The 57,671-nt window shown below is 61.3% G+C and carries 50 protein-coding genes and 1 pseudogene (1 of these 51 running past the window's edge); 26 read left to right on the forward strand and 25 right to left on the reverse strand.

Annotated features, from left to right (window positions below; all coding sequences use genetic code 11):
• Positions 1 to 127 (forward strand): transposase (locus tag TU79_RS25440; RefSeq protein ID WP_211263081.1); only part of this gene is annotated, 127 nt, incomplete at its 5' end.
• Positions 128 to 450: 323 nt separating this feature from the next.
• The gene (locus TU79_RS17250) at positions 451 to 639 is read left to right on the forward strand and encodes a hypothetical protein (RefSeq protein ID WP_057009117.1); all 189 of its coding nucleotides are present in this window, start codon (positions 451 to 453) and stop codon (positions 637 to 639) included.
• Between the two features lie 98 nt (positions 640 to 737).
• Here the strand turns inward: TU79_RS17250 and TU79_RS17255 are convergent, their stop codons facing one another.
• From TU79_RS17255 to TU79_RS17290, 8 genes are all read right to left on the reverse strand, one after another.
• On the reverse strand, positions 738 to 1,283 hold the full coding sequence (locus TU79_RS17255) for a DUF2058 domain-containing protein (protein WP_014719402.1): 546 nt from the start codon (positions 1,281 to 1,283) through the stop codon (positions 738 to 740).
• Between the two features lie 25 nt (positions 1,284 to 1,308).
• Positions 1,309 to 2,142: a nucleoside triphosphate pyrophosphohydrolase gene (mazG, locus tag TU79_RS17260; RefSeq protein ID WP_057009118.1), complete on the reverse strand. Its 834-nt coding sequence runs from the start codon at positions 2,140 to 2,142 to the stop codon at positions 1,309 to 1,311.
• A 60-nt stretch (positions 2,143 to 2,202) separates the two neighbouring features.
• On the reverse strand, positions 2,203 to 4,446 hold the full coding sequence (gene relA / locus TU79_RS17265) for a GTP diphosphokinase (RefSeq protein ID WP_003230512.1): 2,244 nt from the start codon (positions 4,444 to 4,446) through the stop codon (positions 2,203 to 2,205).
• A gap of 121 nt (positions 4,447 to 4,567) precedes the next feature.
• Complete coding sequence (gene rlmD / locus TU79_RS17270) at positions 4,568 to 5,920, reverse strand: 23S rRNA (uracil(1939)-C(5))-methyltransferase RlmD (RefSeq protein WP_057009119.1); 1,353 nt, start codon at positions 5,918 to 5,920, stop codon at positions 4,568 to 4,570.
• The gene (cysM, locus tag TU79_RS17275; protein ID WP_057009120.1) at positions 5,920 to 6,822 is read right to left on the reverse strand and encodes a cysteine synthase CysM; all 903 of its coding nucleotides are present in this window, start codon (positions 6,820 to 6,822) and stop codon (positions 5,920 to 5,922) included. The genes rlmD and cysM overlap by 1 nt, the downstream gene beginning before the upstream one ends.
• Positions 6,823 to 6,928: 106 nt before the next feature.
• Positions 6,929 to 12,865, reverse strand: coding sequence for a dermonecrotic toxin domain-containing protein (locus TU79_RS17280; protein ID WP_057009121.1), 5,937 nt, complete (start codon positions 12,863 to 12,865; stop codon positions 6,929 to 6,931).
• A 55-nt stretch (positions 12,866 to 12,920) separates the two neighbouring features.
• A complete protein-coding gene (locus TU79_RS17285; RefSeq protein WP_057009122.1) occupies positions 12,921 to 13,517 on the reverse strand; it encodes a tRNA-uridine aminocarboxypropyltransferase in 597 nt (198 codons plus the stop codon).
• A 2-nt stretch (positions 13,518 to 13,519) separates the two neighbouring features.
• The gene (locus TU79_RS17290; protein ID WP_057009123.1) at positions 13,520 to 14,416 is read right to left on the reverse strand and encodes a LysR family transcriptional regulator; all 897 of its coding nucleotides are present in this window, start codon (positions 14,414 to 14,416) and stop codon (positions 13,520 to 13,522) included.
• Positions 14,417 to 14,569: 153 nt separating this feature from the next.
• Here TU79_RS17290 and speB point away from each other — a divergent pair, with 153 nt between their 5' ends.
• Together speB and TU79_RS17300 are read left to right on the forward strand one after the other, a co-directional pair.
• A complete protein-coding gene (speB, locus tag TU79_RS17295) occupies positions 14,570 to 15,520 on the forward strand; it encodes an agmatinase (protein WP_057009124.1) in 951 nt (316 codons plus the stop codon).
• Positions 15,521 to 15,648: 128 nt separating this feature from the next.
• Positions 15,649 to 17,031 (forward strand): annotated as a pseudogene (locus TU79_RS17300) (sodium:solute symporter family protein).
• 116 nt (positions 17,032 to 17,147) lie between these two features.
• Here TU79_RS17300 and TU79_RS26755 read toward each other — a convergent pair.
• The 4 genes from TU79_RS26755 to TU79_RS17315 form a co-directional block, all read right to left on the reverse strand.
• Positions 17,148 to 17,270 carry a PA1414 family protein gene (locus TU79_RS26755; RefSeq protein ID WP_015372621.1) on the reverse strand — a complete coding sequence of 41 codons (123 nt, stop codon included), beginning with the start codon at positions 17,268 to 17,270 and terminating at the stop codon, positions 17,148 to 17,150.
• A 162-nt stretch (positions 17,271 to 17,432) separates the two neighbouring features.
• The gene (locus TU79_RS17305; RefSeq protein WP_057009125.1) at positions 17,433 to 18,875 is read right to left on the reverse strand and encodes an NCS1 family nucleobase:cation symporter-1; all 1,443 of its coding nucleotides are present in this window, start codon (positions 18,873 to 18,875) and stop codon (positions 17,433 to 17,435) included.
• A 197-nt stretch (positions 18,876 to 19,072) separates the two neighbouring features.
• Positions 19,073 to 19,471: a DUF2177 family protein gene (locus TU79_RS17310; protein ID WP_057009126.1), complete on the reverse strand. Its 399-nt coding sequence runs from the start codon at positions 19,469 to 19,471 to the stop codon at positions 19,073 to 19,075.
• 53 nt (positions 19,472 to 19,524) lie between these two features.
• On the reverse strand, positions 19,525 to 20,361 hold the full coding sequence (locus TU79_RS17315; RefSeq protein WP_057009127.1) for a CvfB family protein: 837 nt from the start codon (positions 20,359 to 20,361) through the stop codon (positions 19,525 to 19,527).
• A gap of 324 nt (positions 20,362 to 20,685) precedes the next feature.
• Between TU79_RS17315 and TU79_RS17320 the strand changes: the two genes are divergently transcribed.
• From TU79_RS17320 to TU79_RS17330, 3 genes are all read left to right on the forward strand, one after another.
• A complete protein-coding gene (locus tag TU79_RS17320; protein ID WP_003193095.1) occupies positions 20,686 to 20,865 on the forward strand; it encodes a hypothetical protein in 180 nt (59 codons plus the stop codon).
• Positions 20,866 to 21,072: 207 nt separating this feature from the next.
• Complete coding sequence (locus tag TU79_RS17325) at positions 21,073 to 21,795, forward strand: TorF family putative porin (RefSeq protein ID WP_057009128.1); 723 nt, start codon at positions 21,073 to 21,075, stop codon at positions 21,793 to 21,795.
• Positions 21,796 to 21,860: 65 nt separating this feature from the next.
• Complete coding sequence (locus tag TU79_RS17330; protein WP_057009129.1) at positions 21,861 to 22,724, forward strand: DUF6279 family lipoprotein; 864 nt, start codon at positions 21,861 to 21,863, stop codon at positions 22,722 to 22,724.
• 114 nt (positions 22,725 to 22,838) lie between these two features.
• Here the strand turns inward: TU79_RS17330 and TU79_RS17335 are convergent, their stop codons facing one another.
• Positions 22,839 to 23,243 carry a hypothetical protein gene (locus tag TU79_RS17335; RefSeq protein WP_057009130.1) on the reverse strand — a complete coding sequence of 135 codons (405 nt, stop codon included), beginning with the start codon at positions 23,241 to 23,243 and terminating at the stop codon, positions 22,839 to 22,841.
• Positions 23,244 to 23,426: 183 nt separating this feature from the next.
• Positions 23,427 to 24,773 (reverse strand): DEAD/DEAH box helicase, encoded by a 1,347-nt coding sequence (locus TU79_RS17340; protein ID WP_003230485.1) that lies wholly within the window; start codon positions 24,771 to 24,773, stop codon positions 23,427 to 23,429.
• A gap of 194 nt (positions 24,774 to 24,967) precedes the next feature.
• Here TU79_RS17340 and TU79_RS17345 point away from each other — a divergent pair, with 194 nt between their 5' ends.
• Entirely contained in the window at positions 24,968 to 26,248 is a 1,281-nt protein-coding gene (locus TU79_RS17345; RefSeq protein ID WP_057009131.1) for a mechanosensitive ion channel family protein, read from the forward strand.
• 4 nt (positions 26,249 to 26,252) lie between these two features.
• On the opposite strand, the gene TU79_RS17350 is transcribed toward TU79_RS17345, so the two are convergent.
• Both TU79_RS17350 and TU79_RS17355 read right to left on the reverse strand, forming a co-directional pair.
• On the reverse strand, positions 26,253 to 27,119 hold the full coding sequence (locus TU79_RS17350) for a carboxylate/amino acid/amine transporter (protein WP_057009132.1): 867 nt from the start codon (positions 27,117 to 27,119) through the stop codon (positions 26,253 to 26,255).
• 406 nt (positions 27,120 to 27,525) lie between these two features.
• Positions 27,526 to 27,840: a hypothetical protein gene (locus TU79_RS17355; protein ID WP_057009133.1), complete on the reverse strand. Its 315-nt coding sequence runs from the start codon at positions 27,838 to 27,840 to the stop codon at positions 27,526 to 27,528.
• A 49-nt stretch (positions 27,841 to 27,889) separates the two neighbouring features.
• Here TU79_RS17355 and TU79_RS17360 point away from each other — a divergent pair, with 49 nt between their 5' ends.
• The 3 genes from TU79_RS17360 to TU79_RS17370 all read left to right on the forward strand — a co-directional run bounded on the left by TU79_RS17360 (position 27,890) and on the right by TU79_RS17370 (position 31,467).
• Positions 27,890 to 28,813 (forward strand): PA3225 family LysR-type transcriptional regulator, encoded by a 924-nt coding sequence (locus tag TU79_RS17360; RefSeq protein ID WP_003230476.1) that lies wholly within the window; start codon positions 27,890 to 27,892, stop codon positions 28,811 to 28,813.
• Positions 28,814 to 28,990: 177 nt separating this feature from the next.
• Positions 28,991 to 29,554, forward strand: a complete 564-nt coding sequence (locus TU79_RS17365) for a peptidylprolyl isomerase (RefSeq protein ID WP_057009134.1) — start codon at positions 28,991 to 28,993, stop codon at positions 29,552 to 29,554.
• A gap of 80 nt (positions 29,555 to 29,634) precedes the next feature.
• A complete protein-coding gene (locus tag TU79_RS17370; protein ID WP_057009135.1) occupies positions 29,635 to 31,467 on the forward strand; it encodes an ABC transporter ATP-binding protein in 1,833 nt (610 codons plus the stop codon).
• A gap of 51 nt (positions 31,468 to 31,518) precedes the next feature.
• Here TU79_RS17370 and TU79_RS17375 read toward each other — a convergent pair whose 3' ends face one another.
• Positions 31,519 to 32,643 carry a GNAT family N-acetyltransferase gene (locus TU79_RS17375; protein ID WP_057009136.1) on the reverse strand — a complete coding sequence of 375 codons (1,125 nt, stop codon included), beginning with the start codon at positions 32,641 to 32,643 and terminating at the stop codon, positions 31,519 to 31,521.
• Positions 32,644 to 32,931: 288 nt separating this feature from the next.
• On the opposite strand from TU79_RS17375, the gene TU79_RS17380 reads away from it, so the two are divergent.
• On the forward strand, positions 32,932 to 34,254 hold the full coding sequence (locus TU79_RS17380) for a putative porin (RefSeq protein ID WP_057009137.1): 1,323 nt from the start codon (positions 32,932 to 32,934) through the stop codon (positions 34,252 to 34,254).
• Between the two features lie 8 nt (positions 34,255 to 34,262).
• On the opposite strand, the gene TU79_RS17385 is transcribed toward TU79_RS17380, so the two are convergent.
• From TU79_RS17385 to aceK, 7 genes are all read right to left on the reverse strand, one after another.
• Positions 34,263 to 34,496 (reverse strand): anti-sigma factor family protein, encoded by a 234-nt coding sequence (locus tag TU79_RS17385; RefSeq protein ID WP_057009138.1) that lies wholly within the window; start codon positions 34,494 to 34,496, stop codon positions 34,263 to 34,265.
• The gene (locus TU79_RS17390) at positions 34,490 to 35,104 is read right to left on the reverse strand and encodes an RNA polymerase sigma factor (RefSeq protein WP_057009139.1); all 615 of its coding nucleotides are present in this window, start codon (positions 35,102 to 35,104) and stop codon (positions 34,490 to 34,492) included. The genes TU79_RS17385 and TU79_RS17390 overlap by 7 nt, the downstream gene beginning before the upstream one ends.
• A 55-nt stretch (positions 35,105 to 35,159) precedes the next feature.
• Complete coding sequence (locus TU79_RS17395) at positions 35,160 to 36,281, reverse strand: beta-ketoacyl-ACP synthase III (RefSeq protein ID WP_057009140.1); 1,122 nt, start codon at positions 36,279 to 36,281, stop codon at positions 35,160 to 35,162.
• Between the two features lie 435 nt (positions 36,282 to 36,716).
• The gene (gene hrpA, locus TU79_RS17400) at positions 36,717 to 40,628 is read right to left on the reverse strand and encodes an ATP-dependent RNA helicase HrpA (protein ID WP_057009141.1); all 3,912 of its coding nucleotides are present in this window, start codon (positions 40,626 to 40,628) and stop codon (positions 36,717 to 36,719) included.
• Between the two features lie 77 nt (positions 40,629 to 40,705).
• Entirely contained in the window at positions 40,706 to 41,284 is a 579-nt protein-coding gene (locus TU79_RS17405) for a DUF4276 family protein (protein ID WP_057009142.1), read from the reverse strand.
• Entirely contained in the window at positions 41,281 to 42,468 is a 1,188-nt protein-coding gene (locus tag TU79_RS17410) for an AAA family ATPase (RefSeq protein WP_057009256.1), read from the reverse strand. Before TU79_RS17410 ends, TU79_RS17405 begins: the two co-directional genes overlap by 4 nt.
• Positions 42,469 to 42,569: 101 nt before the next feature.
• Positions 42,570 to 44,279, reverse strand: coding sequence for a bifunctional isocitrate dehydrogenase kinase/phosphatase (aceK, locus tag TU79_RS17415; RefSeq protein ID WP_139136752.1), 1,710 nt, complete (start codon positions 44,277 to 44,279; stop codon positions 42,570 to 42,572).
• 162 nt (positions 44,280 to 44,441) lie between these two features.
• Here aceK and TU79_RS17420 point away from each other — a divergent pair, with 162 nt between their 5' ends.
• Positions 44,442 to 45,341 carry a DMT family transporter gene (locus TU79_RS17420; protein ID WP_057009144.1) on the forward strand — a complete coding sequence of 300 codons (900 nt, stop codon included), beginning with the start codon at positions 44,442 to 44,444 and terminating at the stop codon, positions 45,339 to 45,341.
• Positions 45,342 to 45,394: 53 nt separating this feature from the next.
• The gene (locus TU79_RS17425; protein ID WP_057009145.1) at positions 45,395 to 46,960 is read left to right on the forward strand and encodes a methyl-accepting chemotaxis protein; all 1,566 of its coding nucleotides are present in this window, start codon (positions 45,395 to 45,397) and stop codon (positions 46,958 to 46,960) included.
• Between the two features lie 100 nt (positions 46,961 to 47,060).
• On the opposite strand, the gene TU79_RS17430 is transcribed toward TU79_RS17425, so the two are convergent.
• Positions 47,061 to 47,753, reverse strand: coding sequence for an alpha/beta family hydrolase (locus TU79_RS17430; protein ID WP_057009146.1), 693 nt, complete (start codon positions 47,751 to 47,753; stop codon positions 47,061 to 47,063).
• A 309-nt stretch (positions 47,754 to 48,062) separates the two neighbouring features.
• Between TU79_RS17430 and ccoN the strand changes: the two genes are divergently transcribed.
• From ccoN to hemN, 12 genes are all read left to right on the forward strand, one after another.
• Entirely contained in the window at positions 48,063 to 49,505 is a 1,443-nt protein-coding gene (ccoN, locus tag TU79_RS17435) for a cytochrome-c oxidase, cbb3-type subunit I (RefSeq protein WP_057009147.1), read from the forward strand.
• Positions 49,505 to 50,113 (forward strand): cytochrome-c oxidase, cbb3-type subunit II, encoded by a 609-nt coding sequence (gene ccoO / locus TU79_RS17440; RefSeq protein ID WP_057009148.1) that lies wholly within the window; start codon positions 49,505 to 49,507, stop codon positions 50,111 to 50,113. Before ccoN ends, ccoO begins: the two co-directional genes overlap by 1 nt.
• Positions 50,114 to 50,117: 4 nt before the next feature.
• Positions 50,118 to 50,303 carry a CcoQ/FixQ family Cbb3-type cytochrome c oxidase assembly chaperone gene (locus TU79_RS17445; RefSeq protein WP_057009149.1) on the forward strand — a complete coding sequence of 62 codons (186 nt, stop codon included), beginning with the start codon at positions 50,118 to 50,120 and terminating at the stop codon, positions 50,301 to 50,303.
• Positions 50,300 to 51,304, forward strand: coding sequence for a cytochrome-c oxidase, cbb3-type subunit III (ccoP, locus tag TU79_RS17450; RefSeq protein WP_057009150.1), 1,005 nt, complete (start codon positions 50,300 to 50,302; stop codon positions 51,302 to 51,304). Before TU79_RS17445 ends, ccoP begins: the two co-directional genes overlap by 4 nt.
• 121 nt (positions 51,305 to 51,425) lie before the next feature.
• Positions 51,426 to 51,680: a type II toxin-antitoxin system Phd/YefM family antitoxin gene (locus TU79_RS17455; RefSeq protein ID WP_015372642.1), complete on the forward strand. Its 255-nt coding sequence runs from the start codon at positions 51,426 to 51,428 to the stop codon at positions 51,678 to 51,680.
• On the forward strand, positions 51,680 to 52,090 hold the full coding sequence (locus TU79_RS17460; protein WP_057009151.1) for a type II toxin-antitoxin system VapC family toxin: 411 nt from the start codon (positions 51,680 to 51,682) through the stop codon (positions 52,088 to 52,090). The genes TU79_RS17455 and TU79_RS17460 overlap by 1 nt, the downstream gene beginning before the upstream one ends.
• 15 nt (positions 52,091 to 52,105) lie before the next feature.
• The gene (ccoG, locus tag TU79_RS17465) at positions 52,106 to 53,509 is read left to right on the forward strand and encodes a cytochrome c oxidase accessory protein CcoG (RefSeq protein WP_057009257.1); all 1,404 of its coding nucleotides are present in this window, start codon (positions 52,106 to 52,108) and stop codon (positions 53,507 to 53,509) included.
• 15 nt (positions 53,510 to 53,524) lie between these two features.
• Positions 53,525 to 54,064, forward strand: coding sequence for a FixH family protein (locus TU79_RS17470; RefSeq protein ID WP_057009152.1), 540 nt, complete (start codon positions 53,525 to 53,527; stop codon positions 54,062 to 54,064).
• Positions 54,065 to 54,125: 61 nt separating this feature from the next.
• Positions 54,126 to 56,585, forward strand: coding sequence for a heavy metal translocating P-type ATPase (locus TU79_RS17475; RefSeq protein ID WP_057009153.1), 2,460 nt, complete (start codon positions 54,126 to 54,128; stop codon positions 56,583 to 56,585).
• Between the two features lie 2 nt (positions 56,586 to 56,587).
• The gene (ccoS, locus tag TU79_RS17480; RefSeq protein ID WP_057009154.1) at positions 56,588 to 56,800 is read left to right on the forward strand and encodes a cbb3-type cytochrome oxidase assembly protein CcoS; all 213 of its coding nucleotides are present in this window, start codon (positions 56,588 to 56,590) and stop codon (positions 56,798 to 56,800) included.
• On the forward strand, positions 56,793 to 57,476 hold the full coding sequence (locus TU79_RS17485; RefSeq protein WP_057009155.1) for a sulfite exporter TauE/SafE family protein: 684 nt from the start codon (positions 56,793 to 56,795) through the stop codon (positions 57,474 to 57,476). The genes ccoS and TU79_RS17485 overlap by 8 nt, the downstream gene beginning before the upstream one ends.
• Before the next feature lie 102 nt (positions 57,477 to 57,578).
• Positions 57,579 to 57,671, forward strand: partial view of an oxygen-independent coproporphyrinogen III oxidase gene (gene hemN / locus TU79_RS17490; protein WP_057009156.1) — the start only. The gene runs 1,290 nt beyond the window's last position; 93 of the gene's 1,383 nt are visible here — the first part of the coding sequence; its start codon is at positions 57,579 to 57,581; the stop codon falls past the right edge of the window.

The following is a 57,671-nucleotide window of genomic DNA, read 5'->3' on the forward strand; positions in this document are numbered from 1 at the left end:
GATGCACACGGGGCAGTTGGAAGGCATAAACAATCGAATAAAGGTCATCAAGCGGATGGCGTACGGTTACCGGGATAGCGAATTCTTTTTCATGAAGATCAAGAGCGTCTTTCCCGGTAATCCGTGATGAACCTTTTTTTTGCCTGGAATTTGGGTGCTGAAGCTTATATCGCCATCGGGAGCAAGCCCCCTCCCACACGTGGAATGCGTTCCACGTGTGGGAGGGGGCTTGCTCCCGATGGCGATGACAGGGTCAACGCAAAATGAAACTTTTGTCATAAAACCCGTTTGCCTACGACCAAGCACCACGGATTACGCGGCCTCCAGCACTGTTGCGTCTTGTGCAATAAATTGTTGCGCGCAAAGACTGTTTACTTAGCAAGCTAACAAAACATATAACAAAGGCCTGCGACGACTTGCCGCAGATCCACCCGAGATTGGAGCAAGCAGATGACTGTAAAAGTGACTGAACGCGACGACGAACATATGTCCCACGAAGCCCTGGGCCATGGGATTCATATCTGGGATGTCCATCAACAAGACCTGCTGGTCGGCATGTTTCACAATGAAAGCGACGCTCATAACTATAAGAACGAGCTGGAAACGCTTGAACTGAAACGTCAGACACAGAGTTCCTGAAACACCGAAATCTCGCAGGCACCCGGCCCCACACAGCAGCTGGCGTGCCTGCAAAGAAAAACCCCGCCTTGTGAGCGGGGATTTTCGTGTCTACAGCCTTACCACATCAGATCGTCCGGGATCTGGTAGGCGGCGTACGGATCATCCTCGTCCGGCACCTGGCTTTCGGTGAGGATATTGAGCTGCACGATACGCTCCGGCGCGCGCTCCTGGATCTTCAGCGCCGCTTCGCGGGGGATCACTTCGTAGCCGCCGCCGTGGTGCACGATGGCCAGGGAGCCGTTGCTCAGCTTGTTGCGCATCAACGTGTTGACCGACAGGCGCTTGACCTTCTTGTCATCCACGAAGTTGTAGTAGTCCTCAGTGGTCAGCTTGGGCAGGCGCGAAGTCTCGATCAATTGCTTGACCTGGGCTGTACGGGCCTTGGCCTCGGCTTTTTCCTGCTGCTGACGGTTCAGTTCCTGGTCGCGCTTGACCTTCTCGGCATGCGCCTCGGCCGCCAGACGGGCCTGGGTGTCGTCCACCTCGGCCTGGCCCTTGTGGACCAGGCGCTGCTGTTTCTGTTTCTCTTTGCCGACCTGCTTGGCCTGCTTTTGGTTGACCAGACCTGCTTTGAGCAACTGGTCGCGAAGGGAAAGGCTCATGGTGCTTACTCACTTAGGCAACTGCTCAACCGCAGCTGGACATATTCTTTTCCTGACGCTTGGCTTCGCCCCACAGGGCGTCCAAGGTTTCGAGGGTGCAATCTTCTATGGGTTGATGCGTATCGCGCAATGCCTGTTCGATAAATCGGAAACGTCGTTCGAACTTGGCATTGGCACCGCGCAGGGCGGTTTCCGGATCGACCTTGAGGTGACGGGCCAGGTTGACCGCAGCAAACAGCAGGTCACCGACCTCATCGGCGATCGCAGCCGGGTCGTTGGCGGCCATGGCTTCGAGCACTTCATCGAGCTCTTCGCGCACGCTGTCCACCACTGGCAAGGCGGAAGGCCAGTCGAAACCGACCTGGCTGGCGCGCTTTTGCAATTTGGCCGCGCGGGACAGCGCCGGCAGCGCCGTGGGCACATCGTCGAGCAGGGACAGCTGCTGCGGCGCGTCGGACTTTTCTGCACGCTCCTCGGCCTTGATTTGCTCCCAGCGCGCCTTGACCTGATCTTCACTCAGTTGCGGCACGTCCAGCGGTGCGTAGAGATCCCCGGTGGGGAACACATGGGGATGGCGGCGGATCAGCTTGCGCGTGATGCTGTCGACCACGCCGGCAAATTCGAAACGCCCGTCTTCACGCGCCAGCTGGCTGTAATACACCACCTGGAACAGCAGGTCGCCCAGTTCGCCCTGCAGGTGGTCAAAGTCGCCGCGCTCGATGGCGTCGGCCACTTCGTAGGCCTCCTCCAGGGTGTGCGGCACGATCGTGGCGTAGGTTTGCTTGATGTCCCACGGGCAGCCGTATTGCGGGTCGCGCAGGCGGTTCATCAGGTGCAGCAGGTCTTCAAGTGAATACATCGGTCTCTTTCCGCTGAAGATCAAATGTGGGAGGGGCTTGCTCCGCGCCCATTCAACTGCTTATGGCGTGCGGTTGCGCCGGGTTTCGATGATGTTCGGCAACTGGGAGATCCGTCCCAGCAAGCGCCCCAATGCGTCCAACCCCGGAATCTCGATGGTCAGGGACATCAACGCGGTGTTGTCCTCCTTGTTCGAGCGGGTGTTGACCGCCAGCACGTTGATGCGCTCGTTGAGCAGCACTTGCGACACGTCGCGCAGCAGGCCGGAACGGTCGTAGGCACGAATGATGATGTCCACCGGATAGGTGAGCACCGGCACCGGCCCCCAGCTGACCTGGATGATCCGCTCCGGCTCGCGCCCGCCCAACTGCAGCACCGAGGCGCAATCCTGACGGTGAATGCTCACGCCACGGCCCTGGGTGATATAGCCGACAATCGCATCGCCCGGCAGCGGCTGGCAGCAACCGGCGATCTGCGTCATCAGGTTGCCCACGCCCTGGATCTGGATATCGCCGCGCTTGCCGGGCTTGTAGCCGGTGGCCTTGCGCGGAATCAGTTCCAGCTGCTCGTTGCCACGCTCCGGCTCCACCAACTGCTGGGCCAGATTGACCAGTTGCGCCAGGCGCAGGTCGCCGGCGCCGAGGGCGGCGAACATGTCTTCGGCGATTTTCATGTTGGCCTTTTCGGCCAACTTGTCGAAGTCCACCTGGGGCAGGCCCAGTCGCGCCAGCTCGCGTTCGAGCAGGGTCTTGCCGGCGGCGACGTTCTGATCGCGCGCCTGCAGTTTGAACCAGTGGACGATCTTCGCCCGTGCCCGTGAGGTGGTGATGTAACCCAGGTTCGGGTTCAGCCAGTCGCGGCTCGGCGTGCCGTGCTTGCTGGTGATGATCTCGACCTGTTCACCGGTCTGCAGACTGTAGTTGAGCGGCACGATGCGCCCGTTGATCTTGGCGCCCCGGCAGTTGTGGCCGATTTCGGTGTGCACGCGGTAGGCAAAATCCAGCGGCGTGGCCCCCTTGGGCAGATCGATGGCATGCCCGTCCGGGGTGAAGATATAGACGCGGTCAGGCTCGATATCCACGCGCAGCTGTTCAGCCAGGCCGCCGATATCACCGAGTTCTTCGTGCCATTCGAGCACCTGGCGCAACCAGGAAATCTTCTCTTCGTACTGGTTGGACCCGGCCTTGACGTCGGTGCCCTTGTAGCGCCAGTGCGCGCACACGCCCAGTTCCGCCTCTTCGTGCATGGCATGGGTGCGGATCTGCACTTCGAGCACCTTGCCCTCGGGACCGATCACCGCCGTGTGCAGCGAGCGATAGCCGTTTTCCTTGGGGTTGGCGATGTAGTCGTCGAATTCCTTGGGGATGTGCCGCCACAGCGTGTGGACGATACCCAGCGCGGTGTAGCAGTCGCGCATTTCCGGCACCAGCACGCGCACCGCCCGCACATCATAGATCTGGCTGAAGGCCAGGCCCTTGCGCTGCATTTTGCGCCAGATCGAATAGATATGTTTGGCGCGGCCGCTGATGTCGGCCTCGACGCCGGTGGCCTGCAATTCGGTACGCAACTGGCCCATCACGTCGCTGATAAAGCGTTCGCGGTCCAGGCGCCGCTCGTGCAGCAGTGTGGCGATCTGTTTGTATTGATCGGGCTCAAGGTAGCGAAAGGACAAATCCTCCAGCTCCCACTTGATATGGCCGATGCCCAGGCGGTGCGCCAGCGGCGCGTAGATGTCGAAGACTTCGCGGGCGACGCGGTTGCGCTTTTCGTCGTCGGCGGTCTTCACCGCACGGATCGCGCAGGTGCGTTCGGCCAGTTTGATCAGGGCGACGCGTACGTCGTCGACCATCGCCACCAGCATCTTGCGCAGGTTTTCCACCTGGCCCTGGGTGCCCAGCACCATGGACTGGCGCGGGCTGAGGCTGGCACTGATGGCCGCCATGCGCAGCACGCCATCGATCAGCTTGGCCACCACCGAGCCAAAGCGCTGGCCGACGGTGGCCAGCTCAATGTGCCCTTCGCGCACGCCGCGATAGAGCACAGCGGCGATCAGCGAATCCTGGTCGAGCTTGAGATCGGCAAGGATCTCGGCGATTTCCAGCCCGGTACGAAAGCTTGAAGTGCCTTCGGCCCACAGGTTCTTGGCGGCATTGTCCTGCTGCTCGGACTCACGAGCGAACTCGCAGGCCGCTTTCATGGCCTCACGGTCCAGTGCCGGATCGACACTGATGGCATGGTCAAGCCATGCCTCCAGATTGATACTGCCGTCGGTGTTGATCGGCTGGTGTGCTCTCACCTGTACCATCTTTCTTACCTTCCCTACGACGCACCTTGGATGCGCCGGAATCATCGCCGACCTTGACTGCGAACTCCGTGGCAGCTCATGGGCCCTGGAGAACGCAGGCCGGTCGGATTAAACGGGCATCCTAGCCCGCTTCAAATAACGCCATGGCCTCGACATGCGCCGTTTGCGGAAACATGTCGAGGATCCCGGCACGTTTTAGCCGGTAGCCCTGCTTGACCAACTCAACCGTGTCCCGCGCCAGCGTGGCCGGGTTGCAGGACACATACACCACGCGCCTGGCGCCAAGGGTGGCGAGTTTGCGCACAACCTCCTGGGCACCGTCACGAGGTGGATCCAAGAGTACCGCAGAAAAGCCCTGTTTGGCCCACTCGGCGTCAGTCAGAGGCTGGGATAAATCGGCCTGAAAAAAACGAGCATTATGCAAATTGTTGCTGACAGCATTGAGTGCGGCGCGGTCAACCATGGTCTGCACGCCTTCCACGGCGACCACTTCACGCACCTGCCCGGCCAACGGCAGGGCAAAATTACCGAGGCCGCAAAACAGGTCCAGCACCCGCTCATCGGCCTGCGGCGCCAGCCATTGCAGCGCCTGGGCGACCATCGCCTCGTTGACCGCGGCATTGACCTGGACGAAGTCTCCCGGCCGATAGGCCAGCTCCAGGTCCCACGCATCCAGGCGAAACCCCAGGGTCTGATCAGGCTCTACAGGCTCCGGCTTGCCCTCGCCCTGCAGCCACAACTGGGCGTCATGAAACGCACAAAATTCCTGCAGCACCAGCAGGTCCGCCTCGGACAGCGGCGCCATATGGCGCAGCAACACGGCAATCGATGACCCGCTGAACAACTCCACATGCCCCAGCGCCTGAGGCTTGCTCAAGCGGCGCAGCATGTTCGGCAGACGCTGCATGATCGGCTGCAAGGCCTGTACCAGCACCGGGCATTCATCAATGCCGACAATGTCCTGGCTGGCCACGGCGCGAAAACCCACCTCGAGTGTTTTCGCCCTGGCATCCCAGCGCACCGCGACCCGCGCGCGACGTCGATATCCGAACTCCGGCCCGCTCAAGGGCGCCGCCCACTCCTGGGGTTCGACACCCGCCACGCGGGACAGTTGCTCGGCGAGCATGCGCTGCTTCAGGGCAAGCTGTTCGTCGTGGGGCAAGTGCTGCACGCTGCAACCACCGCAGCGACCGAAGTGCGCGCAGGGTGCCGGGCGACGCAATTCGCTGGCGGTGAACACACGTTCAGTACGCGCCTCGACCACCTTGCCGTGAGCGCCCAGCACCCGTGCTTCAACGTCTTCGCCCGCCAGCGCGCCGTTGACGAACCAGGTGCGACCTTCAAAAAACACGATGCCCCGGCCATCGTTGGCCAGGCGCTCAATGGTCAGGCGTTGCTTCTTGCCCACGGGAATCTGTGGCGCCCGGCTGCCGCCCGTCGGTTGGAAGCGCAGGCCTCTCTCATGTTTGGCCATCAGTTGGGTTCGTCGAAGATGCCGGTCGACAGGTAGCGGTCGCCTCGGTCACAGATGATGGCGACGATCACCGCGTTTTCCACTTCTTTGGACAGGCGCAACATGCCGGCCACCGAACCGCCGGACGACACACCGCAGAAGATGCCTTCTTCACGGGCCAGGCGGCGGGTGGTGTCTTCGGCTTCGCGCTGGGCCATGTCGATGATGCGGTCTACCCGCGCCGCGTCGTAGATCCTGGGCAGGTACTCTTGCGGCCAGCGACGGATACCCGGGATCGCCGCGCCTTCCATCGGTTGCAGGCCGACGATCTGGATCGCCGGGTTCTGCTCCTTGAGGTAGCGCGAGTTGCCCATGATGGTGCCGGTGGTGCCCATCGAGCTGACGAAATGGGTAACGGTGCCGCCGGTCTGGCGCCAGATTTCCGGACCGGTGGTGGTGTAGTGCGCCTCGGGATTGTCGCCATTGGCGAACTGGTCCAGCACCTGGCCACGGCCTTCGGCCGCCATGCGCTCGGCCAGGTCGCGGGCGCCTTCCATGCCCTGTTCCTGGGTTACCAGAATCAGCTCGGCCCCATAGGCCGTCATCGCGGCCTTGCGCTCGGCGCTGGAGTTGTCGGGCATAATCAGAATCATCCTGTAGCCCTTGATCGCCGCAGCCATGGCCAGGGCGATCCCGGTGTTACCCGAGGTGGCTTCGATCAGGGTGTCGCCGGGCTTGATCTGCCCGCGCAGCTCGGCACGGGTGATCATCGACAGCGCCGGGCGGTCCTTGACCGAGCCGGCCGGGTTGTTCCCTTCGAGCTTGAGCAACAGGGTATTACTGGTTTCACCCGCCATGCGTTGCAAGCGGACCAGAGGCGTATTGCCGACGCAATCGGCGATTGTTGGGTACTGCAAGGTCATGGCGTATTCGCAATCCAGACTGCGGGGCCGCCATCATACCGGGAAAGGCCGGCAGGCCATATCACGCAAAGTGCGGTGCTTATGCCTCAAAGACATAAGGACAGGGTCAGCCAATCACGAAGTCCGTCCACTCGCGCTCGGTCAACTCCGCGACCAAGGTGTTTTCGGCCGTTCGCCGGGCTGCCTGCAGGGTGTGGACATAGCGCAGGTATTCGCCCTCCGTCATTACAGCATCTGCCACCTTGTTGCCGGCAATCTCCATCAATCGATCATAGCCGCGCAGTGCTGTGGCAAATCGGCTGCGGTATTTGCGTTTGAGAAACTCCACCCAATGCTCCTCACCGCGCAGGTTCAGAGGCCAGTTCATGCCAACCTCTTCGCGCAGAATGCTCGCGCGCAGGGTAGCCACGGAGAGGTCATCGGGCCGCGCTAAGGGGGTGTTGAAACGTGAAGCGAGCACCAGCGGCAGATCCAGACTGTCCGCCAGGGCGATTCGATAACTGTAGATGCGCGTACATGCCTGCCAATCTGCCTGGCCCGGGAAATAGCGACGCACATGCTCATTGATGGAGTCCAGCCGACGTAGCGCCCGGTAGTAGTGCACAAACGCCGGTCCGGCATTCTGTACGTCTGCCGCCAGCATGCGATATGGCAGCCTGAGCAATTCCAGTTCGTGCAGACTCAACAGACAACCGTCGATTCCTCCTCCCATGTAACCATAGGGCCGCACGGAATAAATCTGCTCCCCTCCCCCGTGAAACAATGCCTCGCCGACCAACCTCCACATCCGCCGCGTAATAGTTTCGCGCAGGGTGCGGTGGCCCACATCGGCGAACAGCGGATAATCAGCGATATTCCCCAACAGCTCAAAAAAACAGTCCGCCATGGGCTGTTCCTGCAAGGCTGCCCACTCAAGCTGGCGGGCTTGCACCTCGGCGGGAGGCAGCAAGGCCAACCAACGATCCGCGCGCTGATCGAAAGAGGCGGCTGGATCCCACAGCCCGAAATCAATGTCTGGCTGCCCCTGCCGCTCACCGATTCGGCGCAATAGTTGGCGTGCTTGCGCAGACAGCGGGTTGCCCCGCAGATTCATCGCCCGATGAATCTCGGGGTAGATGAACAAGTCCGTCTCGGCCAACTCCCTGATTGCATTGTTGCGCAGGTCAAGACTGCGCAGTGCCCGCAGGGTCACGGCGCCCCGCGGCAGCCGGTCCAGGCCGCAATTGCGCAGGCTCAGCTCGCGCATGCGGGTTAGCTGATAGAGCGACAGCCGCCGACCCTGGCCCAGCGGATTAACCGATAAATCAAGGCGCCTCAGACCGGTCAGTGCCGCCAGCCGAAACTCGTCCTGCAGATCGAGCCTGAGCAGATTATTGGAAAGATTGAGCACCGCGAGGTGAGCCAGCCCTTCCATATCCGGTAAATGACTGAGGCGGTTACCCTTCAAGGAGATCATCCGAAGTCCAGGGAAGCTACGCAGGAAATGCGGCGGCAATACGGCCAGGTGATTGCCGTTGATGTTCAAGAGTGTCACGTGGCCGAAATGAGCCCTCAGGGTCGGCAGGCTTGTCAGTTCCAGGTCATCCAGGTTGAGCTCCTCGATAATGCCCGGGGTCAGGCCCTCCCTGGCCCAGCACCGCTGAATCCGGGCCACCGCCAGCGCCCGCGAGCGGACCGAAACAGCGTCATTCGCGTCGGCTGAAGCGGCGTCGCGCCATTGCTGCAGGTCCAGGTCCAGCGCGCGTTGTTCGCGGACCAGGTAGTCGATCATGGTCGTGCGCTCGTCCGTCGAGTCTCCTGCCTCGCGCAGCAAGTCCAGTACTTCCTCGTCGCTCCTGGCGGGGTATAACGCACGCAATCGGGCGACCTGCTCACGGGCGACCGGCCCAAGTTCTTCACCGCCGCTGAGGGGGTAGCCGATGCGTCCGTCCGCGAAGCGTCGTGGCGGGTTGAAGCGCGGCCGACGGTCGATTTCGAGCGCAGGGTCAGCACTCTCCAATGTGTGTCGTTCACGGTCTGCAATCGAGCGTAAAAGCGCTTCGGGACCGCCTGCGTGGGTGTAGCCCAACGCCTGGCGTTCCGCCTTCGGCAACGCCGCCAGTAAAACCGTCAGAAACGGTCCGGGACTTCCCACCGCTTGCCGTTCACCGCGTTCATGCGGCGTGTACGCCTGATAGTGATAAGAAAAAGGTTCGAGTATTCGCGTGAGTGCGGCGCCCTCGGGGCCGGCACTGTCAATCAGACCACCTCTTTCCCGTACCTCGATGCGCAGGTGGTCGGGCCAACCCTGAAGGGTCGGCAGCGCACGCATGATCAGCCGGGTGCTGTCCTCATTGGCCGCCAACCTTATATACAAGCCTTCCACGGCCCGGGCTCTGCGCGAATACGCCAGCGTCCAACGAATATCCTGCATCAGGCTCAACGGAAGGCGGCCCGCCTCCAGGCTTCGCTGCTCGACCGGGGTGAGCCTGTAGACCAGATCGTCAGCGGCCCACGCCGACAAACCAGGAAAATACCGCTGGAGCACGCGAGCATGCGGATTTCTCGACGCCAGCGTTTTTTTATGACGCAATGCCTTGTAGAAATGCCGTTCCATCTGCGGCTTGTCGGCATCGACCCTGGCTTCAAGCACCGCCACCTGCTCGACCCGCGCGAGGCCTGCATGCCCCACCAGTTCATCGGCCAGATCAGGCCCGACCTCGCCCAGCACTTCATCAAAAAAATCCCGGCCCGTTTGCACGCCCTTCATCACTCGCTGCTGCAACGTGTAACGCTCGAGGGTGTCCAGCAGAATCGCCGGCGGGGGCTCGTTGCGCACCTGCACCCGGCGCAGCATGGCCGGCGTCACTGCGCTGATCTGCTGGATCTGCTCAATGGCATCCGGCGACAACGCCCGCGTCAAAGGCCCCAGGCGATAAAACGGTTTTTGCCCATCCCACGTCAGCGGATTTTCCCATTCATGGCGCCAGGCACCGGCACCATTGTGAGTCAGTTCCGGGGAATACGCGTCCTTCAGAGACGGGTGTTGAACGCGCCAGCGCCCGAGCGTTTCATCTTCGAAGACCTTGAAATATTCACCCTCGATAAACAGGTAGCGATCCGCTCCACGCCGGTAAAAGCCCAATGCGTCAGGTTCGGCGTCGATGCTGGTGGTGTCGGCGGTGGTGGCGTAATGCAGAATTTCACGTCGATAAGGGTAGAACGATCCGTCAGGCGCACGGTTGCGCAGCATTGCACGGGCGACCTGATGACGCAGGTCGGCAACGCCCTGCAACGCACTTAATCCCAGTTGCAGCCTGTCTCCTGCCGAGAGCTGGCTGACGATTGCATCATAAAAGGCGTCTGCCCCCATTAACGTCGCGCCGGTGCGCAGCTGATGGTGGTGGTAGGCTGCAAAACGCCCCTGCATCTGATCGATAACCACCACATTGCGATCCGCTAATCCCTTGGACACGTAGGGAACCGCTTGCCCGGCGGTGCCGACCACCAACCGTTGACCGGTCAGGTCGCGCATCACCCCATCGGTCAATTCGGCAGCCCATCTCCACGTTTGTCGGTCGAAGCGTCGCCCATGAAACAATCCATCGATGATCTTCTCTCGGCGTGCAACCAGCCTTGCAGCGCGCAACGCCTGATAAAGCGCCTCGGGTTGCAGTTGCGATTCCAATAGCTGGGTCTGTTGATGCTCGGAAAGCGGATGCTCGCGCAGTATTTCGAGCAACCGTGCGAGGCTAAGGTCGGGGTGCAGCGCGCGCAGTTGAGTAATCACGGTGGGAACCGGCATGTCCGGGGTGACGCGGTCGGGCAGCAACGCATATACCGGTGGACGGGCCCCGCTCGCCGTGGAACGGCTGAACTCGGCAAACCGCGTGAGCGCTTCAAAAAGGTCTGTTTTTCCTGCCCGCGCTTGCATGGCCAGCTGTTGACGAAGCCTGGGTTCGCCCGTCGAAAAATGCTCGGGCAACAACGCGATGATGGCGGTGGGCAGATGGGCGGTGAACTGTGGCGGCTTGCCGTAGGCAAACTGATGGTTTTCCAGTGCGGTCACGCTGACCACGGTGGTCGGCTGAACGGAGCCGCCCTTGCTGTAGCGTCGCACTTCCACACCCTGCTGGCTGGCAATGCTCAGCGCGGTGTCCGCCGGCCAGGCGGGCAATTGGGTGAGCAACGGTGCGAGCACATCGGCAGCGTCAACCGGTACGGTATGCGTGGGCTCGACCCCCTCCGCAACCCAGTCGATCAGCCGGTCAGCCTGGAACCGCTCGACGGCGTCGACCAGTGAGGCCGAGGGTGGCGCTCCGGCCCAAACCTGATCAAGCCTCTCCTGCGAGGTGTCACTGCTCATCAGGATCACCGCCATGTCACGGGCTGGCGCGTTCGGGGAACCGAGCATTGTTTCAAGCACCCTGGAAGCGGTTGGCTCGCGCTGTTCAGTGACAGCACGCGCTTCGGACAACCGCCGATACAAACGCTGATGACGACGCTGCACGCTGTTAGCCAGGCGCGTGTGCAAGCGCCCGCTGACAAGCAGATCGGCCAGATCCGCGAAGCCCTGGAGCAAGTCGCCCGGCTCACCTTGCATGGCCTGGTTGGCGCCCTCGACCAGCGCTTGTTCCAGCGCCACGAACATCGCCATGCTGCGCACGCGCCCCAATCCCTTCAAAGCGCCTGGCACTGGAATCAAAAGCACATTGAGGATTTCGAGGGCCAGGGTCTTGAACACCTCGAGCAGCGTCGGCATGAAGCCGGGCGTTTGATGGGCCATTTCCTGCAGGTTGGCTCGACACCGCTTGATGTAGAAGTCATTGAGGCTGACGACGGGCACTTTCTCTACCGTCTCTCTGACGTAGCCGATCTTTCCGACGGTATCGACTGCCGGAATGCTTTGCGCCAATCGGTAAATCAAATAGGCGACCCCTTCAAGGTCGGCAGGCGGCGCAGTGGCCTTGGTGACTCGCTTCAGACGCGCGCAGTCGCGCAGCAACATCATCGGGTAAAGCCAGTCGACATCTCCCTCTCGGTAAGCCCTGTCAAAGGCCACATAAAAGTAATCGCAAGCCCTGCGGTGGCTCTGAAAATGGCGCAGGGCGCCTCCCGGGCGATTGGGGAAAAAACTGAAAGCACCCTTGCAGCCGGCGATGGAGAACACCAGATGGGGAATGCTCAGCCTGTCGCCCGGCGGTGGACGCACGTAGTGCCCGGTGAGTCCTGTTAGCTGAGGTAGCCAGCTCACATTATCAACGCCGTGGGGGACAAACAGCAGCATTTCCTCCATCGATCCCCAGCGTGCCTTACCGCTCAGCGCACGCTTGACCCACTGATATTTTTCTCGGTCAATGCCGCTGGTGGCGGCGTTTCGCAACGCGTCTATCAGGGCGAAATCAAACTCTGCCGTTGCCAGCCCCATCACACTCCTACCCAGCAAACCCTGAGGCTTGAGCGCGTCATCCAGTTGTTGACGCAACTGCCCGCCCAGATCAAGCCTGCGCACCAGCGTAATGAACTCAGCGGCGGTGGCATTGACGTGGGTATCCAGATAACTGGCATCCGCCAAGCCGGTACGGCCCGGATAGCTCCAGCCGGTCAGGCCATCGTAATTGAGGCAGGCAGCGTCCCACAGGCGGAGGCTGGCGACCTTTACCACGCCGTCGCCCCGCTCGCCATCGGCTGCACGCCGCACGCGCAGTTCAGGCTGCAGGTAACGGGTATGAATGCGCGCGTTGACAGGGTCGATATCTTGCCCGGTCAAGGCCTGCAATTCGGCGCGTAATAACGCCATGGCCTGCTGCTCGAATGCGTGAGTGAGGTCCTTGACGTTTTTTTCGACGGTACGTTGTGCATCAATCCAGGCCTGTTGCAGGCGCACGTAATCGTGTTTCTCCTGGTCATTGAGTCCGCCGAAAAATGCGTCGAGCTTGACTCGCAGAACATCCAGATTTTGCAGGGCTGACCATTGCGAACGCGTCAGCAACGGCACGCGGCGCTCAGTCATGAATTCAGCCAACGGGTCTTTGGGCGCAGGGTGGTGAGTGGGCTCGGGCATTTCAAGTGTTCCTGAAAAGCCCAGCCTATCCCTTCACTGGCACCGGGCCCGGTAGCTATGTAGCGCCGTGGTTTCTTTCGAAAACCGCTGAGCCCATCGCTGCAATCTGCCCTTCGATCAGCGCCTCGAAAGGCTTGAGCAACGGCTCGAACGACTGCGGCGCTTCCAGCACCTGCAGCGCCTGCACAATCGCCTCCACCGTCGACAACGCGCCCGGCCCCGGTGCCTTGCGCAACCGGTAGCGCGACACGCCGCCCTCGGCCAGGGTGACCCGTGGCAATGCCGCCAGCAGCGGGTTGAGGTGCAGCAGCTTGCGCGCCTTGCGCCAGGTGCCATCGGGCACCACCAGCAACAGCGGCTGGTCGTCCGGCGCGCAGGCCTGCAACGGCTGGGCATCGTCGCCCGGGAACAATAGCCGCGCCTGATAACCGGGCGGGTTCAACAGTGTCGCCAGATCATCGAACACCTCGCCCACTCGCAACTGCGCGTTGGTCAGCCCCAATGCCGCGAGCCGCGCGGTATTGAGCGCATGATTGACCTCGCTCGGGTGCTGCAACAGCAACACGCGCGTGTGGCTGTCCAGGCGAGGAATCAGCGCGCACAGGCAATGGCTGGCAGGCCTGAGGCAACGGGAACATTGGGGTCTGGACATGATTATCGGGCCTGGTTGAGCTGCGCCTTGAGCAGGTCGCGGAAGGTCTGGATCAGCGGCTCGCGGCTGCGGCCACGGCGCATGATCATCGAGAACGGCGCCTGGTAGCCGAAGGTCGCCGGCAACAGCACGCGCAGGTCACCCTTGTCGGCCCACGCCTGGGCATAGTGTTCGGGCAGGTAACCGATATAGGCGCCGGACAGTACCAGAATCAGCTGTGCCTCCATGCTTTCCACGGTGGCGGCGCTGTGCTTGAAGCCATGGCGCGCGAGCTCCGCCTGGCTCCAGTAACCGCGCCCGACCATGCGCTGCCGGGTGATCACCTGTTCGGGGATACGCCGCTCGCTGAACAAGGGGTGACGCGTGCTGCAATACAACCAGTGCTGCTCGCGGTACAGCGGCATGTAGATCAGCCCGCTCATACGGTTGGAGAAAGCGCCGATGGCCAGGTCAAGACGATTGTCCTGCACGCCGAGCTGCAGTTCATAGGGGCTCATCACCGACAAGTGCAGGTGCACCGCAGGGTGTTCGAGGCTGTAGGCGCCGATCACTTCTGCGAACGGCAGGGCCTTGTCGCTGACCGTGGAGTCGAGCACGCCGAGCCTGAGGGTGCCCCGCAATTCACCCTTCAGCGCGGCGGCGTATTGCTCGAAGCCTTCCAGTTCGCCAAGCAGGCGCAGGGTTTCCTGATGAAACAGTTCGCCCTTGCTGGTGAGGCTGAAGCCGCCCCGGCCACGATGGCACAACACCAGGCCCAACGCCGCTTCCAGTTGGCTCATGTAGGTGGAAATGGCCGAGGTGGACAGGTTGAGTTCGTGCTGGGCGGTGGCGAACCCCTGGTGCCGCACGACGCTGACGAAGATGCGCAGAAGTTTCAGGTCGGGCAAGGCGCTGGCCATGGGGCCTCCAGAGGTACACACAATCGAAACGAGTTTAACCCCCGGCATCAGTTTAGAAAAATCTGAACTAAGTATTTGCCGCTGGCGATTCTTCCCCTCGTTGGCTTTTCGCAGAATCGGCCCCCTGACAAACTAAAACGATGAGGCATTCCCGTGGACAAGATTTTCCATCAACCACTGGGCGGCAACGAAATGCCGCGCTTCGCCGGCATCGCCACCATGATGCGCCTGCCGCACCTGCCAACGGCCAGAGGCCTGGACGCGGCTTTTGTCGGCGTGCCGCTGGATATCGGCACCTCGCTGCGCGCCGGCACCCGCTTCGGGCCGCGTGAAATCCGCGCCGAGTCGGTGATGATCCGCCCCTACAACATGGCCACCGGCGCCGCACCGTTCGATTCGCTGTCGGTGGCGGACATCGGCGACGTGGCGATCAATACCTTCAACCTGCTGGACGCTGTGCGCATCATCGAACACGCCTACGATGAAATCCTCGAACACAATGTGATTCCCCTGACTATGGGTGGCGACCACACCATCACGCTGCCGATTTTGCGGGCTGTCCACAAGAAACACGGCAAGGTCGGCCTGGTGCACATCGATGCCCATGCCGACGTCAACGACCATATGTTCGGCGAAAAAATCGCCCACGGCACCACCTTCCGCCGCGCTGTCGAGGAAGGCCTGCTCGACTGCGACCGCGTGGTGCAGATCGGCCTGCGTGCCCAGGGCTATACCGCCGAAGACTTCAACTGGAGCCGCAAGCAGGGCTTTCGCGTGGTGCAGGCCGAAGAATGCTGGCACCAGTCCCTCGCGCCGTTGATGGCCGAAGTACGCGAGAAAGTCGGCGGCGGCCCGGTGTACCTGAGCTTCGACATTGACGGCATCGACCCGGCCTGGGCGCCCGGCACCGGCACCCCGGAAATAGGCGGGCTGACCACCATCCAGGCGATCGAGATCATCCGCGGCTGCCAGGGCCTCGACCTGATTGGTTGTGATTTGGTGGAAGTTTCTCCGCCCTACGACACCACCGGCAACACCTCGTTGCTGGGCGCCAACCTGCTGTACGAGATGCTCTGCGTGCTGCCCGGCGTGGCACTTCGCTGATGAGTGCACTCGCGCACTGACCGCCAACGGGATCGCAGATCCCGAGGCACCTGATTTTTGCTTTGCGTATTTGCGCAGCCGTCTGCCGCCAGCTCGCCCACAAAAAATATAATCGGAGAACCGCCGCCATGGCTTTGGATTTATTCGTCGTACTCATCTACGCCGCCGGCATGCTCGTGCTCGGCTATTACGGCATGCGCCGCGCCCGGACCCATGAAGATTACCTGGTGGCCGGGCGCAACCTGGGCCCGTCGCTGTAAATGGGCACGATGGCCGCCACGGTGCTGGGCGGCGCGTCCACCGTCGGCACCGTGCGCCTGGGTTACGTGCACGGCATCTCCGGCTTCTGGCTGTGCGCGGCGCTGGGCATGGGGATCATTGCGCTGAACCTGTTCCTGGCCAAGCCGCTGCTCAAGCTGAAAATTTTCACCGTCACCCAGGTCCTGGAAAAGCGCTACAACCCCATGGCGCGCCAGGCCAGCGCGGTGATCATGCTGGCCTACGCGGTGATGCTGGGCGTGACGTCGGTGCTGGGGATCTGCACCGTGCTGCAGGTTTTGTTCAGCCTGCCCTTCTGGAGTTCATTGCTGCTGGGCGGTGGTGTGGTGGTGGTGTACTCGGCCATCGGCGGCATGTGGTCGCTGACGCTGACCGACATTGTGCAGTTCGTGATCAAGACCGTCGGCCTGATGTTCATCCTGCTGCCGATCTGCCTGTACCGCGTCGGCGGCTGGGATGAACTGGTGAACCGGTTGCCTGCGTCTAGTTTCAGCTTCACGGCAATCGGCTGGGACACAATCATCACCTACTTCATGATTTACTTTTTCGGCATTCTGATCGGCCAGGACATCTGGCAGCGGGTGTTCACGGCGCGTGACGAAAAGGTCACCCAATACGCCGGCACAGTCGCCGGTTTCTACTGCATTCTCTATGGCCTGGCCTGCGCCCTGATCGGCATGGCGGCGCGTGTGCTGATCCCGGACCTGGATAACGTCAACAACGCGTTCGCCGCCATCGTCAAACTGTCGCTGCCCGACGGCATTCGCGGCCTGGTGATCGCGGCGGCGCTGGCGGCGATGATGTCGACCGCCAGCGCCAGCCTGCTCGCAGCCTCGACCGTCCTTACCGAAGACCTGCTGCCACGCCTGCGCGGCGGCAGGCAGTCGAGCCTGGGCATCAACCGTCTGTTCACCTTGCTGACCGGGGCGGCGGTGCTGGGTATCGCGTTGGTGGTCAGCGATGTGATCAGCGCCCTGACCCTGGCATATAACCTGCTGGTGGGCGGCATGCTGATCCCGCTGATGGGGGCGATTTTCTGGAAACGTGCGACCACATCGGCGGCCATTGCCTCCATGGCTCTGGGCTTTTTGACCGCACTGGTATTCATGTTCAAGGATGGGCTGGATGCGAACACGCCGATCTACTACAGCCTGGCGGTGGGGCTGGTGAGCTTTGTGGGGGTGAGTGTGCTGTCGCGTAAACCGGAGGCGGCTGCGGTTCGCGTGGTTTAACCACCACCACACAGTAAATGTGGGAGCGGGCTTGCTCGCGAAGGCGATGTATCAGTCAACCTTTCAGCGACTGACGCACTGCCTTCGCGAGCAAGCCCGCTCCCACACATTAATGCTTAGCGGCGACGTGGACGACGCTGCTCGTCATCGGTACGGATCGGCACCGGTTGCAGGGGTGGCTCGATCAAGCCGAGTGCCACGCCGAGGTCATGGAGCCAGTTGTGGATTTTCTCTTTCATGGTTGCCCCCCTTGAGGGTGTGCGAGTCGGCGGATGTATGTCGCCGTTTCCTACACTGATAGTAGCCCTAAGTCCTACGTAATGCTTGAACGAAACCACAACTAACTATTACTGAATGGATTCAAATCCTGACGCTTCGTTCAAGCTATCACACGCTGAGGGTTAGCCGGCAACTATCGGGGCGCCAACACGTACCTGCTCACGGCGCGCCAGTACCAGAAAAAACAGCCCGCCCAGGAAGCACCCGGTGAACCAGGCGAAGTTGGCCATCCCCTGCAATGCCGGCGTGAAGGTGATTGCGACACCCATCAGCGTCGCCGGCACCAGCGCTTTTACCGCCGTCCAGTTCACGCCGCCGTCGAAGTAATAGCGCCCGCTCGGGCTGTCATCGAACAGGGCGTCCACGTCGATTTTCTGTTTTTTGATCAGGTAGAAGTCCACCAGCAGAATCCCGAACAACGGCCCGATGAATGCCGCGAGGATATCCAGGGTGTAGTGGATCATCAGCGGGTTGTTGAACAGGTTCCATGGCGTGATGAAGATCGACGCCACTGCAGCGATCATTCCGCCTGCGCGCCAGCTGATTTTGCTGGGCGCGACATTGGCGAAATCAAACGCCGGGGACACGAAATTGGCCACGATATTGATGCCGATGGTCGCGGTGACGAAGGCAAAGGCGCCCAGCAGCACGGCCATGTCATTGTCGATGCGAGAGACGGTGGCAATCGGGTCATGCAGCATTTCACCAAACACCGGCAAAGTGCCCGAGACGATCACTACGGTCACCAGGGAGAACGCCAGGAAGTTTACCGGCAGGCCCCAGAAGTTGCCCCGCCGCACGTCCTGCATGCTGCGGCAGTAACGGCTGAAATCGCCGAAGTTCAGCGTCGGCCCTGAGAAGTAAGACACCACCAGCGCGGTCGCCACGATCACCTGACCGAATGCCTGCCAGCCCGACAGGGACTTTTCGGCCAGGGTAAAGCTGATGTTGCTCCAGCCCGCTTTCCACACGATCCAGCCAGCCAGGGCGAACATCACCGCATACACCACCGGCCCCGCCCAATCGATAAAACGACGGATCGACTCCATCCCGGCCCAGAACACCGCCGCTTGCAGCACCCACAACGTCAGGAAGCCAAACCAGCCAAGGTAAGACAGGCCTGCAAAGTGCGGCTCTGCATACACCGCCATTTGTGGGAAAAAGCGCAGCACCACGATGATCAAGGCACTGGACGCCAGGTACGTCTGAATGCCGTACCACGCCACCGCAATCAGGCCGCGAATCACTGCGGGAATATTTGCCCCGAATACGCCGAACGCCAGCCGGCAGATCACCGGATACGGCACCGCAGCCTGCTGGCTCGGCCTCGCCACCAGGTTGGCGATCAATTGCACGATACCAATGCCGGCCAGCAAGGCGATCAGCACCTGCCAACTGGCCAGGCCCAGCGCAAACAGGCTGGCGGCGAACACGTAGCCGCCGACGCTGTGCACATCGCTCATCCAGAAGGCGAAGATGTTGTACCAAGTCCATTTCTGTGGCAACGGGCCCAGGTCCTGGTTGTACAGGCGTGGGCTGTAGCCGTTGGGCAATTGTTCGGTCATCGCTTGGCTCCTCGAAATACCGGCCTGCGCATCCGTAACAGGGTGCATACGGGAGGCAGCAGGTTTGTATACGAGGTAGTCAGCAGATTGCGTGCCAATAGCACACAATCCCTCTGGAACAGCGCTCCAAAGGAATACACTGCGCTTTAACTGCGGGGGCCGCGCTCAACAACGGTGCAGATCAATCCTGTACACAATCAGCGGTGCACTCGTTGTGCACACAGGTAACCTACCGTGCAACAGGTTGCCGTCAGGAAGGTGCCCCAGGCCATGTCCATGAGCGCAAGCCCGGCGGACCAGCCTTGTAAGGTGGCCCAGTTGCTCAGGTCGTAGGTGCCGTAGGCCACCAGTCCGAGCAATGCGCCCATGCGCGCGGCGCGCTGCCAACTGGCGCTGGGCAGTACCACGAACAGCACGCAACCAATGACGTAGAGAACATAGAACAGCACGGCCGGCAGCACGCGTGGCTGATCGAGCATCAGCGAACCGAGCAGGGATTTGTAGGTAGGGCCCATCAGGACACCAAGCCACAGGCCGTCGAGAATCAGGAAGGCAACGAGGGTGCCGAGGCAGGCAAACAGCGTTTTCTTGGACATCACGAAAGACCTTGTAGGAGCGAGCTTGCTCCTACAGCTAGAGCAAACCCTACTCAGCTAAGTTCAATGCGATCCGCGTGAATCACGATCTGGCCCTGCTTGTAGAGCGCACCAATCGCCTTCTTGAAGTTGCCCTTGCTGACGCCGAACAAGTTGCTGATCACCGCAGGGTCACTCTTATCGCTGACCGGCAACGTACCGTTGTTGTCACGCAACTTGGCGAGAATCTTCGAGTTGAGGCTCGATGCCGCTTCCTGGCCGACCGGCTGCAGGCTCAGGCTAATGTTGCCATCGGCGCGAATCTCCTTGATGAAGCCCTTCTCTTCCTTGCCCGGGCGCAGGAACTTGAACACTTCGTTCTTGTGAATCAGGCCCCAGTGCTTGTTGTTGATGATCGCCTTGAAACCCATGTCGGTCGCTTCGGCCACCAGCAGGTCGACTTCCTGGCCCACCTGGTAATTGGCGGGCGTCTTGTCGAGGTAGCGGTCGAGGCGCGCGGTGGCGGTAATGCGCCGGGTGTGTTTGTCGAGGTAGACATGCACCACGCAGTATTCACCCGCGGTCAACTGGCGCTTTTCTTCCGAATACGGCAGCAACAGATCCTTGGGCAACCCCCAATCGAGGAACACACCAATACTATTCACCTCAACGACTTTCAAACTGGCGAATTCGCCCACCTGAACTTTGGGTATTTCCGTCGTGGCGATAAGTTTGTCATCGCTGTCCAGATAAATGAAAACGTTAAGCCAGTCTTCATCTTCACTGGGAATATCCTTGGGGATATACCGATTGGGCAAGAGGATTTCGCCATCCTGCGCACCGTCCAGGTACAAACCGAAGTTAGTGTGTTTAACCACTTGCAAGCTGTTGTAGCGCCCGACTAAAGCCATTTCCAGATACCCTCATTACGTGGGCGGCATTCTACCCGAGTTGAGACCGGCACGCGCGTGACCCGCGAAAAACGCGTGTGGGCATGGCGTCATGCTGGCGCAGCCCGCTCGTCTGATCACTCGGCTGAATCCTGGCGAGCTGCCTGACGCCCATTCAACCTTATGAGTTGATTTAAAACAGCAAGTTAGCCGTTTAATTCAGTGCTTAATGGTCGTTCATACCGGCGAAAAGCCTCGGGCTTCAGGGGATATTTGCCAAGCAATTGTCAAGTATTTCCTGTACGATGCCTGGCCAAGTTAATTCTCTACAGGTTAGTGGCCGCCATGCGTGTAAAAGCATCCAACAGCAAAGCAAAGCCAGCTCCCGCGGTTGAAACCAGCGAATCGATCAACAGCCAGATTGCTGCTTTCCTCAAATCCGGCGGCGAAATCCAGCAAATTGCCAAGGGCGTGAGCGGTCAGACTTTCGGCCCGTCCAAGCAGATCAGCCTGGGCAAGAAGTAACACCCGCGCAGCATTTCTGGTCCCTGAGCGCCTTGCCTCCAAGGCGCCTGGACTAGAGTCCGAAATACCCTCTTGCTTCACCTCACGTTGCGCTAATCGACGAACGGGCCTCATCGCCGGTCATTCGCCGTTATGCTTGCACACGTCTAGCACGGGCATCTGCCCGACTTCTTCTGTCACTGCTCCTCGCTTTTCATGGAGTGAAGCATGTTTAAACCCTGCATTTTTCTGGTCAGCGCCCTGGTCGCCAGCCCACTCGCCGAAGCGCAGATTTTCCAGCGCGAATGGGGTGACTTCGACCTCAAGCTGGGCACCACGCCGAGCCGTTCCATGGCCCAGGGCTTGGTCAAACCCACCTCGCCGGGCAGCGACTCGTTCCATGGCGGTCTGGATTTAAGCCACAACAGTGGCCTGTACTTTGGCCAGTTTTCGCCGAATATGGGGCTTTCGTCCTCTCGCGACCTCGAAGTCGATTCGTATATGGGCTTCAAGCATCCTTTCGACCAGACCCTGGGCTACGAAGTCGGCCTGATCCACTACAGCTACCCCACGCTCAGCCCCCTCGACAGTCAGGAGTTCTACGGCGGTCTCAACCTGCTCGGCAACCGCTTCGGCGCTTCCTTCAGCAACGACCCCGACCGTCAGGACAGCACGCTGTTTGCCGACCTCAGCGGCACCCAGCCCTTCGGCATAGGTGTAAGCATGAAGTACACCACCCATCAACTGGGCACACCGGTCTCGGTGGACAGCGGCTCTATCCGCAGCTTCAGCGACTGGTCGGTACAGTTTTCCAGAGCATGGAAAGGCATCGATCTGGACCTGATCTACAGCGACTCCAGCCTCAGCGGCGGCGACTGCTCGGCCTACTCCGGCCACAACTCGCAATGTGATGGTCTATTGACCTTGAAGGCCGCACGCTCGTTTTATTGATGGGCTGAACTGTCGCGCCTCGCGCAGGTTCAGATACGTGAACCCCTCTGCGCAAGGACCCGCCCATGCTACGCCGGCTCAAACTTCTGGTGGTACTGCTGACGCTCGGCCTGGTGCTCGCCGGCTGCAATCGCGTGGGCCTGGCCTACCGCAATCTCGACGTGATAATTCCCTGGACCCTCAACGACTACCTGGACATGAATGCCGGGCAGAAGAGCTGGTTCAACGACACCCTCAAGCAGCACCTGGCCTGGCATTGCACCACGCAGTTGCCGGGTTATCTGGACTGGCTGGATCGCCTGCAACGGATGGTCGATGACAATCAGGTCACCGACGCAGCGCTGCAAGCGCGCACTGTCGAAGCCAAGCAGGCGATTGCCGATGTCGCGCGCGAGATCACGCCGTCGGCGATCCAACTGCTGCAGGGGCTGGACGATCAACAGGTCAAGGAGATGAACGACGCACTGGCCAAGGACCTGCGCAAACGCCAGGACGAATACCTGAAGCCGCCACTGAAACAGCAGATCAAGGAGCGCGCCGAGCGGATGAACAAACGCCTGGATGCCTGGATGGGACCGCTCAGCGCCAGCCAGCAGAACCGCGTGATGGCCTGGTCAACGGAACTGGGTGATCAGAACACCGCCTGGATCGGCAACCGCGCCCATTGGCAGGCGCAGTTCATTGACGCCGTGAAGCAACGCCAGAGTGCCGATTTCCCACAGAAGGTGCAGCAATTGCTGGTGGACCGCGAAAGCCTGTGGACACCGGAATACCGCGCAGCCTACGCCCAGACGGAAGCGGCGGCGCGCAGCCTGATCGTGGATTTGATGGCGCAGAGCTCGGCGCAACAGCGAATCAAGCTCACGCAAAAAATCGACGGTGTGCGGGGTGACTTCAAGGCATTGAAGTGCCTGAAGGCTGCCAACTGATAACCACGTGCGGGAAGGGGCTTGCTAACGATTGCGGGTGTCAGTCAGCCTATTTACGACTGACCTACCGCTATCGGGAGCAAGCCCACTCCCACATGGGGCATGGCATGACCTTCAGATCGCACCACCGGCAATTGCAGCGTTGGAAGCCACCTCATCGAATGTTGCTTCATCCAGCGCATCTTCCTGCTGGTCCAGAACCTGGCGCGTATCGCGCTCCCCCGGAATGGCACTGTCGATCAGCGACAGCAGGCTCGACCCCCGTGGCGTCAAAATAAAATTCTCACCATTGCCGCCCTCTGCCTGCGGGCGCGACTCAATAAACCCGCGCTTGAGCAACAATGTTTCATAATCCGCAGCGGTTTCTTTCAGCGCATCAAGGTTGCCGACCGATTCGCCGGCCATGGCCTTGCCAGCGGCTTCCTGCGCGGCGTATTTGCGCGGAGCGAAGCTGCCCTCGCCGTTCTGCACTTCGTGCAGCAAACGTTCGATCAGATCCCAGTTATAAGTCGTCGTCATCCTGATTCCTCCCGCAGGCCGTTGAAAAGTAGCCCGTAAAAGGTGTGACCCACTGCATCACTCTGCGTTCAGCTGAATAGACAGACGCCATTTTCCTGAAATTTCCAGACGTTCCCTGCGCCAAGCGCATATCATCGCGCATAAAAAAACCGGACATTGTCCGGTTTTTTTGTTGCCAGCGCGTTATTCCGCAGCCGGCGCTTCCGGCTTGCGGCGCTTGAGCGGCGCCATGCCGTCCTTGCTGACGAGCGACAGGTTGTCGGTCTTCGGGCGATTTGCAATCTTGCGCTTGGTCGGCGACTTGGCGCCGGCTTTCTTCTTGTCGCCCTTGGCGTCGGTCTTTTTCTTCTTCACGCCAACGGCCTTGCCCGAAGCCTTGACCTTCTTCGGCCCGGTGTAGGTACCTTTGACTTCCTTGATGGTGCGACGCTCGAACGACTGCTTGAGATAGCGTTCGATGCTCGACATCAGGTTCCAATCGCCGTGGCAGATCAGCGAAATCGCCAGGCCATCGTTGCCGGCACGCCCGGTGCGGCCGATACGGTGCACGTATTCGTCGCCGCTGCGGGGCATGTCAAAGTTGATGACCATGTCCAGACCATCCACGTCCAGGCCGCGCGCAGCGACGTCAGTGGCGACCAGAATCTTCACGCCGCCCGCCTTCAGACGGTCGATGGCCAATTTGCGGTCTTTCTGGTCTTTTTCGCCATGCAGCACGAACGCCTTGTATTCCTGGGCCACCAGACGACCGTAAATGCGGTCGGCAGCGGCACGGGTATTGGTGAACACGATGGCCTTTTGGTAGGTCTCGTTGGCCAGCAACCAGTTGAGGATCTGTTCCTTGTGCACGTTGTGGTCAGCCATGACGATCTGCTGACGCGTGGTCGCGTTCAGGTCGCTGACGTTGTTGACCTGCAAGTGCTCAGGGTTGTTCAGGACCTTGGCGACCATGTCGCGCAGGGTCGAGCCGCCGGTGGTGGCGGAGAACAGCATGGTCTGCTGACGGTTGACGCATTCACTGACCAGACGCTGCACGTCGTCGGCAAAGCCCATGTCGAGCATGCGGTCGGCTTCGTCGAGCACCAGCACTTCGACTTCCTTGAGGTCGAGGTTACCGGCGTTGAGCTGCTCGATCATGCGGCCCGGCGTGCCGATCAGGATGTCCGGCACCTTGCGCAGCATCGCGGCCTGGACCTTGAAGTCTTCGCCGCCGGTGATCAGGCCGGACTTGATGAAGGTGAACTGCGAAAAGCGCTCCACTTCCTTCAAGGTCTGCTGGGCCAGCTCGCGGGTGGGCAGCAGGATCAGCGTCTTGATGCTGACACGCACTTTGGCCGGGCCGATCAGGCGGTTGAGAATCGGCAGGACGAACGCGGCGGTCTTGCCACTGCCGGTTTGAGCCGTCACCCGCAGGTCACGCCCTTCGAGCGCGAGCGGAATGGCCGCTGCCTGCACAGGCGTTGGCTCGACAAATTTAAGCTCGGCCACGGCTTTGAGCAGGCGTTCGTGCAGGGCGAATTGGGAAAACACGGGTGCTACCTCGAAGAAATACAAAATATCAGCTGCATAGGGTAACGGTTTCGGGCGTCCAAACCGAGTTTCTTTACGCGAACAGTGCGAATCGGCAGCTTTTTTGTGAGTGTATTTGTCCATGGCGTCAACTTCAGCGCACTTAAATGCTCTAATCGGCCCCGTCTTGTCTTACAGAGGAATCGGCTTTACCCATGGATATCAAACAGCTGTGGCGCAACGTGCAAGATCTCTGGGGCACCCTCGACGAGCATCCGCTGCTGCATTCCAGCCTCGGTCTGCTGGTATTGCTGGTGGTGGCCCTGCTGCTCGGGCGCGTGGCGCGATACCTCATCCTGCACGCGGTCAAGCTGCTTGGCCGGCAACCGTCCCTGCACTGGCTCAACGACCTGCGGCACAACAAGGTCTTCCATCGCCTGGCACAGATGACGCCGTCCCTGGTAATCCAGTTCGGTCTGTACCTGGTGCCGGACCTGAGCAAGACCGCCATCCTGTTTATCGGCAACGTCGCCCTGGCGATCACCATCCTGTTCATGACGCTGGCCGTGAGCGCCCTGCTCAACGCGCTGCTGGACATCTACGCGCGCACCGAGCACGCCCGCACCCGCTCGATCAAGGGCTATGTGCAGTTGACGAAAATGGTGTTGTTCGTGTTTGCCGCGATCATCATCGTCGCCACCTTGATAGACCGCTCGCCGCTGTTGCTGCTGTCCGGTCTGGGTGCCATGTCGGCGGTCATCCTGTTGGTGTACAAGGACACCCTGCTGTCATTCGTCGCCAGCGTGCAGCTCACCAGCAACGACATGCTGCGCGTGGGCGACTGGATCGAGATGCCTCAGGTGGGCGCCGACGGCGATGTGGTGGACATCACCCTGCACACCGTCAAGGTGCAGAACTTTGACAAAACCATCGTCTCCATCCCCACCTGGCGCCTGATGTCCGAGTCGTTCAAGAACTGGCGCGGCATGCAGGCCTCGGGCGGGCGCCGCATCAAGCGCAGCCTGTTTATCGATGCCAGCGGCGTGCGCTTTCTGCGCGATGACGAAGAAGTGCGCATGACCCAGGTTCACCTGCTCACCGACTACATCAGCCGCAAGCAGGCCGAACTCAAGGCCTGGAACGAAGCTCAGGGTAACAGTGCGCAGCTGTCGGCCAACCGCCGCCGCATGACCAACCTCGGCACTTTCCGCGCCTACGCCCTGGCCTATCTGAAAAGCCATCCGGACATTCAGCCGAACATGACCTGCATGGTGCGCCAGATGCAAACCACCGCCCAGGGCGTGCCGCTGGAAATCTACTGCTTCACCCGCACCACCGCGTGGGCGGATTACGAGCGGATCCAGGGGGATATTTTTGATTACCTGTTGGCGGTGTTGCCGGAATTTGGCTTGAGCCTGTATCAGCAGCCAAGCGGCAATGACCTGCGGGCGGGCGTGTTCAGCCCTTTGCCCGTGCAGGAAAACAGCGCCATCTGACGCTTCAGGGGTGAGCCGGCGCCCTGCGAATACCCAGCCGGCTGATCCACACCGCCCCCAGAATCACCAACCCACCCAACGCCAGGCGCCCCAGCGGCTCATGCTGGTTCCAGATCAGCAGGTTCAGCAACAGCCCCACCGGCACATGCAGGTTGTTGACCACCGCCAGCGTGCCGCCATTAACCAGGCACGCGCCCTTGTTCCACCAGTACATGCCCAATGCGGTGCTGACCAGGCCCAGGAACAGCAACACGCCCCACTGCAACGGCGCCTGCGGCAGAAAGTCGGCCTTGCCGAACAGCAGGAACGCCGGCAACACCACCAACAACGCCCCCAGGTAGAAATAACCGAAACGCCGGTAGTGCGGCTGATCGCTCGGATAGCGCGCCACCAGATGCTTGTACATGACCTGCCCGGCGGCGTAGGTGAAGTTGGCCAGTTGCAGCAGCAGGAAACCCATCAGGAAGTTCGGGGTGATCTGGTCGAAGCGAATCACCGCCGCGCCCGCCACCGCCACCAGTGCCGCCACCAGCGCCCACGGGTTGAAGCGCCGGTTGAGAGCATCTTCGATCAGCGTCACATGCAACGGCGTGAGGATGGTGAACAGCAGCACTTCCGGCACCGTCAATACGCGAAAGCTCAGGTACAGGCAGACGTAGGTCACGCCAAACTGCAGCGCGCCGATTACCAGCATGCTGCGCATGAAGGCCGGCTCCACCGAGCGCCAGCGGGTCAGCGGGAGAAAGATCAAGCCGGCCAGCACCACGCGCACCAACACCGCGAAGTAGCTGTCAACGTGACCGGCGAGGTATTCGCCGATCAAGCTGAAGGAAAATGCCTGAATCAGGGTGACAACCAGTAGATAGCCCATGCGCGCCTCGTTTCGAATGGGCGGGACATTAAAGGTTTTCGACGTTTGAAGAAACTCGGGGCAAAAAAAACCCGACCTCGCTAAAGCGGCAGTCGGGCAGGAGCACTCAGGAGCAACAAGTGCAAAGGGAGGTTCGTACGCGTACTTGAAGGGTTTGCGTGGGGCCATATAAACAGCGCGCGATTATCTGACGATTAAAGGATCAGGCGGCCGGAGCAAACACTGCCTTGCTGGCCGCTGTGTTCGATGATCAGAACGTTGCACGCCCGCTTGTAGGCTTCATCTGCAAAAGATGTAAGTCGATGGAGCGAAGACTAACCAGGGCTAACTCGATAAAAAAGCGCAAAAAACTGCTATAAACCATCTATAAATTTGTTTATAAGCAAAGGCATGCCCCGCTGCCGCTTTATTTTGGGCCGCAGGTCAAGGCAATGCGCATCTTGATAATCGCGCGATTGAACTTGACCGTGGTGTTGGTGTTTTTACCGGCTGGCACCGTCACCGTGCGGCGACGCGGCGATTCGGGACCGTTGGTAAAGATGACCGAACACACCGCGTCGTGGGTGCCGTAGTTGCTCAACTGGATCGAGCTGATGTCGGCGTCGACGTCCGAGGCCGTGTAATCAATGCTTACGCCTTCGATTTTCTTGCTCACATCGATGGGGTAGGCAAACGCACTGATCGGCAGCAGCGCCAGCAGCACACAACACAATTTTCTCATTCGGCAGTCTCCAATAAGGACTGTCAGCTTAGGACAAGAGGAACCCATCTTGAAAGCGCCCCGCGTTACCCTTGATCAATGGCGCACGCTGCAGGCCGTGGTCGACCACGGCGGCTTCGCCCAGGCCGCCGAAGCGCTGCACCGATCGCAGTCCTCGGTGAGCTACACCGTGGCGCGCATGCAGGACCAGCTCGGTGTGCCGCTGTTGCGCATCGACGGGCGCAAGGCCGTACTCACCGACGCCGGTGAAGTGCTGCTGCGCCGTTCCCGCCAACTGGTCAAGAACGCCAGCCAGTTGGAAGACCTCGCCCACCATATGGAACAAGGCTGGGAAGCCGAAGTGCGGCTGGTGGTGGATGCCGCCTACCCCAACACACGGCTGGTGCGTGCGCTGACCGCGTTCATGCCGCAAAGCCGTGGCTGCCGCGTGCGCCTGCGTGAAGAGGTGCTGTCGGGCGTGGAAGAACTGTTGATTGAAGGCGTGGCCGACCTGGCGATCTGCAGCTTCAGCATTGCCGGTTACCTGGGCACCGAACTGAGCGACGTGGAGTTCATTGCCGTCGCCCACCCGGATCACCCTCTGCACCGCATGAATCGCGAGCTGAGCTTCCAGGACCTGGAAAGCCAGATGCAAGTGGTGATTCGCGACTCCGGGCGTCAACAGCCGCGCGACGTGGGCTGGCTCGGCGCCGAGCAGCGCTGGACCGTCGGCAGCCTGGCCACCGCTGCCTCCTTCGTGGGCAGCGGCCTGGGCTTTGCGTGGCTGCCCCGGCATTTGATCGAACGCGAAATCGCCGAGGGCGTACTCAAGCAGCTACCCTTGGAGCAGGGAGCCAGCCGTCACCCCACGTTTTATCTGTACTCCAATAAGGACAAACCCTTGGGGCCGGCCACGCAAATTCTGGTTGAATTGCTGCGCAGCTTTGACACGGCGCCGCTGGACGCGCCTTTCGCCGCCCCACGGCAAAGCTGAAACGGCGCTCACCCAGGCCACTATGCTGGGCAAACCACCGCAAACGTGCTTATCTCGCCCGCTGGACACAACGGCGGGCCGGGATCAGCAGGAACAACGCACCCGGCTGACCTGTCCTAACCCTGTCACTGCGCCGAACACGACCACTCGACACCACCACTCAGGATCACTGACCCCATGCTGAAAAAAATTGCCTTCTTTGCCGGTTCCGTACTGTTTGCCGCCAACCTGATGGCGGCCCAGCCGGCCAAGCCCCCGCATGTATTGATCTCCACCACCAACGGCGACATTGAAATCGAACTGGACCCGGTCAAGGCGCCGATCAGTACCAAAAACTTCCTGGCCTATGTGGACAAGGGTTTCTACACCAACACGATTTTCCACCGGGTCATTCCAGGCTTCATGGTCCAGGGCGGCGGGTTCACCCAGCAGATGTCGCAGAAGCCGACCGAAGCGCCGATCAAGAACGAAGCCAGCAACGGCCTGCATAACGTACGCGGGACGCTGTCGATGGCGCGTACCTCGAACCCGGATTCGGCCACCAGCCAGTTCTTCATCAACGTGGCCGACAACGCTTTCCTCGACCCGGGTCGCGATGCCGGTTACGCGGTATTCGCCAAAGTGGTCAAGGGCATGGACGTGGTGGACGTCATCGTCAACTCCCAGACCACCACCAAGCAAGGCATGCAGAACGTGCCAATCGACCCTGTCCTGATCAAGTCGGCCAAGCGCATCGACTAAGGTTTGCAGGGAGTTCCGTGCGCGGCCCACAAGGCCGCGCGCGCATTTGAAAGGAGAGCCCGCCCGGCGGGTGTCAACCCATGCTCTATCGTCGTTTTGAACAACTGATCGACATCTTCCGCGACGCGCCCAGCGCCGCCCCGCCCGATAAAGTCCTGCCCTTCTACCTTTACTACCTGCGCCAGGTGTGGCCGCATTTTGCCGCCTTGCTGGTGGTGGGTTTGATCGGCGCCTTGATCGAAGTCGCGCTGTTCAGCTACCTGAGCCGCATCATCGACCTGGCCCAGGGCACGCCCCCAGCCGACTTCTTCCAGGTGCACAGCGCCGAGCTGATCTGGATGGCCGTGGTCGCCCTGCTGCTACGCCCGATTTTCGGCGCGCTGCACGACCTGCTGGTGCACCAGACCATCAGCCCCGGCATGACCAGCCTGATCCGCTGGCAAAACCACAGCTATGTACTCAAGCAGAGCCTGAATTTCTTCCAGAACGATTTTGCCGGGCGTATCGCCCAGCGCATCATGCAGACCGGCAACTCCCTGCGCGACTCCGCCGTGGCAGCCGTGGACGCGATCTGGCACGTGGCCATTTACGCCATCAGCGCCCTGGTGCTGTTTGCCGAGGCCGACTGGCGTCTGATGATCCCGCTGGTAACCTGGATCGTCTGTTACAGCCTCACGCTGCGTTACTTCGTTCCGCGGGTGAAGGACCGCTCGGTGATTTCCTCCGAAGCGCGCTCCAAGCTGATGGGCCGTATTGTCGACGGCTACACCAATATCACCACTTTGAAGCTGTTCGCCCATACCCGGTCCGAGCAGGAATACGCCAGGGAAGCGATCATCGAGCAGACCGAAAAAACCCAGTTGGCCAGCCGCGTGGTGACCAGCATGGACGTGGTGATCACCACCATGAACGGCCTGCTGATCGTCACCACCACCGGCCTTGCGCTGTGGCTGTGGACGCACTCGCTCATCTCGGTGGGCGCGATTGCCCTGGCCACCGGCCTGGTGATCCGCATCGTCAACATGTCCGGCTGGATCATGTGGGTGGTCAACGGCATTTTCGAAAACATCGGCATGGTGCAGGACGGCCTCAAAACCATCGCACAACCCCTGGCCGTGATCGACCGCGACAACGCCCAGCGCCTGCAAGTCCCCCATGGCGAGGTGCGCTTTGAGCAGGTGGATTTCCACTATGGCAAGCAGAGCGGGATCATTGGCGGCCTGAACCTTGAGATCAAGGCCGGGGAAAAGATCGGCCTGATCGGTCCATCGGGCGCGGGCAAGTCAACCTTGGTCAACCTGCTGCTGCGCCTCTACGACCTGCAAGGCGGACGCATCCTGATCGACGGCCAGAACATCGCCGAAGTCGCCCAGGAAACCCTGCGCGAGCAGATCGGCATGATCACCCAGGACACGTCGCTGCTGCATCGCTCGATCCGCGACAATTTGCTGTACGGCAAGCCCGACGCCACCGACGAAGAACTCTGGGCCGCGATCCACAAGGCGCGCGCCGATGAGTTCATCCCGCTGCTCTCTGACGCCGAGGGCCGCACCGGGCTGGACGCGCATGTGGGCGAGCGCGGCGTCAAACTCTCCGGCGGGCAGCGTCAGCGTATCGCCATCGCCCGTGTGCTGCTCAAGGACGCGCCGATTCTGATCATGGACGAAGCCACCTCGGCACTGGACTCGGAAGTGGAAGCGGCGATCCAGGAAAGCCTCGAAACCCTGATGCAGGGCAAGACCGTGATTGCGATTGCGCACCGACTGTCGACCATCGCACGCATGGACCGCCTGGTGGTGCTGGAGAAGGGCCGGATCGCCGAAAGCGGCAACCATGCGCAGCTGCTGGCACACGGTGGCCTGTATGCACGGCTGTGGCAGCACCAGACGGGTGGGTTTGTCGGAATCGACTGAGGTGTGCACGTTTTGAGTATGGAAAAGAGGGCAAGCTGAGACAGGGTCCGGTCAGCCCTGCCGATACGGCAGGGCTGCCCTTGCTTCTTCGGCATACGCCAGAATCCCCACACGCTCCCTTTCCAGGAAATCCTCCACGGCATTCTTCAACCCCGGATGGCGCAGGTAATGCCACGAGTGGGTGATCACCGGCTCGAACCCGCGAATCAGTTTGTGCTCGCCCTGGGCGCCGGCGTCGAAGCGTTGCAGGCCTTCGGCGATGGCGTAGTCCATGCCCTGGTAGAAACAGGTCTCGAAATGCAGACGGTCGAATTCGGCCAGGCAGCCCCAGTAACGGCCGTAGAAACTGTCACCGCCGACCAGGCTGAACGCCATCGCCACCGGGCGCGAACCCTGTTTGGCCAGCACCACGCGGATCATCTCGGGCATGCGCTCGGCCAACAGGCTGAAAAACGCGCGGGTCAGGTAAGGTGCCTGGCGGCGTACCGCGTAGGTGTTGGCGTAGCAGGCGTAGACGAAATCCCATTGTGCTTCGCTCAGTTGATGGCCGTGCAGCCACTCGAACTCGATGCCCTGCCCCGCCACCTGTTCCCGTTCCTTGCGCATCTGTTTGCGCTTGCGTGAACTCAAGGCGTCGAGAAAATCCTGAAAATCGCGGTAGCCCCGGTTTTGCCAGTGAAATTGGCAGCCCAGGCGCTGCAGCCAGCCCGGCTGCCGGGTCAAGGCGTCATCGGCCAGCACGTCGGTGAAGTTGATATGCGCACTGGAGAGCCCTTCTATTTCCAGGTAGCCCGGCAAACTGTTGAGCAACTCGAAACCGTCCTCGGCACTCGCCGCCAGCAGGCGCGGCCCGCTTACCGGGCTGAATGGCACCGCCATGAGCAGCTTGGGGTAGTAGTCGATGCCGGCACGCGCGCAGGCATCGGCCCAGCCATGGTCGAACACATACTCGCCGTAGGAATGCCACTTGCGATAACCGGGCAATGCTGCCACCAGCCGATCACCTTCCCAGTGCAGCAGATGCTCGGGCTGCCAGCCCGACTGCGGGCCCAGGCTGGCGCTGTCTTCCAGCGCACTCAAAAAGGCATGCCGAACGAACGGCTGGCCCTCGGGCACTAGGGCATCCCACACCGACGGGGCGATTTCGCACAGTTTGTCCAGACGTTGCAACGGCATCGGCATCCTCACTGGTGGTTGGCGTAGAAGCCTGGCGAGTATCGCTCATCACGGTAGCCGTTCACACCTCGAAAAACCGCGGACAGGGCTCTAGACCAATAGTTCCGCGCGCCAGGCGGTTGTCATCAAGATGAAATCACATAGCCACCACTCCGTCATAAACGGAAGTGATACTGACCGAGTTTTTTAGAGCATCTGATTCTAACCAAATAGCCATTTTTGCCGTCCGTCATCGGGCGTTCGTGTCCTGGAGGGTCTATTCCCTCCTCCTCACTTTCGGAGATTGATATGCGTCTTGCTTCCACCAAAACTGCGGCGGTCCTGTGCGGCGGCCTGTTACTGGCCCTGAGCGTGCCGGCCAGCGCCGCAGTCGACGCTAAATTGCTCGACATGCTCAAGGCCAACGGCCAGATCACTGCGGCGCAGTACGCCGAACTGCAAACCGAACTCGCCAAGGATCAGAAAGAACAGCAGATCGCGCGGCAAGCTCAGCAAGAGAGCAACGAACAGATCGCCGCCACCGCGAAAAAGACCAATGACCTGAGCACGTTCGACCAGAAGCTGGCCTGGGCCGCCAAGACTCAGTTCAAGGGCGACGTGCGGTTCCGTCAGGAAACCATCAAGATCGACGGCGAGCCCAACAACGGCGGGCGTGACAAGGACCGTCAACGGATCCGTGCGCGCCTGGGCGCCTACACCGAGATCAACCCGCAAGTGGACACCGGCATCCGTATCGCCACCGGTGGTGGCGACGATGCGCGCTCCACCAACCAGGACCAGGACGGTTATTTCAACAAAAAATCGATCTGGCTGGACCTCGGCTACATCGACTACCACCCGGACCAGATCAAGAACCTGCACGTGATCGGCGGCAAGATGCTGCAACCGTGGGTGAGCATGGGCGACGTGATCTGGGACAGCGACATCAACCCCGAAGGCCTGGCAGTCACCTACAAATACCCATTGGGCAGCAGCGCCGAACTGTTCGGCAGCCTGGGCAACTACAACCTCAAAGACAACGTGGACGGCGACGGCGTGCAGTTTCGCCACGACCTGCGCCTGACGTCCGGCCAGCTGGGTACGCGCTTCTCGATCACCGACAATCTGAAAATGACCCTGGGCGGCAGCGTCTACGCCTACCAGAACGACCGCGACAGCCGCTGCACAACCACCACGACGCCTTGCGCACTGGCGGTCAACGGTAACTCGGCCGACAACGAATTCCGCCTGTACGAAGGCTTCGCCCAGGCCGACATCGGCGGCCTGGCCGTGCCTCTGGCGTTCTACGGTCAGTATGTGAAAAACAACGATGCCGTGACCGATCAGGACACCGCATGGCTGGTGGGGGCCAAGTCGAAGGTGTTCGGTTTCAACCTGGACTACAACTACCGCGATGTTCAACGTAACGCGGTGGTCGGCGCCTTCACCGACTCGGACTTCGCCAACGGTACCACCGGCTCGCGCGGTCACAAGATGAAGGTCAGCTACGACATCGACAAGAACTTCGCCCTCGGTGCCACGTACTTCCTGACCAAGGCCGACTTCGCCAGCCGTACGCAGCGTGATGCCAACACCAACACCCTGCAGCTGGATGCTGAAGCCAAGTTCTGATAACTCCGCTACCCGCCCTTGCGCCGCTCGGCAGCCAGCCGTTCGGCCAGGGCATCCACTTCTGGCACCGGTGCCTGCGGCATCCTCTTGAGCATCGCCTGCATCAGGCGCATTTGACGGATAAAGCGGCGGCAGTTGGGGCAGAACATCAAGTGATGACGCACCAGCAGACGCTCGCGAAAGGTCAGTTGCCCATCGAGGTAATCACTGGAGCGTGCCACTTGTTCTTTACAGGTCAACATTCTCCCGTTTCCTCAAAATGTTCCACCGCGGCGAACACCTTCAGCCGCGCTCGGTGCAGAAGCACACGGACATTCGAGAGCGAGAGTGTCAAAAGATTACAGATTTCTTCCAATTCCAGGCCCTGGCGCTCGCGCAGCACCAGTACGCTGCTTTGCAAGTCCGACAAACTCAATAACGTATGCTCCAGGCAATTGCGCAATTCATCTTCGCTCAACAAGGCTTCCGGGGTGTCCTGATGCCAGGCATACGGGGCGACGGCCCAGTGGCCATCATCGGGGGAGAAGCGCTCTGCGCCAATCGTGCCATGGGGCGAAGGCAGATCGTCGAGCAGCACTTCCCGACGGTTCTGCTTGTAGCGGCCCTTGGCGGCGTTGGCCGTGATGGTCAGCAACCAGGTCTTGAGACTGGACCGCCCCTCGAATTTGCCGAGGTTGCGCACCACCGACAGCCAGGCGTCCTGCACCACTTCATCGGCGTGGCGCTGGCCAACGATGGCATACGCCACGACGCGCATGGCGCTCTGGTAGGCGGTGACCAGTTCCTTATAGGCCTGCTGCTCTCCCTTGAGCAGGCGTTCAAGCAGGTGCGCGTCGTCCGCTGCTGCCATTCAAGACCTCGACATTCCGGATAAAACCGCTCCAATCACGCCTGCAAGCAGAGGATCAGCACTTGCGCAGGATCACGCTGCCGATCGAATAGCCGGCGCCAAAGGAGCTGAGCACGGCGACAGAGCCCTTGGCCAGGTCGTCCTGGTTTTTGTGAAACGCAATCACCGAGCCTGCGGAGCTGGTGTTGGCGTAGGTATCGAGAATCACCGGCGCTTCTTCCACCGTGGCTTCGCGGCCCAATAGCTTCTTCACGATCAGGTGGTTCATGCTCAGGTTGGCCTGGTGCAGCCAGAAGCGTTTCACGTCGCTCACGTTCAACTGGTTCTCTTCCAGGTGCGCGCCGATCAGCTCGGCCACCATCGGGCACACATCGCGGAACACCTTGCGGCCTTCCTGCACGAACAGCTTGTCCGGCGCGCCGATGCCTTCTTCGGCGGCGCGGTTGAGAAAGCCGAAGTTGTTGCGGATGGTGTTGGAGAACGTGGTCAGCAGCTTGGTGCTGACCACCTCGAACTGATGCTCGGAGGTGGCAAGGTCGGCGCGCTCCAGCAGCACGGCGGTGGCCGCGTCGCCGAAGATGAAGTGGCTGTCGCGGTCACGGAAATTCAGGTGGCCGGTGCAGACTTCCGGATTGACCATCAGGATCGCCCGGGCCTGACCCAGCTTGATGCTGTTGGCGGCGTTCTGGATACCGAAAGTGGCCGAGGAACACGCCACGTTCATGTCAAAGCCGAAGCCTTCGATGCCCAGGGCTTCCTGCACTTCAATGGCGATGGCCGGGTAGGCGCGTTGCAGGTTGGAACAGGCGACGATCACGCCGTCGATATCGGCGGCAGTCCTGCCTGCACGCTGCAGCGCCTGTTCGGCGGCGGCGACGGCCATCTGGCAGAGCACCGACCACTCGTCATTGCTGCGCTCGGGCAGGCGCGGCGCCATGCGTTGCGGGTCAAGGATGCCCTCCTTGTCCATCACAAAGCGACTCTTGATACCCGATGCTTTCTCGATGAAGGCCGCGCTGGACTCGGTCAGCGCCTGCACCTCGCCGCGCTCGATGGCGGCAGCGTTGTCGATGTTGAACTGATGCACGTAAGCATTGAAAGACTGCACCAGCTCTTCGTTGGAGATGCTGTTGGCCGGGGTGTACAGGCCAGTGCCGCTGATGACGACGTTATGCACGGTCGTTCCTCTGGATAGGTCAGGCAGAAGGTATTGGCACTTTAGTACCAAACTGTAAGTCGTTTGATTCCATCCAGTGGCATCAAACTGGCATCGCTTTATTCCATCGCGTCGCAGCCCTTGCGACGATCCCGGCATTTATGGGCGCGAAGTTTGCCACAAACCCGGGGTTTTGGCGCCACCTCTCAGACAAGCGCTGTTTTAAAGGCGGGAGGCTCCGCCTTGGCGCTGTCGCGCAACAAACTGGTGAGCGGGCGTGTTGAGGGAGCGGGCTTGTTGTGGCGAGCGGGCTTGCCCCGCGTTGGGCTGCGCAGCAGCCCCAAAACCATACTCTGCGCAGTGTCAGGTAAACCGAGTTTTGCTTGATTGGGGGCGCTTCGCACCCCAACGCGGGGCAAGCCCGCTCGCCACAGAGGGTCATGTGCACTCGGCGGATCAGGGCTCTACCTGGCTCCACTGCTTGCTCAGGCGCTTGTCGGAGATCGGTACTTTGGTCCCCAGTTGCTGCGCAAACAGCGACACCCGGTATTCCTCCAGCCACCAGCGGTAGAGTGTCAGCTGCGGGTCGCGCTTGCCTTCCTGGGCGTGTTTCTTCAGACGATTCTCATACTGCGTCCACAACCCGCCCAGCTCGGTGCTCCACACGCGATCCTTTTGCACCTGGCCCGGCAATTTCTCCAGGCGTTGCTCGATGGCCTTGAGGTAACGCGGCAGCTCCTTGAACCATTGTGCCGGGGTTTCCCGCACAAACCCCGGGTACACCAGGTGGCTTAGCTGCTGCTTGATATCGTTCAGCGCCACCGCCTGGGTCAGATCGATCTTGCCCTTGAAGCGCTTTTGCAGGCCATGCCAGAGTTTCAGCACCTCCAGGGTCAGGCGTGCCAGGCGTTCGGCGTGTTCAGTCCAACCGCCACGTGTACGCTCGGCCAACGCGGCCAACCCGGCACCGTCGCGCGGCAGGCTGTTTTCACCTTCCAGTACGCAGCTGTCGAGGCTCGCCAGCAGGATGTCTTCGACCAGCGCGTCGATGCGCCCCAGGTCACGGTACATCAGGCCCAGCTCGGTCAGGCCGGGCAGTTTGTCGCGCAGGAATTTCGCCGGCTCCGCCAACTGTTGCAGGAGCAGACGCTGCAACGCGCGGCGATGCTGAAACTCGGCCTCGACAGCCGTCGAGAAGCGCCCCTCCTTGACCGTGCCGCTCTCCTCCACCAGCGCCGGATACACCGTCATCGACAGGCCGGCGATCTGCTGCCGGGTTTTCTCGGCCACCGCCGCGAACGCCCTGGCCTGCACCGGTTCCTGACTTTTTGCGGTCTGCGGCACGGCCAACGCGGCCTGGCTGGCTTCGGCGAAACGTGCGGTCAGCTCGGCCAGGTCGCGGCCTTCGCCGAGGAACTTGCCTTGCCCGTCGACCACTTCCAGGTTCATCCTCAGGTGGCTTTCCACCTGCTGCGCCGCCTCGGCCCAGGCGTCATCGCTGACCCGCGCGCCGGTCATGCGCAACAGTTCGCGCCCCAGCGCCTGGGGCAGCGAGCCGTTGCCGAATTCAATGCGCTGCAGCGCGGCCTTGACGAAATCCGGCACCGGCACAAAGTTCTTGCGCAGCGCCTTGGGCAGGTTGCGCACCAGGGCAATGCACTTGGCCTCGATCACCCCCGGCACCAGCCACTCCAGGCGCTCCGGCGGCAAGGCCGGCAACAATGGCGCCGGCACGCGCAGGGTCACACCGTCGCGCGGGTGGTTGGGTTCGAAGTGATAACTCAAGGCCAGGGCCAGGTCGCCCAGGTGCAGGGTGTCCGGGTAATGCGCGGCAGTGACCTCACTGGCCTCGCGGGCCAGCACGTCTTCCTCACGCATGATCAGCAGTTGCGGGTCTTTCTGGCTGTTGATTTTGTACCAGCTGTCGAAGGTGGCGGTCTGATGAATCTCTGCCGGCAGCCGCGCATCGTAGAACGCGTACAGGGTTTCTTCATCGGCCAGAATGTCACGACGGCGCGCCTTGGCTTCCAGCTCGTCGAGCTGTTCCAGCAGTTGCTGGTTGGCGCTCAGGCACCTGGCCCGCGACTGGATCTCGCCACGCACCAGGCCCTCACGGATAAACAGCTCGCGCGACACCACCGGGTCAATCGGCCCGTAATGCACCGGCCGGCGCCCGACCACGATCAGCCCGAACAGGGTGATCTGCTCGAACGCCACCACCTGGCCGCGCTTCTTCTCCCAGTGCGGTTCAAAGTGGTTTTTCTTGATCAGGTGCCCGGCCAGCGGTTCGATCCAATCGGCGTCGATCTTGGCGACCATGCGCGCATACAGCTTGGTGGTCTCCACCAGCTCGGCGGTCATCAGCCATTGCGGGCGCTTTTTGCCGATGCCCGACGACGGGTGAATCCAGAAACGCCGCTGACGCGCACCGAGGTAGTCGCCGTCTTCGGTCTTCTGCCCGATCTGGCTGAGCAGGCCCACCAGCACCGCCTTGTGCAGCTTGGGGTAGTCGGCCGGTTCTTTGTTGAGGGTCAACTGCAGGTCGCGGCAGATCAGGCTCAACTGGCGATGGGAATCGCGCCATTCGCGCAGGCGCAGGTAGTTGAGGAAGTGCTTGCGACACCAGTTGCGCAACGGGCTGGCAGTCAATGCCTGGCGCTGCTCTTCAAAGCCGCGCCACAGATTGACCAGCCCGGCGAAGTCCGAATCCGGGTCCTTCCACTGGGCATGGGCCTGGTCGGCGGCCTGCTGACGCTCTGGCGGGCGCTCGCGCGGGTCCTGGATCGACATGGCGCTGGCCACGATCAACACTTCCTGCAGACTGCCGAGTTTGGCGGCTTCGAGCAGCATGCGGCCCATGCGCGGGTCCACCGGCAGGCGCGCCAGTTGGCGGCCCAGCGGCGTGAGCTGGCTGTTGCGATCCACCGCCGACAGCTCCTGCAGCAGGTTGAACCCGTCGCTGATCGCCTTGCCGTCCGGCGGCTCGATAAACGGGAAGTCGGTGATTTCGCCCAGGCGCAGGTGCAGCATCTGCAGGATCACGGCGGCAAGGTTGGTGCGCAGAATTTCGGGGTCGGTAAATTCCGGCCGGCCGATAAAGTCTTCTTCGCTGTACAGCCGTATGCAGATACCCGGCTCGACCCGCCCGCAGCGGCCTTTACGCTGGTTGGCGCTGGCTTGGGAAATCGCCTCGATTGGCAGGCGTTGCACCTTGGCGCGGTAGCTGTAGCGGCTGATGCGCGCGGTGCCGCTGTCGATCACATAACGGATGCCCGGCACGGTCAGCGAAGTTTCCGCGACGTTGGTCGCCAGCACCACGCGCCGCCCCGGGTGGGACTGGAAAATGCGCTGCTGTTCGGCCGGCGACAGACGCGCGTACAGCGGCAAAATTTCGGTGTGCTTGAGCTGAGCCTTGCGCAGCATCTCGGCGGCGTCGCGAATTTCGCGCTCGCCGGGCAAAAACACCAGCACATCGCCGGGGCTGCGCCGTTCGCTGCGCTCGTAGGCGGCAATTTCATCCAGCGTGGCAAGAATCGCCTGGTCGACGGTCAGGTCGTCCTCGACGCGGTTGCCCTCCTCGTCCTGCTCCAGGGTCAGCGGCCGGTACCAGGTGTCCACCGGGAAGGTGCGGCCCGAGACTTCGACAATCGGCGCGTCGTCGAAGTGTTTGGAGAAACGCTCCAGGTCGATGGTCGCCGAGGTGATGATGACTTTCAGGTCCGGACGGCGCGGCAGCAGGGTTTTCAGGTAGCCGAGCAGAAAGTCGATGTTCAGGCTGCGTTCGTGGGCTTCGTCGACGATGATTGTGTCGTAGCGTTCCAGGTAGCGGTCGTTCTGGGTTTCCGCCAGCAGGATGCCGTCGGTCATCAGCTTGATCAAGGTATTGGAATCGCTCTGGTCTTCGAAGCGCACCTGATAGCCGACCAACGCGCCCAACGGTGTGGCCAGTTCTTCGGCAACCCGGCTGGCCACACTGCGCGCAGCGATCCGGCGTGGCTGGGTGTGGCCGATCAGGCCGTACTGGCCGCGACCGATCTCCAGGCAGATTTTCGGCAACTGGGTGGTTTTGCCCGAGCCGGTCTCGCCGGCAATGATCAGCACCTGATGCTTGTTCAACGCGGCCTTGATTTCATCGCGCTTGGCGGCAATCGGCAGGCTGTCGTCGTAGCGAATCACCGGCAGGCTGGCGCGCCGCGCGGTCACCTGGGCGCAGGACGCCTGCATGCGCGTCACCCACTGCGCCAGTTTCTCCTCATCGGGTTTCTTGCGCAGCTCAAGCAACTGCCGCCGCAAGCGGTGGCGGTCGGCGAGCATGGCGTGATCGAGGTTTTTCAGCAGTTGGTCGATAGCGGGCGCTTGGTCAGTCATCAGGTACGTAAAGGTCTTCATCTGAAAGTGGCGGATCGGATTAATGCTAACTTATAAAACCGGGAATATATTGACCCTCAAAGAGCAAGAAGCTCACGCTCTAAACGTTTGATACCCTGAACAAGATTCCGAAAGCTATCAGACCGTGCATTATCAATATCAAGGTAGCGGCCGATTTCACGAGAACTTCCTATTTTTTCGTATTTTTGCCGGCTTAAAACTTTAAGTTCATGGCTGGGCGAAATCAAATAATCGGGATTTCTAAACTTTGCGACATGCTGTTTATTACTGAGTCCCTTGAGACCCAAGGCCGTTTCGACCGCTTTAAGATCTGCCAGATAAAACGTTTCAAGCTCACGGCATGCCAAACGCACCAAACTCGCCTTTCCACGACCAGAAGCATGGCACTTCTCGATCAATCGAGCTTTTAAATTAATACAATCGGGATCGCTATCCTGATCACGCATGACAAGAAAACGCGCGTATTCGTTCATATACCCTTTCATTCTCATGACCATACGCTTTTCGAGGTCTTGCTTGCCTTCAAAGGCAATCAACCTGAATTCGATTTTTTCGTCCAGCACTCTAGGAAGAAAACTTTCCAACATAACCTTGGCAGAGCGCTCTTCCAATAGAACAACCAACTCTCTTCTCATTGAGGGTCAGCTCCGTCGAAAAAACCCTGCTTCCATAAATACCCTAGTTGATCACCCTCTGCCATATAAGCGCATATTTGAGGATCATCTTTCGCTCTGCGCACTTGTGTCCCACCCTCTTTTTTCACAAGCCAACAAACCTCATCCAGTTCGGCCGCGTTCAAAAAGTCCGGAGAGTGAGTTGAAACCAGAACCTGGCCGCCTCGCAAGGCATAACCTCGAAACTCTTCAGCCAACTCCTGCATCAACGTTGGATAAAGCTGGTTTTCCGGTTCCTCGACACATAGCAGCGGGTGAGGCGCTGGATCATGAAGCAGCACCATATATGCAAACATCTTGATGGTACCGTCCGAGACATAACGGTCCAAAAACGGGGTCTTGAATGCGCCGTCCTGAAACCTTAACGTCAAGTAGCCATCGGCCGTCAACAACGGTTCAATTGTCTTTACGCCGGGGACTCGCCTGGACATCGTCTCAAGTATTTTCTTGAATTGCTCTGGATGCTGCTCGTACATATACCGAGCGACCAATGGAAGATTATCCCCAGATTCAGATAAATGCTCGGAATCCCCAGAAGGTTCTTTCCTGCCACGAGCAGAGCTAATATGAAAGTCGGAAACATGCCACTGTTCGATCAACTGCCTGAACGCATTAGCGGCTTTGAATTTTTCAAACTGCCCCAGGCCCTTGATTGCTAAAGTATCTGATGCAACCGATTGGTACTCACGATCCAGCTCTTCATCCGAGCGCTGAAAATCTTCTTCATTGGTGATTGCAAAACCCTGACCATTTTCAAAATCAAGAAAACGATAAGGGCTCCCATAACGCCCGCGCTTATAACGAAGAATTTCACGTTTGACGTAAGGAATATTATTTCGATCACCGATTTCCAGTGAATAAGTAACCAGACGATTAACACCCGCGATCGGCATTCGATACTGAATCTCTATCAGTATCGTCTCTCCATCACTGTCTCGACTGAGCACTTCACGAAAACGTCCACGACTGTCCAATGCTTGCCTGACATTCCCCTTCAAACAATCGTGTAAAAATCCGAACACATCAAAAAGCGAAGTCTTGCCAGCACCATTCGCACCTACGACAATCAAGAACGGAGGAATATCTTTTAAATGTACGTCACGAAAGACTTTAAAATTTTTTAACCGAATTGATTCGATTTTCATTGATACCTCGACCATCCGAGCTGTCGTGTGATGAATAGTCAGGCATTGTCACAGACCGCAAAAATAATTGCCAATCATCCCCTACTTCGGCTGTTCCGGCGCTATTCAGCGTCGATTTTCCTGCGCCGGTACGGAAACACATCGATAACCTTGCCCTCGCCAATAGCCTGCTGCAGCCCTTTCCAGTAGTCGGCATCGTACAGCTCGCCATGCAGCTCATCGAACAGCGTGCGCTGGCCGGCATCGGCGAACAGGAACGGCGGGAATTCCTCCGGGAACACGTCCAGCGCGCCGATGGAATACCAGGGCTCGCAGGCCATTTCATCCTCGGGGGTGCGCGGCGCGGGGATGTGGCGAAAGTTGGCTTCGGTGAGAAAGCAGATTTCGTCGTAGTCGTAGAACACCACACGACCGTGGCGGGTGACGCCGAAGTTCTTGAGCAGCATGTCGCCGGGGAAGATATTCGCCGCCGCCAGTTGCTTGATCGCCAGGCCGTAGTCGTCCAGGGCTTCGCGCACCTGGGCGGGGTTGGCGCGTTCCAGGTAGAGGTTGAGCGGGGTCATGCGCCGCTCGGTCCAGCAGTGGCGAATCAGCACCGTGTCGCCTTGCACCTCAACGGTACCGGCGGCCACCTCAAGCAGTTCGGCCAGGCAATCGGGTTCGAACTTGCTCAGCGGGAAGCGGAAATCGGCGAACTCCTGGGTATCGGCCATGCGCCCGACGCGGTCGACGCTTTTGACCAGGCGGTATTTCTCGATGACCGTGGCGCGGTTGACGTTCTTCGACGGTGAGAATCGGTCCTTGATGATCTTGAACACGGTGTTGAAGCCCGGCAGCGTGAACACGCTCATGACCATCCCACGCACACCGGGGGCCATGATAAAGCGGTCATCGGTAGTCGCCAGATGCGTGATCAGCGCGCGATAGAACTCCGATTTGCCGTGCTTGTAGAAACCGATGGAGGTGTACAGCTCGGCGATGTGCTTGCCCGGCAGGATGCGCCGCAGAAAGCCGACGAAATCGGCCGGCACCGGCACATCGACCATGAAGTAGGAACGGGTGAACGAGAAGATGATCGACACCTGTGCTTCGTCGGTGATCAGCGCATCGATCTGGATGCCACGCCCTTCGCGGTGCAGCAGCGGGATCACCAGCGGCCATTGTTCGTCGGGGGTGTAAATGCGCCCCACCAGATACGCACCCTTGTTGCGGTAAAGCACCGAGGAAAACAGCTCGACGTTCAGGTTCGGGTCCTTGCAGACCCAGTCCGGCAGGCTCTCGCGCAACTGCGCCTGGAGGCGGCGCACGTCGCCGGGCAGGTCGGCGTAGGGCTCGCTGAAGCAAAAGTCGGCGAAGATCCGCGCCAGCAGGTCCGACAGGTTCCCGGCCGGCGTGTAAAGGCGGGTCTGCGCCGCCCTCGCCTGGCGCTGGCTTGGCCGCGTGGTGTGGATGAACATGCAGGCGTCGCTGATCAGGTCATGGCTGAAGAGGCCGCAGAAGATCGAGTTGTACCAGGTCTCGGCCAGCTCATCGTCGACGCGCAGGTCGATCAGGCCGATGTAGGCGCTCTTCACCTGCGGCCAATTGCTGCTCTGCAACAACACAGCACTGTCGAAGCGTGCCCGCAGGCGCGCCGTCACTTCGGCGACCTTTTCATCATACAGGTTGATCCGCGCCGCCGACGCCGCCTGCCCCTGCTGCCACTGGGCCTTTTCGAAACGCTCACGGGCGCCGTCGGTGATCCGGCGAAAGTGCTCACGGTAATCGTCGAAGCCTTCAAGCAGGGTGCGGGCAAGGGCAAGGGCAGACATGGGAGAACCTCGAACGGGCATCGGCGAGCCCTGAGCTTAGCTATTCAACGAGGTTCAGGAGAAGACTTCAAACGCAGGTGGCGCCGGTTCTTCGTTTAAAGCGATTGTGTCAGGCAAGCCGGTGGGCAACACTCGCGGCCTTACTCAAGGTAGGAATGTGCTGTGAGACCTGTCGACACCCTGTACCTCCTGGGCCTGGCCGCCATCTGGGGCGCGAGCTTTCTGTTCATGCGCATCATCGCGCCGGAAATCGGCAGCGTGCCAACCGCGTTTTTCCGTGTGTCGATCGCCGCTGCCGGCCTGCTGGTGATCCTCGCACTGATGCGCGTGCGCTGGGACTTCCAGGGCAAGTTCAAAATCGTGCTGCTGCTGGGCGTGATCAACTCCGGGATCCCCGCCACGATGTACTCGGTGGCCGCCCAGGTACTGCCGGCGGGCTACTCGGCGATCTTCAACGCCACCACGCCGCTGATGGGCGTGCTGATCGGCGGTCTGTTCTTCAGCGAACGCCTGACCCCCTCGAAATTCGCCGGGGTGTGCCTGGGCCTGTTCGGCGTGGGTGTGCTGACCCGCGCCGGCCCGGTGGCGTTTGACCTGCCCTTGTTGATGGGCGCGCTGGCGTGCCTATTGGCGACCACCTGCTACGGATTTGCCGGGTTTCTGGCGCGGCGCTGGCTGGATCGCCAGGGCGGGCTGGACAGCCGTCTGTCGGCATTGGGCAGCATGCTCGGCGCCACCCTGTTTCTGTTGCCGCTGTTCGCCTACAGCGCCATCAGCCATCCCCCGGCGAGCTGGGGTGGCTGGCAGGTGTGGACGTCGCTGCTGGGATTGGGGCTGATGTGCACGGCGTTTGCCTACGTCCTGTACTTCCGTCTGCTGACCGCCATCGGCCCGGTGAGATCGATGACCACGACCTTTTTGATCCCGCCGTTCGGCGTGCTGTGGGGCGCGCTGCTGCTGGATGAGCCGTTGTCGATGGCCCACCTGTATGGCGGCGTGTTGATTGGCGGGGCGTTGTGGATGGTACTGCGACCACCGCGGATTGTTGCAAAAACAAGCTAAATAAACCCCTGATACGGCCGATAACCCCCGAAAGCCTCACGGATTGAACTGCCATGCGTAATAACCAGCCCGTTACCCAGCGCGAACGTACCTTCCCTGCCCAGCAACGGTTGATCTCCACCACGGATGCCAAAGGGGTTATCACCTACTGCAACGACGCTTTCGTCGAAATCAGTGGGTTCAGCCATGACGAACTGATGCGCGCACCGCACAACCTGGTGCGTCACCCGGACGTTCCGGCGGCCGTCTTTGCACACATGTGGACGACGCTCAAACAAGGCCTGCCATGGATGGGCATCGTCAAGAACCGCTGCAAGAGCGGTGATCACTATTGGGTCAACGCCTATGTGACGCCGGTCTTCGATGGCAATCAGGTGATCGGCTACGAGTCGGTGCGCGTCAAGCCCACCGCCGAGCAGATCCGCCGGGCCGAAGTGCTTTATCAACGTATCAACCAGGGCAAGTCGGCGATTCCCCGGCGCGACAAATGGCTGCCGGTGGTGCAGGACTGGCTGCCGTTCATTCTGGTGAGCCAGTTGAGCTTCATGATCGGTGCATCGCTCAATTCCCATTGGGGTTTTGCCCTGGCGGCAGGGTTGTCGGTGCCGTTGGGCCTGCTGGGCCTGCGCTGGCAGCAGCGCGGCCTCAAGCGCTTGCTGCGCCTGGCCGAGCAGACCACCTCCGATCCATTGATCGCGCAGATGTACACCGACAGCCGTGGCGCCCAGGCGCGTCTGGAAATGTCGATCCTCAGCCAGGAAGCCCGTCTGAAGACCTGTCTTACGCGCTTGCAGGACACTGCCGAACACTTGAACGCCCAGGCGTTGCAATCCAACACCTACGCGCACAACAGCTCCAGCGGCCTGGAACGCCAGCGCGTGGAAACCGAGCAAGTGGCCACGGCGGTCAACCAGATGGCGGCGACCACTCAGGAAGTGGCCAGCCACGTGCAGCGCACGGCGGACGCGACCCAGGAAGCCAATCGCCTGACCGGTCGCGGTCGCGACATCGCCGGCGAAACCCGCGAGGCAATTCAGCGGCTGTCGGTGGCGGTGGGCGAAACAGGCGTGACCGTGACCCAACTGGCCAAGGACAGCGATGAAATCGGCGGCGTGGTCGACGTGATCAAGGGCATTGCCGACCAGACCAACCTGCTGGCACTGAACGCCGCCATCGAAGCGGCGCGTGCCGGCGAGATGGGCCGGGGGTTTGCCGTGGTGGCGGACGAAGTACGCCAACTGGCGCAGCGCACCACCGAGTCCACCGGGCAGATCCATGCCCTGATCGCCAAGCTGCAACAGACCGCCAACGCCGCCGTGCAGACCATGGACGCCGGGCGCCGCCAGGCCGAAGAAGGCGTGGCGCGGGTGACGGAAGCGGACCAGGCATTGGTGGGCATCAGCGAGGCGGTGGCGCACATCACCGACATGACCACTCAGATCGCCGCAGCGACCGAGGAGCAAAGCTCGGTGGCCGAGGAGATCAGCCGCAATATCAGCACCATTGCGTTGCTGGCGGACCAGACCTCGGAGCAGGCGATGAACTCGGCGCAGTTGAGCGAAGAGCTGACCCATACAGCCAATTCCCAGTATTCGCTGGTGGAGCGTTTCAACCGGTAATCGCTATCGGGAGCAAGCCCCCTCCCACCTTTGATTGGGTTCACACATTTGTATGGGTGAACACGGTAAAGGTGGGAGGGGGCTTGCTCCCGATGGGGCCCTAACAGCCACCGAGAAACTCAGCCACCTTCACCGCCGCAGCCTCCAGATGCTGCTCATGATTGAACCCCGACGCCTTCAACGGCTTCAAGTCATGGTCCGCCGCCGCCAGCCACCTCACCTCGATGCTCGGCGACAACGCATACCCCTCCACCGCCGCCCGATTGCCCAGCGCATCACGCTCCCCCTGCACGATCAAGCTCGGCGCCTTCAACCCCGCCAAATGCTCGACCCGTGGTTTCTCCGGTTTGCCCACCGCATGGAACGGATACCCCAGACACACCAACCCGTCGGCCGCCAACTCATCGGCGAGCAAACTGGCCATGCGCCCGCCCATGGACTTGCCGCCAATCGCCAGTTTGCCGGCGACATGACGTCGCACTTCGGCATACACCTCACGCCAGGCCTCCAGCAGTTTCGGCGCCGGGTTCGGCGGACGTTTGCCGCCGTCCAGCCGACGCTGGGCCATGTAGGGAAACTCGAAGCGCACTACGTTGACGCCCTGCCCGGCAAGCCGTGCAGCCATGTCGTTCATGAATCCGGAGTCCATCGGCGCGCCGGCGCCATGGGCCAGAATCAAGGTGACCGCCTCACCTGACGTGCCGCGAGCGGCGGCATCCCACAACCAGCCGCGTTCGCGCACACATTGTGCCCACTGATCCCCGTCAATACCTGCCTTGTGCTGTTTGCCCACGCTTGCCTCCCTATTCAATCGGTCTGTCGCTCATGAACATTACAGTAAGTACCGCCTGTCACCCCAAGGAGGCCCCACAACACTGCTCCTGCAACGCCAGGTTTGCGTGCAGGACAGGCCTGAAAATATTCCTGTCCACTTGATCAGCTTTAAATTCAGGATAATACCCCTACACACAGCACGGAAAAGCCGCAGAATCTGGCGTTCAACCGGGTTGATGGCGGTGATCACGTGCGTTGCAATGGCCTCCCGCTTTCTCCATACTGCGGCCGCTTTATCTATAAAAATACTAAATCGTGGAACCCCGGAATGAGCACAGCAATCAGCCCGAATGCTTATAACTATAAGGTCGTCCGTCAGTTCGCCATCATGACGGTGGTCTGGGGCATCCTCGGCATGGGGCTCGGCGTGTTCATCGCCTTGCAGCTGGTCTGGCCGCAATTGAACTTCGACCTGCCCTGGACCACTTTCGGACGTCTGCGCCCGTTGCACACCAACCTTGTGATCTTCGCCTTTGGTGGTTGTGCGTTGTTTTCCACCTCGTACTACGTGGTGCAGCGAACCTGCCAGGCGCGCCTGATCAGCGACGGCCTCGCCGCGTTCACCTTCTGGGGCTGGCAAGCGGTGATCATCGGCGCCATCGTCAGCCTGCCGCTGGGCTACACCACCACCAAGGAATACGCTGAACTGGAATGGCCGATCGCCATTTTGCTGGCAATCGTGTGGGTGGCCTACGCAACGGTGTTCTTCGGCACCATCGTCAAGCGCAAGACCCGGCACATCTACGTCGCCAACTGGTTCTACGGTGCGTTCATCCTGGTGACGGGCATGCTGCACCTCGTCAACCACGCGTCACTGCCGGTCAGCCTGTTCAAGTCCTACTCGGCCTATGCCGGCGCGACGGACGCAATGATCCAGTGGTGGTACGGGCACAACGCCGTCGGCTTTTTCCTCACCACCGGTTTCCTCGGGATGATGTACTACTTCGTGCCCAAGCAGGCCGAACGCCCCATCTATTCCTATCGCCTGTCCATCGTGCATTTCTGGGCGCTGATTACCCTGTACATCTGGGCCGGCCCCCACCACCTGCACTACACCGCATTGCCCGACTGGGCGCAGTCGCTGGGCATGGTGATGTCGATCATCCTGCTGGTGCCCAGCTGGGGCGGCATGATCAACGGCATGATGACCCTCTCCGGCGCCTGGCATAAGCTGCGCACCGACCCGGTCCTGCGCTTTCTGGTGTTGTCGCTGGCGTTCTACGGCATGTCGACGTTCGAGGGGCCGATGATGGCGATCAAGACCGTCAACGCGCTTTCCCACTACACCGACTGGACCATCGGCCATGTCCACGCCGGCGCCCTGGGCTGGGTGGCGATGATTTCCATCGGCGCGCTGTACCACATGATCCCCAGGCTCTACGGCCGCACGCAGATGCACAGCATCGCGCTGATCAACGGCCACTTCTGGCTGGCCACCATCGGCACCGTGCTCTACATCGCCTCGATGTGGGTCAACGGCATCACCCAGGGCCTGATGTGGCGGGCGATCAACGATGACGGAACGCTCACCTTCTCCTTCGTGCAAGCGCTGCAGGCCAGCCATTCGGGCTATATCGTGCGGGCCGTGGGCGGATCGATCTTTGCCAGCGGCATGCTGCTGATGGCCTGCAACGTCTGGCGCACCGTGCGCGCCTCGGACCCGACGCAAGCCGAAGCCGCCGCCGCCATCACCGTTGCGGGAGCGCACTGATGAAGCATGAAGTCGTCGAGAAGAATATCGGCCTGCTGGCCTTCTTCATGGTCATCGCCGTGAGCATCGGCGGGCTGACCCAGATCGTCCCGCTGTTTTTCCAGGACGTGACCACCAAGCCCATCGAAGGCATGAAGCCGCGCAGCGCACTGGAACTGGAAGGTCGTGACGTTTACATCGCCAACGGTTGCGTGGGTTGCCACTCGCAGATGATCCGCCCCTTCCGCGCCGAAACCGAACGTTACGGCCACTACTCGGTGGCTGGCGAAAGCGTATGGGACCACCCGTTCCTGTGGGGCTCCAAGCGCACCGGGCCGGACCTGGCGCGGATCGGCGGGCGTTACTCGGATGACTGGCACCGCGCGCACCTGTACAACCCGCGCAACCTGGTGCCGGAGTCGAAAATGCCGGCGTACCCGTTCCTCGTCGAAAACACACTCGACGGCAAGGACACCGCGAAGAAGATGCAAGTGCTGCGCACCCTGGGCGTGCCCTACACCGACCAGGACATCGCCGGCGCAGCCGCCGCCGTCAAGGGCAAGACCGAAATGGACGCACTGGTGGCCTACCTGCAAGGCCTGGGCACCCTCATCAAAAGCAAACGGTGATCGCATGGATATCGGGATGATTCGTGGCGTGGGCACCCTGGTGGTGATGGTGGCCTTCATCGGCCTGGCGTTATGGGTGTTCAGCCCACGACGCAAGGCGGAGTTTGACGAGGCGACCCTGCTGCCCTTCGCCGACGACCCGCAGGCGCTCCAGCACGTCGAGCAAGCCGCCAGGGATGACAAGCAATGAGCACGTTCTGGAGCCTGTACGTCAGCGTCCTCAGCCTCGGTACTCTGTTCGCCATCACCTGGCTGTTGCTGTCAACCCGCAAGGGCCAGCGCAGCGAGCAGACCGAAGAGACCGTCGGCCACTCGTTCGACGGCATCGAGGAGTACGACAACCCGTTGCCCAAATGGTGGTTCATGCTGTTCATCGCCACCCTTGTGTTTGCCCTCGGTTACCTGGCGCTGTACCCGGGTCTGGGCAATTGGCAGGGCCTGCTGCCGGGCTACAACTACCTCGACAACGACCGGCAGACGCCCTTCGCCAACGGCAAGACCGGCTGGACGTCCGTGCACGAATGGGAAAAGGAAATGGCCAGTTCGCAGGCGAAGTTCGGGCCGCTCTTCGCCAGATACGCCGCGATGCCGATCGAGGACGTGGCCAGGGACCCTGAGGCCCTGAAGATGGGCGCTCGCCTGTTCGCCTCCAATTGCTCGGTGTGCCACGGCTCCGATGCCAAGGGGGCCTACGGCTTCCCCAACCTGGCCGACGCCGACTGGCGCTGGGGCGGTACGCCTGACGCCATCAAGGCGTCTATCCTGAAAGGCCGCCAAGCGGTGATGCCGGGTTGGGCCGCCGTCATCGGCGAGCAAGGCGTGGCCGACGTGGCAGGTTTTGTGCTGAGCAACCTCGACGGCCGCACCCTGCCCGAAGGCACCAAGGCCGATGTGGCCAATGGCGCAAAACTGTTCGCCGCCACCTGCACGGCCTGCCACGGCCCGGCCGGCAAAGGCAATCCCGCCATGGGCGCGCCGGACCTGACGCACCCGGGTGCATTCATCTACGGATCAAGCTTCGCCCAGTTGCAGCAAACCATCCGCCATGGCCGCCAGGGCCAGATGCCGGCGCAGGAACAGCTGCAGGGCAATGACAAGGTGCATGTGCTGGCGGCGTATGTGTACAGCTTGTCCCATGGGGATGAGAAGACCGGGGAGCACGTCAGGTCCGTCGAGGCCCCCGCGCAGTGAACGCTGGGCAGGACTGTGTTTTTTCTGCTCTGGATAGAGGCCGTTGGTAGCTTCGGGCTTGCTCGTCACAAAGCCAAGGTAGTAACGTGACTACATTCAATTCAGAAAGGGGGAATGCCCCATGACTATCACGACGATCTCCAGCCGCGAATTCAATCAGGACACAAGTGGTGCCAAAAAAGCAGCCCGCCAGGGACCGGTTTTCATCACCGATCGCGGCAAGCCCGCTCATGTGCTGCTAAGCATTGAGGACTACCAGAAACTGACAGGTCTCAACGCCGATATCGTTGACCTGTTGGTGATGCCGGAAGCGGCCGATATCGACCTCGACACCAGGCGCGCCGTGATCACTCATCGACCTGTGGACCTCTCCTGATGTATTTGCTCGACACCCATGTCATCTCCGAACTTCGTAAACCCCGGGCCGACGCGAACGTGGTGGCCTGGGCCAAAAGCATTATCGCAACGCGCATGTTCATCTCGGCGATCACATTAAAAGAGCTGGAAACCGGCGTACTGCGCATGGAGCGCCGAGACCCGGCGCAGGGCAAGGTGTTGCGTACCTGGCTCAAGCGCCACGTGATGCCCGCATTCGATGCCAGAATCCTGCCCGTTGACGCAGCCGTGGCATTGCGTTGCGCCAACCTGCATGTGCCCGACCAGGCCAACGAGAGTGATGCATTGATTGCCGCGACTGCATTGGTACATGGGCTCACCGTGGTCACCCGTAACATCAGTGACTTCCAATCCAGCGGCGTTCCACTGATCAATCCATGGGACCAATGACCGGCCGATACCATGATGAGCGACCCGATACCGGTACATGACATCACCCCGCCCGGGACAACCGTTGATCTCTACGCGTCACGAGAGAAGATCTACACGCGCGCGTTCACCGGCCTGTTTCGCACGGTGCGCATGCTCGGCGGCGGTGCATTGTTGCTGCTGTATTTCGGTACGGTGTGGCTCGATTGGGGTGACCGTCAGGCGGTGTGGTGGAACCTGCCGGAGCGCAAATTCTTCATTTTTGGCGCCACCTACTGGCCCCAGGATTTCATCCTGCTGTCGGGCATCCTGATCGTCGCGGCGTTTGGCCTGTTTTTCATCACTGTGTACGCCGGGCGCGTGTGGTGCGGCTATACCTGCCCGCAAAGCGTGTGGACGTGGATGTTCATGTGGTGCGAAAAAATCACCGAGGGCGACCGCAACCAACGCATCAAGCTGGACCAGGCGCCGATGAGCGCCAGCAAATGTCTGCGCAAGCTGACCAAACACACGCTGTGGCTGCTGATCGGTCTGGTTACCGGCCTGACCTTCGTCGGGTACTTCTCGCCGATCCGTGAGTTGGCCGTGGAATTCTTCACCGGCCAGGCCGATGGCTGGGCGTATTTCTGGATCGGTTTCTTCACCCTGGCCACCTACGCCAACGCCGGCTGGTTGCGCGAGCAGGTGTGCATCTACATGTGCCCGTATGCGCGCTTTCAGAGCGTGATGTTCGACAAGGACACCCTGATCGTGTCCTACGACCCGCGCCGAGGCGAAGTACGCGGCCCGCGCAAAAAAGACAGCGACCACAAGGCCCAGGGCCTGGGCGATTGCATCGACTGCACACTCTGCGTGCAGGTGTGCCCCACCGGCATCGACATCCGCGATGGCCTGCAGATCGAGTGCATCGGCTGCGCCGCCTGTATCGACGCCTGCGACGGCGTCATGGACAAAATGGACTACCCGCGCGGCCTGATCAGCTACACCACCGAGCACAACCTGTCCGGACAGAAAACCCATAAGCTGCGCCCACGCCTGATGGGTTACGCGGTGGTCCTGGTCGCGATGATCGGCCTGCTGGTGGCGGCATTTTTCCTGCGCCCGCTGGTGAGCCTGGATGTGAGCAAGGACCGTGTGCTGTTCCGCGAAGACGCCGAAGGCCGCATCGAAAACGTCTACAGCCTGAAGATCATGAACAAGGACCAGCGCGACCACCGCTACCTGCTCAGCGCCACCGGCCTGCCCGACCTCAAGTTGCAAGGCCGGCGCGAAATCAGGGTGGCCGCCGGTGATACCGTCAGCCTGCCGGTGGAGCTGTCGAGCGCGCCGCAGCAACTGCCGTCGAGCGCCAACGAAGTGACATTCATTCTGACAGACGCAGATGACCCCAGCATCCGGATTGAAGCCGGCAGCCGATTCATCGGCCCGCACGTTCGATAACCAGAGAGCCGACCCATGCCCCCAGCCACTGCCGCAAGCCCCTGGTACAGGCACCTCTGGCCCTGGATCATCATCGCGATCCTGGCCTGTTCGGTGACGCTGACCCTGTCCCTGGTGGCCATTGCGGTGAACAACCCGGACAACCTGGTCAACGACAATTACTACGAGGCCGGCAAGGGCATCAACCGCGCCCTGGACCGTGAACGCCTGGCCCAGACCCTGCAACTGCGCGGCAAGCTGCACCTGGACGAACTCACCGGTGAAGTCGAGCTGCGCCTCACCGGCTACAGCAACCCGAACACCCTGCAACTCAACCTGATCTCCCCGACCCAGCCGCAGAAGGATCGCAGGATCAACCTGACCCGCAGCGACAGCGAACCGGGCCGCTACATCGGCCAGGTCACCGACAAGGTCGAAGGCCGGCGCTTCGTCGAACTGCTGGGGGTGGAAGGCAACCAGACCTGGCGCCTGTTCGAAGAAGAAGACGTCAGCCACGACAAGGACCTGCTGCTGGGTGACGAACCGCTGCAGGGCGCCGAGGAGTTGAAGCAATAAAACGCACGCTTCGCTCAAAATGCTCGCACAGAGGCTCTCCCTGCCACCTCAGATGCCAACCATGACCAGCGCCTGCTACCACTGCGCCCTGCCTGTTCCAGCCGGCAGCCGCTTCACTGCGATGATCCTCGGCGAACGCCGCGAGCTCTGCTGCCCCGGTTGCCAGGCCGTGGCCGAAGCCATCGTGGCCGGCGGGCTGCAACACTATTACCAGCACCGCAGCGAAGCTTCGGCCAACCCCGACACCCTGCCGGTGCAACTGCTGGACGAGTTGGCGCTGTACGACCGCGCCGACGTGCAAAAACCCTTCGTGCGCCACGACGGCGACCTGGCCGAAATCACCCTGCTGATGGAAGGCATCAGTTGCGCGGCCTGTGGCTGGCTGATCGAAAAACACCTGCGCCGCCTGCCCGCCGTGGCCGAGGCGCGGCTGAACCTGTCCAACCACCGACTGCACCTGCGCTGGGCCGACGGGCAAGTGCCGCTGAGCCGGCTGCTCAGTGAGTTGCGCCATATCGGCTACGCCGCCCACCCATATCAGGCCGACCGCGCCGCCGAGCAACGGGCCGGGGAAAACCGCCTGGCCCTGCGTCGACTCGGCGTCGCCGGTCTGCTGTGGTTTCAGGCAATGATGGCCACGATGGCGACCTGGCCACAATTCAATGTCGACCTGAGCCCCGAGCTGCACGTGATCCTGCGCTGGGTCGCGATGTTCCTGACCACACCCATCGTGTTCTACAGCTGCGCGCCGTTCTTCAAGGGCGCGATGCGGGATGTGCGCACGCGCCACCTGACCATGGACCTGTCGGTATCCCTGGCGATTGGCGGCGCGTACCTGGCCGGCATCTGGACCGCCATCACCGGCACGGGCGAGTTGTACTTCGACGCGGTGGGCATGTTCGCGCTGTTCCTGCTGGCCGGGCGCTACCTGGAACGTCGCGCCCGGGAACGCACCGCCGCCGCCACCGCGCAACTGGTCAACCTGCTGCCCGTCTCGTGCCTGCGCCTGGACAGTGAAGATCAGAGCGAACGCGTCCTGCTGACCGAGCTGGCCCTGGGCGACCGCGTGCTGGTGCAACCCGGTGCGGTGCTGCCGGCCGACGGCGTGATCCTCGAGGGCCAGTCGAGCATCGATGAATCCCTGCTCACCGGCGAATACCTGCCACAACCCCGGCAAGTCGGCGACGGCGTGACGGCCGGCACGCTCAACGTCGACGGCGCGCTGATCGTGCACGTGCGCGCCCTGGGCCACGACACGCAGTTGTCCGCCATCGTGCGCCTGCTGGAACGCGCCCAGGCGGAAAAGCCGCGCCTGGCGCAACTGGCCGACCGCGCCGCGCAGTGGTTCCTGCTGGGTTCATTGATGGCCGCCGCCGTGATCGGTCTGCTGTGGTGGCAGCTCGACGCGTCGCGGGCATTCTGGATCGTGCTGGCGATGCTGGTGGCGACCTGCCCGTGCGCCTTGTCGCTGGCCACGCCGACGGCGCTCACCGCCGCCACCGGCACCCTGCACAGCCTCGGTCTGCTGCTGACACGCGGCCATGTGCTCGAAGGCCTGAACCAGATCGACACGGTGATTTTCGACAAGACTGGCACCCTCACCGAAGGACGTCTGACCCTCAACGCCATCCGGCCTCTGGGCGAACTGAACAGCGACCAATGCCTGGGCCTCGCCGCCGCCCTGGAAAACCGCTCCGAGCACCCGATTGCCCGCGCATTTGGCCGGGCGCCGCTGCCCGCCACTGACGTGCGCAGCGCAGCGGGCCAGGGGCTGGAAGGTCGCGTGGGCGAACGCCTGCTGCGTATCGGCCAGCCTGCCTACGTCTGTGAACTCAGCGGTTGCCCGCCGCCCGCCACGCCGGAGCAAACCGGGCAATGGCTGCTCTTGGGCGACCGCAGCGGCGCGCTCGCGTGGTTCGTGCTCGACGACCGCCTGCGCAGCGATGCGCCGGCCCTGCTCGCAGCGTGCAAGGCACGGGGCTGGCGCACGCTGCTGCTGTCAGGGGACAGCTCGCCGATGGTCGCCAGCGTCGCCGCAGCGTTGGGCATTGACGAAGCACGCGGCAGCCTGCGCCCGGATGACAAGTTGCAGGTGCTGCAACGCTTGCACGCGCAGGGTCGCAAGGTGCTGATGCTCGGCGACGGTGTCAACGATGTGCCCGTACTGGCCGCCGCCGATATCAGCGTGGCCATGGGCTCGGCCACGGACCTGGCGAAAACCAGCGCCGACGCGGTACTGCTGAACAACCGCCTGGACGCGCTGGTGCAGGCGTTCAGCCTGGCACGGCGGACCCGCCGGGTGATCATTGAAAACCTGCTGTGGGCCGGTCTGTACAATGGCCTGATGTTGCCGTTCGCCGCGCTGGGTTGGATCACGCCACTCTGGGCTGCAGTCGGCATGTCGGTAAGTTCGTTGACCGTGGTACTCAACGCCCTGCGTCTGACGCGCCTGCCGAGCGCGTCCGTCAAGCCCCTTGCCAAACCGCCCGTTGCCGGCCTGAGCCGCGCGGGCCTGGAGTAGCGATGCCAGCTCTTTACATAATGATTCCGGCGGCGCTGCTGTTAGTGGGCGCGGCGATCTACCTCTTTTTCTGGGCGGTGGACAGCGGCCAGTACGACGACCTCGACGGCCCGGCCCACAGCGTGCTGTTCGACGATCAGGACGCGAACCACCTCGCCGCTATCGACGAGGCCAATCCACCGCAGCAACCGCCCAGGGAGCCGCCCCATGCTTGACCTCGCGCCGCTGCTGCTCTCCGCGCTGATCCTCGGCCTGCTCGGTGGCGGCCACTGCCTGGGCATGTGCGGCGGGCTGATGGGCGCGCTGACCCTGGCGATTCCTCCCGCGCAACGCAACCGCCGCTTTCACCTGCTGCTGGCGTACAACCTGGGGCGCATCCTCAGCTATGCCGGTGCCGGACTGCTCATCGGCCTGGCCGGCTGGGCGGTGGCCAACAGCCCGGCGGCGATGCTCATGCGCGTACTGGCCGGTGTGTTGCTGGTCTGCATGGGCCTGTACCTGGCCGGTTGGTGGAGCGGCCTCACCCGCCTCGAAAGGCTGGGCCGTGGCCTGTGGCGGCATCTCCAGCCGCTGGCCAACCGCCTGCTGCCGGTGTCGAGCCTGCCGCGTGCCGTGCTGCTCGGCGCACTCTGGGGCTGGTTGCCGTGCGGGCTGGTCTACAGCACCTTGCTGTGGGCCGCGAGCCAGGGCAATGCGGCCCACAGCGCATTGCTGATGCTGGCTTTCGGCGTGGGCACCTGGCCGGTGCTGCTGGCGACGGGTCTGGCGGCGGAGCGGGTCACCACATTACTGCGCAGGCGCAGGGTGCGCGTGGCCGGTGGCGTGCTGGTGATGTTGTTCGGCCTCTGGACCTTGCCGGGCCCGCACCAGCACTGGCTGATGGGGCATTAGTCAGCCTGTGGCACAGCGCCACTCCCCGTTGATGCAAATCAACATGCCCGTTCCGCCCTGCCCCTAGACTCCGCCCATCAGCCTATCCGGGGGAGCGCCCGCATGCTCGACGCCATTCGTTGGGACACCGATCTGATTCACCGCTACGACCTCGCCGGGCCGCGCTACACGTCCTACCCCACCGCCGTGCAATGG

Source organism: Pseudomonas trivialis (genome assembly GCF_001439805.1).
Classification (GTDB): Bacteria; Pseudomonadota; Gammaproteobacteria; order Pseudomonadales; family Pseudomonadaceae; genus Aquipseudomonas; species Aquipseudomonas trivialis.

Coding starts and splice junctions, on each gene's coding strand:
- TU79_RS17305 (WP_057009125.1), bottom strand. CDS start 18,875: ATGACCGAACAATTGCCCAACGGCTACAGCCCACGCCTGTACAACCAG.
- TU79_RS17330 (WP_057009129.1), top strand. CDS start 21,861: ATGCTACGCCGGCTCAAACTTCTGGTGGTACTGCTGACGCTCGGCCTG.
- TU79_RS17335 (WP_057009130.1), bottom strand. CDS start 23,243: ATGACGACGACTTATAACTGGGATCTGATCGAACGTTTGCTGCACGAA.
- TU79_RS17370 (WP_057009135.1), top strand. CDS start 29,635: ATGCTCTATCGTCGTTTTGAACAACTGATCGACATCTTCCGCGACGCG.
- TU79_RS17280 (WP_057009121.1), bottom strand. CDS start 12,865: ATGCCCGAGCCCACTCACCACCCTGCGCCCAAAGACCCGTTGGCTGAA.
- TU79_RS17475 (WP_057009153.1), top strand. CDS start 54,126: ATGACCAGCGCCTGCTACCACTGCGCCCTGCCTGTTCCAGCCGGCAGC.
- TU79_RS17345 (WP_057009131.1), top strand. CDS start 24,968: ATGGATATCAAACAGCTGTGGCGCAACGTGCAAGATCTCTGGGGCACC.
- ccoO (WP_057009148.1), top strand. CDS start 49,505: ATGAAGCATGAAGTCGTCGAGAAGAATATCGGCCTGCTGGCCTTCTTC.
- TU79_RS17380 (WP_057009137.1), top strand. CDS start 32,932: ATGCGTCTTGCTTCCACCAAAACTGCGGCGGTCCTGTGCGGCGGCCTG.
- TU79_RS17320 (WP_003193095.1), top strand. CDS start 20,686: ATGCGTGTAAAAGCATCCAACAGCAAAGCAAAGCCAGCTCCCGCGGTT.
- ccoG (WP_057009257.1), top strand. CDS start 52,106: ATGAGCGACCCGATACCGGTACATGACATCACCCCGCCCGGGACAACC.
- ccoP (WP_057009150.1), top strand. CDS start 50,300: ATGAGCACGTTCTGGAGCCTGTACGTCAGCGTCCTCAGCCTCGGTACT.
- TU79_RS17410 (WP_057009256.1), bottom strand. CDS start 42,468: ATGAAAATCGAATCAATTCGGTTAAAAAATTTTAAAGTCTTTCGTGAC.
- TU79_RS17285 (WP_057009122.1), bottom strand. CDS start 13,517: ATGTCCAGACCCCAATGTTCCCGTTGCCTCAGGCCTGCCAGCCATTGC.
- ccoN (WP_057009147.1), top strand. CDS start 48,063: ATGAGCACAGCAATCAGCCCGAATGCTTATAACTATAAGGTCGTCCGT.
- mazG (WP_057009118.1), bottom strand. CDS start 2,142: ATGTATTCACTTGAAGACCTGCTGCACCTGATGAACCGCCTGCGCGAC.
- relA (WP_003230512.1), bottom strand. CDS start 4,446: ATGGTACAGGTGAGAGCACACCAGCCGATCAACACCGACGGCAGTATC.
- TU79_RS17390 (WP_057009139.1), bottom strand. CDS start 35,104: ATGGCAGCAGCGGACGACGCGCACCTGCTTGAACGCCTGCTCAAGGGA.
- TU79_RS17445 (WP_057009149.1), top strand. CDS start 50,118: ATGGATATCGGGATGATTCGTGGCGTGGGCACCCTGGTGGTGATGGTG.
- TU79_RS17470 (WP_057009152.1), top strand. CDS start 53,525: ATGCCCCCAGCCACTGCCGCAAGCCCCTGGTACAGGCACCTCTGGCCC.
- aceK (WP_139136752.1), bottom strand. CDS start 44,279: ATGTCTGCCCTTGCCCTTGCCCGCACCCTGCTTGAAGGCTTCGACGAT.
- TU79_RS17355 (WP_057009133.1), bottom strand. CDS start 27,840: ATGAGAAAATTGTGTTGTGTGCTGCTGGCGCTGCTGCCGATCAGTGCG.
- TU79_RS17365 (WP_057009134.1), top strand. CDS start 28,991: ATGCTGAAAAAAATTGCCTTCTTTGCCGGTTCCGTACTGTTTGCCGCC.
- TU79_RS17290 (WP_057009123.1), bottom strand. CDS start 14,416: ATGGCCAGCGCCTTGCCCGACCTGAAACTTCTGCGCATCTTCGTCAGC.
- TU79_RS17325 (WP_057009128.1), top strand. CDS start 21,073: ATGTTTAAACCCTGCATTTTTCTGGTCAGCGCCCTGGTCGCCAGCCCA.
- TU79_RS17405 (WP_057009142.1), bottom strand. CDS start 41,284: ATGAGAAGAGAGTTGGTTGTTCTATTGGAAGAGCGCTCTGCCAAGGTT.
- TU79_RS17350 (WP_057009132.1), bottom strand. CDS start 27,119: ATGGGCTATCTACTGGTTGTCACCCTGATTCAGGCATTTTCCTTCAGC.
- TU79_RS17375 (WP_057009136.1), bottom strand. CDS start 32,643: ATGCCGTTGCAACGTCTGGACAAACTGTGCGAAATCGCCCCGTCGGTG.
- TU79_RS17250 (WP_057009117.1), top strand. CDS start 451: ATGACTGTAAAAGTGACTGAACGCGACGACGAACATATGTCCCACGAA.
- rlmD (WP_057009119.1), bottom strand. CDS start 5,920: ATGGCCAAACATGAGAGAGGCCTGCGCTTCCAACCGACGGGCGGCAGC.
- hrpA (WP_057009141.1), bottom strand. CDS start 40,628: ATGACTGACCAAGCGCCCGCTATCGACCAACTGCTGAAAAACCTCGAT.
- TU79_RS26755 (WP_015372621.1), bottom strand. CDS start 17,270: ATGAAAGAGAAAATCCACAACTGGCTCCATGACCTCGGCGTGGCACTC.
- TU79_RS17255 (WP_014719402.1), bottom strand. CDS start 1,283: ATGAGCCTTTCCCTTCGCGACCAGTTGCTCAAAGCAGGTCTGGTCAAC.
- TU79_RS17425 (WP_057009145.1), top strand. CDS start 45,395: ATGCGTAATAACCAGCCCGTTACCCAGCGCGAACGTACCTTCCCTGCC.
- TU79_RS17485 (WP_057009155.1), top strand. CDS start 56,793: ATGCTTGACCTCGCGCCGCTGCTGCTCTCCGCGCTGATCCTCGGCCTG.
- ccoS (WP_057009154.1), top strand. CDS start 56,588: ATGCCAGCTCTTTACATAATGATTCCGGCGGCGCTGCTGTTAGTGGGC.
- TU79_RS17385 (WP_057009138.1), bottom strand. CDS start 34,496: ATGTTGACCTGTAAAGAACAAGTGGCACGCTCCAGTGATTACCTCGAT.
- TU79_RS17315 (WP_057009127.1), bottom strand. CDS start 20,361: ATGGCTTTAGTCGGGCGCTACAACAGCTTGCAAGTGGTTAAACACACT.
- cysM (WP_057009120.1), bottom strand. CDS start 6,822: ATGACCTTGCAGTACCCAACAATCGCCGATTGCGTCGGCAATACGCCT.
- TU79_RS17460 (WP_057009151.1), top strand. CDS start 51,680: ATGTATTTGCTCGACACCCATGTCATCTCCGAACTTCGTAAACCCCGG.
- TU79_RS17455 (WP_015372642.1), top strand. CDS start 51,426: ATGACTATCACGACGATCTCCAGCCGCGAATTCAATCAGGACACAAGT.
- TU79_RS17310 (WP_057009126.1), bottom strand. CDS start 19,471: ATGTCCAAGAAAACGCTGTTTGCCTGCCTCGGCACCCTCGTTGCCTTC.